42 protein-coding genes and 4 tRNA genes (1 of these 46 running past the window's edge) are annotated in these 57,671 nt (G+C 66.4%); 17 read left to right on the plus strand and 29 right to left on the minus strand.

Annotation, left to right across the window (positions count from 1 at the left end; all coding sequences use genetic code 11):
- Window positions 1-179 precede the first annotated feature (179 nt).
- Window positions 180-908, plus strand: coding sequence for a creatininase family protein (locus AB0M47_RS09125; RefSeq protein ID WP_363410871.1), 729 nt, complete (start codon window positions 180-182; stop codon window positions 906-908).
- A 235-nt stretch (window positions 909-1,143) separates the two neighbouring features.
- Here the strand turns inward: AB0M47_RS09125 and AB0M47_RS09130 are convergent, their stop codons facing one another.
- The 14 genes from AB0M47_RS09130 to AB0M47_RS09195 all read right to left on the minus strand — a co-directional run bounded on the left by AB0M47_RS09130 (window position 1,144) and on the right by AB0M47_RS09195 (window position 28,101).
- Complete coding sequence (locus AB0M47_RS09130) at window positions 1,144-1,653, minus strand: hypothetical protein (protein ID WP_363410874.1); 510 nt, start codon at window positions 1,651-1,653, stop codon at window positions 1,144-1,146.
- Window positions 1,654-2,607: 954 nt separating this feature from the next.
- Complete coding sequence (locus AB0M47_RS09135) at window positions 2,608-4,767, minus strand: UvrD-helicase domain-containing protein (RefSeq protein WP_363410877.1); 2,160 nt, start codon at window positions 4,765-4,767, stop codon at window positions 2,608-2,610.
- Window positions 4,760-11,341, minus strand: a complete 6,582-nt coding sequence (locus AB0M47_RS09140; protein ID WP_363410880.1) for a DEAD/DEAH box helicase — start codon at window positions 11,339-11,341, stop codon at window positions 4,760-4,762. Before AB0M47_RS09140 ends, AB0M47_RS09135 begins: the two co-directional genes overlap by 8 nt.
- A complete protein-coding gene (locus tag AB0M47_RS09145) occupies window positions 11,338-16,275 on the minus strand; it encodes a type II restriction endonuclease subunit M (protein ID WP_363410883.1) in 4,938 nt (1,645 codons plus the stop codon). The genes AB0M47_RS09140 and AB0M47_RS09145 overlap by 4 nt, the downstream gene beginning before the upstream one ends.
- The gene (locus tag AB0M47_RS09150; RefSeq protein ID WP_363410886.1) at window positions 16,272-19,277 is read right to left on the minus strand and encodes a helicase-related protein; all 3,006 of its coding nucleotides are present in this window, start codon (window positions 19,275-19,277) and stop codon (window positions 16,272-16,274) included. The genes AB0M47_RS09145 and AB0M47_RS09150 overlap by 4 nt, the downstream gene beginning before the upstream one ends.
- A 59-nt stretch (window positions 19,278-19,336) precedes the next feature.
- Window positions 19,337-20,452 (minus strand): serine/threonine-protein kinase, encoded by a 1,116-nt coding sequence (locus AB0M47_RS09155; protein WP_363410889.1) that lies wholly within the window; start codon window positions 20,450-20,452, stop codon window positions 19,337-19,339.
- 385 nt (window positions 20,453-20,837) lie between these two features.
- Window positions 20,838-21,422, minus strand: a complete 585-nt coding sequence (locus tag AB0M47_RS09160; RefSeq protein WP_363410892.1) for a hypothetical protein — start codon at window positions 21,420-21,422, stop codon at window positions 20,838-20,840.
- 158 nt (window positions 21,423-21,580) lie between these two features.
- Window positions 21,581-24,076: a DEAD/DEAH box helicase gene (locus AB0M47_RS09165; protein ID WP_363410895.1), complete on the minus strand. Its 2,496-nt coding sequence runs from the start codon at window positions 24,074-24,076 to the stop codon at window positions 21,581-21,583.
- 52 nt (window positions 24,077-24,128) lie between these two features.
- Window positions 24,129-25,208 (minus strand): XRE family transcriptional regulator, encoded by a 1,080-nt coding sequence (locus AB0M47_RS09170; RefSeq protein ID WP_363410898.1) that lies wholly within the window; start codon window positions 25,206-25,208, stop codon window positions 24,129-24,131.
- Window positions 25,209-25,210: 2 nt separating this feature from the next.
- Complete coding sequence (locus AB0M47_RS09175) at window positions 25,211-25,813, minus strand: hypothetical protein (RefSeq protein WP_363410901.1); 603 nt, start codon at window positions 25,811-25,813, stop codon at window positions 25,211-25,213.
- Between the two features lie 810 nt (window positions 25,814-26,623).
- Window positions 26,624-26,698 (minus strand) — tRNA-Val (locus AB0M47_RS09180).
- Window positions 26,699-26,726: 28 nt separating this feature from the next.
- A tRNA-Cys gene (locus AB0M47_RS09185) sits at window positions 26,727-26,797 on the minus strand.
- 30 nt (window positions 26,798-26,827) lie between these two features.
- A tRNA-Gly gene (locus AB0M47_RS09190) sits at window positions 26,828-26,900 on the minus strand.
- A gap of 115 nt (window positions 26,901-27,015) precedes the next feature.
- The gene (locus AB0M47_RS09195; protein ID WP_363410904.1) at window positions 27,016-28,101 is read right to left on the minus strand and encodes a CapA family protein; all 1,086 of its coding nucleotides are present in this window, start codon (window positions 28,099-28,101) and stop codon (window positions 27,016-27,018) included.
- A 63-nt stretch (window positions 28,102-28,164) separates the two neighbouring features.
- Here AB0M47_RS09195 and AB0M47_RS09200 point away from each other — a divergent pair, with 63 nt between their 5' ends.
- Window positions 28,165-29,022, plus strand: coding sequence for a class III extradiol ring-cleavage dioxygenase (locus AB0M47_RS09200; RefSeq protein WP_363410907.1), 858 nt, complete (start codon window positions 28,165-28,167; stop codon window positions 29,020-29,022).
- 3 nt (window positions 29,023-29,025) lie between these two features.
- Here the strand turns inward: AB0M47_RS09200 and AB0M47_RS09205 are convergent, their stop codons facing one another.
- A complete protein-coding gene (locus AB0M47_RS09205; protein WP_363410910.1) occupies window positions 29,026-29,649 on the minus strand; it encodes a nucleoside/nucleotide kinase family protein in 624 nt (207 codons plus the stop codon).
- 113 nt (window positions 29,650-29,762) lie between these two features.
- Entirely contained in the window at window positions 29,763-30,809 is a 1,047-nt protein-coding gene (locus AB0M47_RS09210; protein WP_363410913.1) for a CapA family protein, read from the minus strand.
- 50 nt (window positions 30,810-30,859) lie between these two features.
- On the opposite strand from AB0M47_RS09210, the gene AB0M47_RS09215 reads away from it, so the two are divergent.
- Window positions 30,860-31,450 carry a TetR/AcrR family transcriptional regulator gene (locus AB0M47_RS09215; protein ID WP_363410916.1) on the plus strand — a complete coding sequence of 197 codons (591 nt, stop codon included), beginning with the start codon at window positions 30,860-30,862 and terminating at the stop codon, window positions 31,448-31,450.
- Between the two features lie 178 nt (window positions 31,451-31,628).
- Here the strand turns inward: AB0M47_RS09215 and AB0M47_RS09220 are convergent, their stop codons facing one another.
- Complete coding sequence (locus AB0M47_RS09220; RefSeq protein ID WP_363410919.1) at window positions 31,629-33,281, minus strand: MFS transporter; 1,653 nt, start codon at window positions 33,279-33,281, stop codon at window positions 31,629-31,631.
- 116 nt (window positions 33,282-33,397) lie between these two features.
- On the opposite strand from AB0M47_RS09220, the gene AB0M47_RS09225 reads away from it, so the two are divergent.
- Window positions 33,398-33,913 carry a MarR family transcriptional regulator gene (locus AB0M47_RS09225; protein ID WP_363410921.1) on the plus strand — a complete coding sequence of 172 codons (516 nt, stop codon included), beginning with the start codon at window positions 33,398-33,400 and terminating at the stop codon, window positions 33,911-33,913.
- Between the two features lie 65 nt (window positions 33,914-33,978).
- Here the strand turns inward: AB0M47_RS09225 and AB0M47_RS09230 are convergent, their stop codons facing one another.
- Window positions 33,979-34,575, minus strand: coding sequence for a septal ring lytic transglycosylase RlpA family protein (locus AB0M47_RS09230; RefSeq protein WP_363410924.1), 597 nt, complete (start codon window positions 34,573-34,575; stop codon window positions 33,979-33,981).
- 282 nt (window positions 34,576-34,857) lie between these two features.
- On the opposite strand from AB0M47_RS09230, the gene AB0M47_RS09235 reads away from it, so the two are divergent.
- Window positions 34,858-35,115: a hypothetical protein gene (locus tag AB0M47_RS09235; protein WP_363410927.1), complete on the plus strand. Its 258-nt coding sequence runs from the start codon at window positions 34,858-34,860 to the stop codon at window positions 35,113-35,115.
- An 8-nt stretch (window positions 35,116-35,123) separates the two neighbouring features.
- Here the strand turns inward: AB0M47_RS09235 and AB0M47_RS09240 are convergent, their stop codons facing one another.
- Window positions 35,124-36,515 (minus strand): DUF2637 domain-containing protein, encoded by a 1,392-nt coding sequence (locus AB0M47_RS09240; protein ID WP_363410930.1) that lies wholly within the window; start codon window positions 36,513-36,515, stop codon window positions 35,124-35,126.
- Window positions 36,516-36,643: 128 nt separating this feature from the next.
- Between AB0M47_RS09240 and AB0M47_RS09245 the strand changes: the two genes are divergently transcribed.
- Window positions 36,644-37,393: a DUF2127 domain-containing protein gene (locus AB0M47_RS09245; protein ID WP_253755389.1), complete on the plus strand. Its 750-nt coding sequence runs from the start codon at window positions 36,644-36,646 to the stop codon at window positions 37,391-37,393.
- A gap of 14 nt (window positions 37,394-37,407) precedes the next feature.
- Here the strand turns inward: AB0M47_RS09245 and AB0M47_RS09250 are convergent, their stop codons facing one another.
- Window positions 37,408-37,986, minus strand: coding sequence for a TetR/AcrR family transcriptional regulator (locus tag AB0M47_RS09250; protein ID WP_363410933.1), 579 nt, complete (start codon window positions 37,984-37,986; stop codon window positions 37,408-37,410).
- Between the two features lie 91 nt (window positions 37,987-38,077).
- Here AB0M47_RS09250 and AB0M47_RS09255 point away from each other — a divergent pair, with 91 nt between their 5' ends.
- Both AB0M47_RS09255 and AB0M47_RS09260 read left to right on the plus strand, forming a co-directional pair.
- Window positions 38,078-38,524 (plus strand): DUF1772 domain-containing protein, encoded by a 447-nt coding sequence (locus AB0M47_RS09255; protein ID WP_363410936.1) that lies wholly within the window; start codon window positions 38,078-38,080, stop codon window positions 38,522-38,524.
- A 36-nt stretch (window positions 38,525-38,560) separates the two neighbouring features.
- On the plus strand, window positions 38,561-39,043 hold the full coding sequence (locus AB0M47_RS09260; protein WP_363410939.1) for a DUF4267 domain-containing protein: 483 nt from the start codon (window positions 38,561-38,563) through the stop codon (window positions 39,041-39,043).
- Here AB0M47_RS09260 and AB0M47_RS09265 read toward each other — a convergent pair.
- Complete coding sequence (locus tag AB0M47_RS09265; RefSeq protein ID WP_363410942.1) at window positions 38,967-39,785, minus strand: NAD(P)H-binding protein; 819 nt, start codon at window positions 39,783-39,785, stop codon at window positions 38,967-38,969. The genes AB0M47_RS09260 and AB0M47_RS09265 overlap by 77 nt on opposite strands.
- Window positions 39,786-39,878: 93 nt before the next feature.
- On the opposite strand from AB0M47_RS09265, the gene AB0M47_RS09270 reads away from it, so the two are divergent.
- Window positions 39,879-40,418 carry a helix-turn-helix domain-containing protein gene (locus tag AB0M47_RS09270; protein WP_363410945.1) on the plus strand — a complete coding sequence of 180 codons (540 nt, stop codon included), beginning with the start codon at window positions 39,879-39,881 and terminating at the stop codon, window positions 40,416-40,418.
- Between the two features lie 414 nt (window positions 40,419-40,832).
- On the opposite strand, the gene folP is transcribed toward AB0M47_RS09270, so the two are convergent.
- The 4 genes from folP to AB0M47_RS09290 form a co-directional block, all read right to left on the minus strand.
- Window positions 40,833-41,729, minus strand: coding sequence for a dihydropteroate synthase (gene folP / locus AB0M47_RS09275; protein WP_253755375.1), 897 nt, complete (start codon window positions 41,727-41,729; stop codon window positions 40,833-40,835).
- Window positions 41,730-41,799: 70 nt separating this feature from the next.
- Window positions 41,800-41,872, minus strand: a tRNA-Gly gene (locus AB0M47_RS09280).
- 42 nt (window positions 41,873-41,914) lie between these two features.
- On the minus strand, window positions 41,915-43,114 hold the full coding sequence (locus AB0M47_RS09285; RefSeq protein WP_363410949.1) for a GNAT family N-acetyltransferase: 1,200 nt from the start codon (window positions 43,112-43,114) through the stop codon (window positions 41,915-41,917).
- 7 nt (window positions 43,115-43,121) lie between these two features.
- Window positions 43,122-43,598 carry a hypothetical protein gene (locus AB0M47_RS09290; RefSeq protein WP_363410952.1) on the minus strand — a complete coding sequence of 159 codons (477 nt, stop codon included), beginning with the start codon at window positions 43,596-43,598 and terminating at the stop codon, window positions 43,122-43,124.
- A gap of 168 nt (window positions 43,599-43,766) precedes the next feature.
- Between AB0M47_RS09290 and AB0M47_RS09295 the strand changes: the two genes are divergently transcribed.
- The gene (locus AB0M47_RS09295) at window positions 43,767-44,327 is read left to right on the plus strand and encodes a dihydrofolate reductase family protein (RefSeq protein ID WP_363410955.1); all 561 of its coding nucleotides are present in this window, start codon (window positions 43,767-43,769) and stop codon (window positions 44,325-44,327) included.
- Between the two features lie 310 nt (window positions 44,328-44,637).
- Here AB0M47_RS09295 and AB0M47_RS09300 read toward each other — a convergent pair whose 3' ends face one another.
- Both AB0M47_RS09300 and AB0M47_RS09305 read right to left on the minus strand, forming a co-directional pair.
- Window positions 44,638-45,786 (minus strand): S53 family peptidase, encoded by a 1,149-nt coding sequence (locus AB0M47_RS09300; RefSeq protein ID WP_363410958.1) that lies wholly within the window; start codon window positions 45,784-45,786, stop codon window positions 44,638-44,640.
- Window positions 45,787-46,154: 368 nt separating this feature from the next.
- Window positions 46,155-49,379 carry a lamin tail domain-containing protein gene (locus tag AB0M47_RS09305; protein ID WP_363411068.1) on the minus strand — a complete coding sequence of 1,075 codons (3,225 nt, stop codon included), beginning with the start codon at window positions 49,377-49,379 and terminating at the stop codon, window positions 46,155-46,157.
- Window positions 49,380-49,718: 339 nt separating this feature from the next.
- On the opposite strand from AB0M47_RS09305, the gene AB0M47_RS09310 reads away from it, so the two are divergent.
- Window positions 49,719-50,921 carry a S8 family peptidase gene (locus AB0M47_RS09310; RefSeq protein WP_363410961.1) on the plus strand — a complete coding sequence of 401 codons (1,203 nt, stop codon included), beginning with the start codon at window positions 49,719-49,721 and terminating at the stop codon, window positions 50,919-50,921.
- Between the two features lie 194 nt (window positions 50,922-51,115).
- Here the strand turns inward: AB0M47_RS09310 and AB0M47_RS09315 are convergent, their stop codons facing one another.
- On the minus strand, window positions 51,116-51,640 hold the full coding sequence (locus AB0M47_RS09315) for a histidine phosphatase family protein (protein WP_253755367.1): 525 nt from the start codon (window positions 51,638-51,640) through the stop codon (window positions 51,116-51,118).
- An 81-nt stretch (window positions 51,641-51,721) separates the two neighbouring features.
- On the opposite strand from AB0M47_RS09315, the gene AB0M47_RS09320 reads away from it, so the two are divergent.
- The 6 genes from AB0M47_RS09320 to AB0M47_RS09345 all read left to right on the plus strand — a co-directional run bounded on the left by AB0M47_RS09320 (window position 51,722) and on the right by AB0M47_RS09345 (window position 57,155).
- Complete coding sequence (locus AB0M47_RS09320; protein ID WP_363410964.1) at window positions 51,722-52,117, plus strand: hypothetical protein; 396 nt, start codon at window positions 51,722-51,724, stop codon at window positions 52,115-52,117.
- A gap of 203 nt (window positions 52,118-52,320) precedes the next feature.
- Entirely contained in the window at window positions 52,321-53,421 is a 1,101-nt protein-coding gene (gene pstS, locus AB0M47_RS09325; protein ID WP_253755363.1) for a phosphate ABC transporter substrate-binding protein PstS, read from the plus strand.
- A 127-nt stretch (window positions 53,422-53,548) separates the two neighbouring features.
- The gene (pstC, locus tag AB0M47_RS09330; RefSeq protein ID WP_363410967.1) at window positions 53,549-54,607 is read left to right on the plus strand and encodes a phosphate ABC transporter permease subunit PstC; all 1,059 of its coding nucleotides are present in this window, start codon (window positions 53,549-53,551) and stop codon (window positions 54,605-54,607) included.
- Window positions 54,604-55,677 (plus strand): phosphate ABC transporter permease PstA, encoded by a 1,074-nt coding sequence (gene pstA, locus AB0M47_RS09335; protein ID WP_363410970.1) that lies wholly within the window; start codon window positions 54,604-54,606, stop codon window positions 55,675-55,677. The genes pstC and pstA overlap by 4 nt, the downstream gene beginning before the upstream one ends.
- 32 nt (window positions 55,678-55,709) lie before the next feature.
- On the plus strand, window positions 55,710-56,486 hold the full coding sequence (pstB, locus tag AB0M47_RS09340; RefSeq protein ID WP_360005385.1) for a phosphate ABC transporter ATP-binding protein PstB: 777 nt from the start codon (window positions 55,710-55,712) through the stop codon (window positions 56,484-56,486).
- 9 nt (window positions 56,487-56,495) lie between these two features.
- Entirely contained in the window at window positions 56,496-57,155 is a 660-nt protein-coding gene (locus tag AB0M47_RS09345; RefSeq protein WP_253755357.1) for a response regulator transcription factor, read from the plus strand.
- 41 nt (window positions 57,156-57,196) lie between these two features.
- Here the strand turns inward: AB0M47_RS09345 and AB0M47_RS09350 are convergent, their stop codons facing one another.
- On the minus strand, window positions 57,197-57,671 hold the 3' portion of the coding sequence (locus AB0M47_RS09350; protein WP_363410974.1) for an NAD(P)H-binding protein. It continues 377 nt past the right edge of the window; only the last 475 of its 852 coding nucleotides appear in the window; its start codon lies beyond the right edge, outside the window; it ends in the stop codon at window positions 57,197-57,199.

Genomic DNA, 57,671 nt, shown 5'->3' on the forward strand with positions numbered 1-57,671 from the left:
CGCGCGGGCCCATGTTGACGACACATCTGCATGTATCCGCGCGGCCCTTCATGTTGTCAAGCGTTGATCATGAAGAATTACGCATCAGGTCGTTAGTCGTGTGCCGACCGCAGCCCCACGCAGACGGTTGAGGCGAATGACATCGAGCGAATCCGGAATCGGGATGGCACGCTGGCAGTGTGAACCTACTGCTTCCTGACGCGACGTCGGCGGACGAGCGAGCGCGTGCGACGCGCATCGCCGTCCTGCCGGTCGGCAGCTTCGAGCAACACGGTGCCTACCTGCCCTTGAGCACAGATACCGTCGTCGCCTGCCTGATCGCCAAAAGGATTTCAGACGCTTACGGCCTGTTCCTGCTGCCACCTGTCACGATGCCGTGCTCGCACGAGCATGCCGCGTTCCCCGGCACCGTGAGCATCTCGGCCACAACGCTCGCCGCAATCGTGACCGACGTCTATCAGTCGCTGCAGGCCGCGGGCATCGAGCGACTCGTTATCGTCAACGGGCACGGCGGCAACTACGTCCTGCGCAACGTCGTCCAGCAGGCCAACACGCCAAACGAATACCGACTGGCGCTGTTTCCCACAGCGGAGGACTGGAGCGGGGCCCGACAAGCAGCCGGCTGCGGCAGCAAGTCACATGAGGACATGCATGCTGGCGAGCTGGAGGCGTCGCTACTCCTGCACGCGACTCCATGGCTCGTCCGCCCGGGATACGAACGCTCCGACCAGACAGCCGACGACAGGAGAGATCTGCTCACCTTAGGCATGGACGCCTACACCACAACAGGCGTCATCGGACGACCGTCGCTGGCAACCGCAGACAAGGGATCCGCGATCCTGGAGAGCTTGTCAGCTGCGTTCGCACGCGTCATGTCGGTCCTCGATCCGGAGCCCTCATTCGAGTAGCACCGCGATGAGCTCACCGACGAACCCCGCTCAGGCAACGATGCGAATGCGCGGTCGACCGAGCCTCCAACATCGGCGAGCTACGTCACGGAAAGCCCGGAGTCGATGGTTTGCACGATCGACACCAGGACCTCGCCCAGGTCCGAAGATACTGTTCTCGGTGCCACCATCGCACCTTTGAACTGCCCGGCGGTAAGAAGAGAATCGGACGACGCTGATGCGCTAGAAGTACTGGTCAAAGAGGCAGCGACCTTTGCTTTGTCCGGGTGGGACGGCCATCGTTTAACCTGTATACGAACCCGGTTGGTCGGTGCCAGTTAGACGACCATGCGTGTTCCTTGACGCCTTGGACGAAGCGTTTTAGGTGTTCAAGTTCGTCTTCTCCGCGGTCTATATCCCCACCTATCAGGTGGAGGACGCGCTCGTCGGTGTTGTGGTCGTCGCAGAACATTACTTCGTGTGCCGCGTTGAAGACGCCGTAACCGGAACAGTCGAGGGACATTCTCGCGGCGCGGCCGAACGTTAGTGCAGGCGCGATGTCTTCGAAGAAGTACCACTGCCCGCCAGGGCCGAAGCCGACGCCGTATCCCTGCCGGATGATGTGGTCCTCATTGCGCAGCGGCCGAGGAAGTGGCCCCTGGCCGCGGAAGGCAGCGGCGAGGTAGCGTCCAGCCGTCAAACTGTTTCCGAAGGCGGAGTCGCCAGTTTCGAACAGCTTGCAGAGGATCATGCGAGGGTTGGCCATTGCTGCTCCTCGACCTGACTGCTCCGCCCGGCTCACTGGCTGACGATGGTCGAGCTGCCGCGGTCTCTTTCGGCACGCTGCCGACGGTCATCTTACGGACGCAGCCTTCTTGTTGAACAGTTGTTGCCGGCCGAGCGGCTCAGATGCGGCCATCCCGGGAGGGTGCACTCCTCGTAGGTAAGGTCCTCGGCGACTCGCATCCTGCGGCTGTTTGTGAGGCGCGACGGCACCCGCGCTCTTGGAGTGAAATCCGCAGCCTTCGAACGTCGCCATCGGTCGAATCGTCTCGTGCTCGACCCGCCCATCGCGGTGACCTAACTCCCGGCCGGACGGTCGAAGGTCGGGCGGTGGCCTTCCATCCGCGCCAGCACGCGACCCAGGATACCGGCGCTCAGGCTGAGGTTGCGTTCGACGATGGCCCGACCGTGACGGCTGTCGCCCTGTGCCCTCTCACGGGCGGCACCAGAAATATGGTGCACGTCACCTTTCGGGCGCAACTCTTCTCGTCGTTTCGGCGAACTGGCACCAAACATTTAGTGTGTCACCGGTCACAATTTAGCCGGTGGTCCTCAGAAAACACCTGGTAGCTATGCCTTTCGGTGAACCTAATCGGCACCGGAGCGCACATAGAGCACATCAATCGACAGTCATCGATTGTGCTGATCGCGAAAAATCCCATCTGACCTGGTCAGATGGGATTTGATCTTGTGCGCCGCCAGGGACTCGAACCCCGAACCCGCGGATTAAGAGCCGCGTGAAATCCTGACAAATTGTGGCGCCCATTCCCGTTGTGTGGGATCGGAGTTCTTTGTTCGGATTTACCCAACGCCTAGCCTCGGTCTTTCGGGTAGCGCAGTGATCTTGGTCCGGCTGCGGGTCGCATCGATGTTTGCCGCTTGGTTGTGATGGTGGGCACGCCGATTGCCGGCGTGGGGCCGGTTCCGGCCCAAGTCATCAATGGCTGACAAGTCCTTCGAGGAAAGGGCTGGGGCTGCCCGCCCATGTGATCGTGAGCGCTTCGCGGGGTCTGGTTGCGGACACAAACAACAGTGATCGTTCTCGCTGAAGGTCTCGTCGGTGTTCTAGTCGATCGTCGTCCGCCCCGGTTACTGCGATGTCGAGTGGCATTTGTCTGGCGTCAGCGCCGATGATCGCGACGGCCCGAAATTCGAGGCCTTTGGCCCGATGCATAGTCATGGCCTGTACGCCGTCTCCAGGCATGGCATTCTGCCCGGACTTAACTGATGTAGATGCGATGTTGGCGGCCCGCAGCGCGGCAGAGGCTGCGGCCGCCGCAGGGGTCGTGCGGGCGATGACGGCGATCTCCTCGAGGGGTATACCGGCAGCGTGCCAGGTGCCGACCTGTTGTACGAGAGCAGCCAGTTCCGCGTTTCGCGTAGGGTAGCCGGCCACTCGTGGCATCGACCCGCGCAGTATAGAACGGTAACCGGCGAGCGTGTCAGTGCCGCCATCGAGGTCGTCGTAGTCGTCCTCGCTCACCATTCGCAGCGCCGCCTGCAAGATCTGCCGAGTTGTGCGGTAGTTGAGCGTGAGCCGCTGCGATCGCCCCCGGATGTCGATGCCGAACTGGCTGAGCGACACCCGATTATCGTAGATGCGCTGGAAAGTGTCGCCGACGATGAACATGTCGTTGGGCCCGCTGGGCACGAGAGCCCGGAGCAGGTTCCAATGGGCGGCGTGGAGGTCTTGCGCCTCGTCGATGACGACGTGCTGGTAGGGCCGCTCGTTGTCGCTCCAGGTAGTGGCGATGTCGGCGGCCCGGGCTGCGGCCTGTTTGAATCCGAGGGCTTTGTCGCGGTCAAGGCGCCGCTCGAATTCCTGGATGAGTTCCCAGACAGCAGAGCGGTCGGCGCGGTTGAGGCGCCGGCCGCGGCCTGCGCGCCGCGCGGCGAAGTATTCATCGCGAGTGCGCACGTTCTGAGCGATGATTACCTGCTCCCATTCGCCGACCAAGAAAAGACGGTCGAAGCGGCCGTCTTTGCCGAGGTCGGTGAGGATCTCGTGCCAGCGGGTCGCGATGGCCGCGTCACCGAGCACCTCGACGTCATTGCCGTGGGACTCGATTTCGCTGCGTAGGACGTCGCGCACGACTTTGTCGATGTTGAGCACGTCGACCCTGCTGGTCAGTTCCGGGCCTCCGAGGTCGTCCAGGAGCCGAGTGAGCAGGTCGGAAAGAGCATTGGTGTATGTGGTGAGCAGGATTCGCTTTCCGGAGGTCGGTGGCAATGCGTCGGCCAATGCCTTGACTCGGTGCAATGCCACGACCGTCTTGCCTGTGCCCGGCCCGCCGGAGATGCGCACAGGCCCGTTGTAGGGCTTGTTCCGGTAGGCGAGCCGACGTTGGTGCGGGTGCAGGAAGACCCGCCATTCGGACATGGGTTTGAGTAGGACTCGTTCAAGCTCCTTCGAGTCGTCAGTGACGACAGCGAACGACTCAAGAGTGGCTGGCCGTTCCGCGGCGGCAGCGAAGTCCGATGTGTCGACCTCATCGTCGGCCTTAGCCGCAGCCACGATCTCGGCCCACACGTCCTCGCTGGTCCTGCCGTCGGCCAGTGCGAGGATCACCTGGCACGTGAGCTTGGGCGCAAGGTCGGCGATGCCGAGCAGGGCGTCGTCGCTGCGGATCTCTCGCAGGACCGGTATCAGCGAGGATGTCACCCCAAGTCGTTCGAAGTCGCTGTCGCTTACCCCGTCGAAGAATCCGGCTGCGGGCTCAGAGGCGCTGCCTTGCGTGTGAGCCAGGACTTCCTCGATGGCGCCATGATCGTAGAACTCGACACCGCCAGTGACCTTGTTGACGTCCCAGACGATCCGGCTGGCATATGTGTAGGCGTCGTCGTGTGGCTTGATGGTCGCCAGGTAAAAGGTCACGTCGTCGGGGCGCAGCAGCACTGCGCGGAAGTTGTCGTTGACCCGCGCCGTCCAGACCCGCTTGTCGCGCGCTCCTTGGGGCTGCTTGAGGTTTAGTCCATTCGCGTCGGGATCCTTGCGAAGCTTCAGCATGAAGTCCACGACGCGACGCTGCACGGTCGCGTCGAGGGCATGGTATGCCTTATCGAAGCTGTCGGCGAACAGGACGTTTGCCTTAGCCACCGTTGACCCCCAACTCCATGAGAAGTTCTGCGGGCATTTCACCCGTGCGTGCGTCGTGGATGCGCCAGCCGGCTGCGGCGTATGCCGCGTCACGTTCGCCATCCTCGTCGATTACGACAGCGATCCGGGTGTCGGGCCACGCCAGCTCCGCCAGCAACGCATCATCGCCGAGCTCATACCCGACATCCGGAACCGGCGCCCGGTGGCGGACAAGTGCTAGAACTAGCGCTTCGACTAGCGGCGACGACAGGTCGATGACCTTGGCCCACGCCGGAGACAGCGCTGGCTTGGGCTCACCGCTGAGCGCCGCGCCCAACAACGGAATCCGGTGGGGGTCGATCAATGCTGCCGAAGACCGGGCGGCCTGTTCGAAATGGCGACTCGGCCCGCTGAGGAACTGCAACACGTTCGACCAGGCGAGCCACTCCGCCCAGCGAGCCCGGTGCTCGACCTCGTCAACGGCCTGTGGCCGATCGTCGAGACAGGCGAACACGGACCAAGCCATTGGGTCCGGTTTCCCACCGGCGCGCGCACGGTTGTCTCGAAAGCCCACGATCCGGCAACCCGAGGGCGTCGCAGCCTCAAGTCCCGCAGCCGCGTCCGGTGTGCGCTCGGCGTTGGCGGGCATGGAAGTCTCGCCGGTAACAAGCGCCTGTAGCCGCTCGCCGACGGCCACACGGTCGACGGGTGCAGCCCTTCCAGACTTGGCGAGCCCCGCCAGCAAGGCAACGCTGCGCTGAGCCCACATCTGAGGTTCGGGGTCTTCCAGGAACGCCAGCAGGGACTCGACCGGATTGAGCAATACGGTGTCCAGGGGCCCTACGTTCGGATGGTGTCGGAGAACGTTCTTGTAGTAGTAGTCCCGCGCGCCGGCGATCGCATGGTCGTGTAGGAGCGTGGGCCGCGGTGCGCGGACGTCGATGCCCGACTCGACGGCTGCCGCCCACGAGCGCACGTCATCCCACGTGAGCTGCCATACCCAAATGCCCTCGTCACGCAATGCTGTGCGCTTAGCCGCGTCGACCGCAATCTCGTTGTTCTCGCTGCTGGCATGGAATGCGTACCCATCGAGGAAGATCGCTACCTTGGTGCCGTCGTCGGTGGTCAGTACGTAGTCGGGTTCGCTGCGCACCGACATGCCCTCGAGGACGTGGTCGCGCATACGCCAGCGAACGGCTGGGCCCGCTTCGGGTTTGAGCTTGAGTTCGAACTCCACGCCTCGTGATCCCGCGCGGGACACCATCGAGAAACGGTCGCGGGCCTGGTCGTCGTCCTGCGCCTTGTCTGCCTTTGTTCGTAGGGTCTCCAAGAACAGCCGCTCCAGTTCGCTGTCAGCCAGCGCGTTGATCTGGATGTCGGCCAGCGTGTTGACCTTCTGCGGGTGCCAGCCATCGAGGATACCGATCAGCAGCTCGATGGCGGTCTCCTTGGAGACCAGTTCGTGCTCGCTGGATGGTACGAACGGCAGCAGGCAGCGGTGGCACGGCTGCCTGTCTTCCTTGCCGCAGGGGCAGCTCTGGATGTGCGCGAGGGCAAGGCGAAGGACCCGCTCCATAGCTGTCGGGTCGGCGAGGTTCTCCAAATATCCCGTACCGCCCGGCATCGTGTCGTGGAGCACGAGGAACAGCCGAGGGATGTCCTTGTCAGTGCCAGGCATGGTGGCCAGCACCGCACCGATGTGGTCCGGCTCGCCACCGAAGTGCTTGGTGATGCCGAGCATCAACGCTGCCTGGAACGACACCGCCCGTTTGGGCACTAGGGTTGTGGAGAACGGAAGAAGCAGACGCAGTGCGTGGGTGCGAAGCTCATGCCCGGTCACCACCTTGACGGTGTCTTCACGGGTGACCCCGATGTCACGCTGGGGGCACCAGCGTGCGTGTCTGGTGCCGATGCGTCGAGCCTCGCGATCGTACGCCTGGGGGTGAACGCCCTGCACGGCACCGCAGTGTGGACATGCCCGGAAGCCGGCGACTGCGACGTGCTCACCGGCGGCGATGAAGTCCGGGCCGGGTACTCCGTCAGGGCCGAAGTTGATTTGTCGAATGGTTGCTTCTCGCGCGAACTCGACTCCGAAGAAGTGACCGGCGTTGCGCCATGCACGCAAACCCTGTGGCTGGGCGGGGTCGATGTCGACCAAGGTGACGGTGGTGTAACGGCGCTGTTCGCGTTCGTCTCGGTCGTCGGTGATCCGGGCGTCTTCGCGCCGTTCCCTGGCTCTGGTGCGTTCGGGGACTAGGACCGACAACGCGGACGCCGCATGATCGGCGATCCCGGTGTTTCCGCACCGAGGACAGCGTTCCAGGGCAACGTGGGCGCCCTCGGTCAGGACGTAGCCGCAGCCTCGGCACAGCCGCCATGTGGTGTAGGTGGGGCGCTGCGCGGTGCCGAGGTCAAGCCCGTCGATGATGTACCGGGAGCCGTCGGCGTGGAACGTGTTGCCAGGTGCGAGTTCGGTGAGCGCAAGACCCGAACCGCGACCGTATTCCACCGCCACCTCCTGGAACTCGCCGTCGGCGTCGCGCCACCACAGGGCGGCATCTAGGAATGTCGGGTCGTCGTGCAGCGTGTAGTTGGGCAGCAAACCGAGCCGCACCAGCGCGTTGAGGGAGTTCTCCTTGACCAGAGTGTCCAGTCGGCGACGGACCGCTCGGAGCTCCGCGAACAGCTCACGCCTGGCATCGGACTTGGTGGAGTCGGTGGTGTCGATGGGGATGTCGTCGAATGCGGTATTGATGGAAGCAAGCCGGTGCTGAAGTTCCTCACGCCGACGCCGCCACGCCTGCACCGCTTTGCCTACCTCGGTGTGCAGGCCGGCCGTTGCGAACGTTTCGACGGCCTGCCGTGAGGAATCGTTGATGCCCGGGAACAGGTCGAGAAACGCGGTGGCTAATGAATCATGGCGGCTGGTGGCGACCTCTAGCAAGCGGCGTAGCCAGCCGTCGGCATCGTCGAGACCTGCCTGGAACAGCTCGCCGATCCAGCGAGGCATTGGCTTGGTGGGCATCGCGGTGCCCTGCCACAGAGATCCGTCCGCGGCACGGTCGAACAGGTAAGCCAGGTAATGCCGACGCAGGATCTCTACAGCATCCAGATAGCTGGCTGGAGGCACAATCCTGCCGGCGATCATCGCGGTGGGACGGTGTAGGTAGTAGTGGTTGCGGGCACGCCGCGGCACGAAGGCGGCGATGAGGGCGTTGCCGGAGGCCCGGCCAGCGCGACCGATGCGCTGTGCGTAATTGGCAGGCCGGGGCGGAACTGACGTTAGCAGCACCGCGGACAGGTCACCGATGTCGATTCCGAGTTCGAGGGTGGGCGTGCAGGTGAGCATATTCGGGTCGAACGGATGGCGATCGGTACTCCGTTTGAATGCAGCTTCCACTCGCTCGCGCTTCTCCCGAGACAGCGCACCGGTGTGCTCAGCAGTGATCACGCTACCGGGCCGGTCGCGGTAGTAGAGCCGTCGGTAGAAGTCGCTGTGAGCCTGGGCGCGCACATCCTCTACGAATCGGCCTGGGCAGCGGAACCTCAGGCACGGCATGCCGATCCACACATCGACCACATGCGGCGGGAGGGTCTGGCGCCAGGTACAGTCCGAGCATCGGACGCCACACTCGTCGACGCGGTCGGCCGCATCGCCGTGTATCAGGGAGTGCACCATGATCCGGTCTGGGGTGAGCGCGTAGACCGCGATGCCGCTGTCGGTCCGGTGCACGTCCATGAGGCCCTGCATGGCGAAGATCTGAAATGACGCCGAGTTTAGGCCTGCGGCTTCATCGACGCTGCCAGCAGTGGTCCGCTGCGCCCAGTCTGTCAGCCAGGTGTCGGTACGACCTTTCGCCAACGAGTCGAAGCCGGTGCCAGCCCCTGCGTTGATCACGAACGTTGGTGCTGCGAGACCGCGCGGGAAGGCAGGCATGCCGGTGTCTCGGCCGCCCCAGATCGGCCACCGACGCACGCCGGCCTGGGCGACATACCTACGCAGCCACGGGTGGAAGATGGCTCCGCGGACCCTCAGGCGCTCCAACAATCCCTGCGCGTAGCGCAGGTAGGTCACGTCGTCCGCCGGGAGCGTGACCTTGCCTGGAAGGCGCTGATGAGCGCTCTTGATCAGGCTGGCCAGTTTCATAGGGTCAGCGACGTGGATCTCGACTGCGGCTGTCCTGGTGAGCTCCAGTGTGCGGCCGAGGCGTGAACGCAAGCCGAACTCCAGCTGCGTTTGGAAGACTAGGCGATCTTGGAGCATCCCCATCGCCGATTCGACCGGTTCTCCGTCGAGTAGGCGCAGCACCTCAGGAAGGTCGCGAAGGTCTGGCGGCACCAACGAGGCGAGCCGTTCCCGCTCAATGGAGTTGGCGTTCTCCTTCACCGCTGACTCGGCGGCGTCCAGGGCGAGATCGTGTAATGCTATTGGGCCGTTCGGGTCGAGGTTGGCCGTCAGCAATCCGCGGAACGTGAAGCCGTACGACCGGTGAGCGATGAACCCCGCACGATGGGTGGCATCCTGCACCGAATCGGTGAACGCAAGCAGCTTGCGTTCACGGTCGGCCAGATGCCGCTCGGAGAAGAGCTGGGTCGCGGCAACCGATGCCAGGGTAGCGGTTCCTGCGCCTAAGAAGCGCATCCCATCGTCCAGGCCGCAAGAGGGACACGTGTCGTCGCGGGCCTCGGTGATCGGACCGTCGACGGTGATGACCGGCACGGTGCGGCTGTTGGGTGTACGTAGCAGTTGCCGGCCCTCGGCATCGAGATGCAGCACGCGCGGCTCACCATCGGGAGCGCGCAGCATCCATCGTACTTTGCCGTCGTGGCGTGCGGACGCACGGTAGATCTCCAACGGCCGGACCTTAAGTTCTTGCCAATCCAGCGCCGCGTCCTTGGACAACGCCGCCCATCCGGACTGGCCGCAGTGCCTGCAATAGACAGCTGGCAGATGGCAGCGCATTGCCGCCGGCGGCGGGCCGGTGGTGTCGATGTCTGCGGACTCCGCCGCGGCGTCTTGTTCTCGAGGCCGGTAGACAGCGAGGTTCAGCCGATTAGGTTTGCTGTCGCCTGTCGGTCCGTCGTCGTCGAACCAGCGGAAATGCGGCTCGTAGGTGGTAGAGCGGATCACTCGACCGACCTCGCGGACCCAAAGTTGCGCCTCGACCTTGAGCAGGGGTTGAACACCGTCCGACCTGCGGGCACTAGACACCAGCGCAAGCAGCCTCATCAGGGCGGGTGCAAACGCAGGTTTGGGCTTGCCGTCGCGTAGCGCTGCCCAGGCCGGTCCGCCGCCATGGACCGCGAACGGCTTGACGATCTGTTCGACCATCATCGGCGCATCGGACGCGGACTCCAGCAGCGCCTTGACCAGGAGGTGGCTGCGCAGCTTTCGGCCTAGCGCGACGGGGTCGCGCGCATCGATGCCAACCATCAGCTCTGCGATGCGGTCGAGGCCTGCGGGGTCGCCAAGCGGGTCGGCGATGGCCGCGAGCTGCTCAGGCGTGGGGAACGGCAACTCGAAATCGATCTCCCCGCAGAACTCGTGCGCTGTGATCCTCTGTTCGCCGACGAGGCTGTCTTCGGCGAACTCCGCCCCGAAGACCTGTCGCGCGAAGTCCAGCAGCTTCGCTCTGTCGGCATCGACGGAATGGTCACCGATGCCAGCGTCGCTCAAGGCCGTACTTGCCAGCGTTGCTGAGGTAGCCACGGGGGTGATCCGGCCAAGTGGACGTCCTGGCTCGGCCAGCCGGGTTGCCGCCCCCAACCGGCGTAGAAGCATGGCGACGTCTGTGCCCTGTGCTCCGTCGTAGGTGTGGAACTCGTCGAGCACGACGTACTGCAGTCCCCCGCCCTGCCAAAGCGGTAGATCTGGGATCCGCTGCAACAGCAGGTCCAGCATTTTGTAGTTTGTCAACAAGATGTCGGGGGGATTTGCCCTGATCTCGTCGCGGTCACGCATCAGCCGGGTGATAGTCGCGTCGTCGTCGAGCGCCGACGAGCCGTAGTCACGTGCATACGAGCCGGGTTCCTCATCGTCTCCGACCGCTCCACCTTTCCCGTCCTTGCGCGAAGCTGCTGACCTTCCGCCGATATAGATGCCTGCGGTCACGTCGTTAAGCCGCGGATCACTGGCCAGAAGCTCGTCAAGGCGGCGCGCCTGGTCGTCGGCAAGCGCGTTCATGGGATACAACAACAGCGCCTTGACACCACGGTGCCCGAGGCTGCGCATTCGGCGACAATGATCGAGAACGGGGATCAGGAAAGACTCCGTCTTTCCAGATCCCGTTCCGGTGGTGACGATCGTCGGCTTCGGGAGCTGCCCCTTCGAGGACAACCGCAGCCAAGCCCTCTCCTGGTGCAGGAATGGCTGGAACTCAACGGGAAACCAATCCAAGACGCGCTCGAACACCCCGGTCGCCGGCTTGAACCCGGGACGGACGCGCAAATACGGACCACGGAACACGCCGGTCTTGTCGCCGCCGAGGAAGTCTTCGAGGACCTCACGTACGTCGTCATCGGCCAAGGCGAAGGCGGTGGTGAGATACTGAACCAGCGTGCCCTTGAGATCCTCGACCGCCAGAGAGGGAATCATGGTTTCGCCTTGTTGGAATACTCGCCATCCGCCAAGCGCCGCTGGAACTCGTGGTACGCGTCCTTCATCTCGGCTTCGCGATCCGGCTTCACCCAGCCTTGGGGGATCTCAGGTTCGTCGGAGTCGGTCAGCTGGGCCTTCTTCCACGCCTTGACGATCTCGGCTTCCTCTTCGGTTTGACGAACGCCTCGGTTGTGCGTCTCCGCACCGACCTTATGCCCATCGGGTGCGAAGAACATCTCCCATTCGTACTTGCGTAGAACGGCGAACTGCGATCGGTACAACGCACATAGCTGTTCCGCGGTCAGGCCAAGCATCAGCGCGACGAGAGCATCCATCTCAACGAGAGCCAGCCTGCGGTCGTACTCCGTACGCAGCGGCGTCTCCATATTCCACCCAGCCTCGACGACCTGTAGCGGGGTGCGCCCTAAGGCAGGGTTCGTCCACCTATCGCGGCGCCAGCTTGCATCGAATAGCTCCATCCACAAGGGCGCGAATTCCCGTGTCATGCAATTGAGGCGAAGTGTGCGGAGCAAGAGCGGAGCGGTCAATGGATGATTGAGGGGCGCGGGGAACTGGCGCGCCAAGTCGATCTGAACGTCACCCTTACCGGAAATCTTGCAGATAAAGTCCAACGGAAGCGTTGCCCACAAACCAGCCAGTACGGCCGTGTCCCGATCCGTCTTGGCAGCGAGTGTATGAACTGTGTGGACGTGTGTCGGGCCAGGAAAAAAAAGCGCCGCATGATGTGTACGTTCGGTGCCAGCGACCGTGCGCCGACGCCACGCAACGCGCCAGTACTCAGTCGCCCGGCGGTCACCCCAAAGGCGCTGCCTGGCGGCAAACAACTCGGGCTCGCTGGCGCGAGAGTAATTGGTTCTAGGGATAACTGTCTCAGGCAAGGTAACCGCATCCCACTCGGTGTAATCCTTGTTGCTTCGACAGTTCTCGTTCGGTTCTTTAGCAAATGGGGTAGCTACAGTAAAGTGCGGCCCCTGGAGAATCACGTCGGACCAGGTGGCTGGGATTCCGGACGCGGCGCGCATTGTGCCGTCGTCTTTCGCGAGCTTCTCATTGAGACCCTGCGAGTAGTAAAAGTGATAGTTGCCAAGCCGTTCGCTGAAGCGACCGAGCGTCCGAACAGCCTCGTTATCTTGGACGGTGAGAGGCCGGAGTGCGCGCGCCTGTCCGGCCGGGGTCCCAGCTGGATCCGCGAAGGCCGCCCAGTCGCCCAGTGTGGCCTCGCTTACTGCGACAACTCTGGAGGCGTGTGGACGAAGATCCCAGCCGCCATGCGGGTACTGGATGCCGGGAACAGGACCGTCGCCGTCGTGCTTAAGAGAGCCATCAATGATGGCCGGATGGACAAGCCGGGCCAGCTGAACGAAGCTGATTTCGCGCGGCGCACCGTAAACGTTAATCGAGAAGTTCCGGTTGTTATCGACATCTTCGAAGAGCAGCAGATTGTTTCCGAATTGGAAGCGCCGACGTAGGCGCGGATATGTCTCTGCTCGAAAAAGCCCTCCAGCAGCATCGGTGAAGTGCTGCTCTTGGTGAATGAGGGCCGCAATGCCATCCTCGCTGGAACTTCTCCAAACATGTTCCATAAAGTTGATATAAAGATTTGTGCGTATTCCGGAAAGCAGAGGGTGTTCGATTGCGGACCCTAGATGTGAGGTTAGGCCAGCCCAGGAGCTGAGGTCTGCAAGGTATCCGCGGAGAGCAGCAGGTTGGGTAAGGATCTCTTGCCGACGCCGCTTCATCTCCGGCACGGAGATACCGTCCTCGAGCATGAACCAGGGGTCATACTCGGCGAGTGCTGGTTCGTCACTCCAGTCCAGTCGCACCCATGGCGGGTTTCCGACCTGGAGCTGGAACCCGCCCTTGGCGAAGATCTGGGCGAACTCAAGTTCCCAGTGGAAGAAGCCCTCGCGCTTGGCGATCTCGTCCAGGGTCGCCCACCAGCTGAAGCGCTCGTCGGCAGCGACCTTCTGCATCTCGACGCATTGCGCGATAAATCGGTCGGATGCGTCGGCGTCTGCGAGCTGTTTGAAGTCGTCGAAGGATGCGAAGATTCCGAGGAGATCCTCGCTGCCGGCGGTGCTATTCGATCGCTTCGAGGACCGGGGGGCCTTGGCTGCGGACGGCTGCACGCCTAGAACGGCTTCGCAGAACCCGAGCCACTGGTCAAAGCTCGGTGGTTCGGCGTCCGTTCCTTGGCCGACAGGCCAGAACCAGAGGGCGCACCATGCGTCCATCACCGTCTTAAGCCTGTTATACGGCGACTCCCAATCGTCGTAAAGCGCCTTGCCAATCTCCTCTCGTGAGACGGCACCCGTGGACGGAACCGGGAGCGGCTGCTCAGGATCGACTCCCCAGACGTCGATGCGCCGTCGGATCTCGTCCTCTGAGCGTGCGATACGCATCCGGGTCAGCTCCCAGAGCCGTTCCACGCGTCGTGCCAGTGCTGTGAGCCGGTCTCGGGTCTTCTTGTCTGTGGGGATGTTACGGATTTGGCGCCGCCAGGCCATCAATCTGGCACGTTCCTCCCCAGCCAGCTCTGCTGTCTCGGTGACGTCGACGATCGCGCCCCAGCCCTGCGCGGGAACTAGGAAGTGGTGGAACTCGCCCCCACGCAGCTGGTCGATGACGACGCTGGCGTCATCGCACTTCAGCGGCCGGTCCTTCGGTGGAGATGTCCGCCACGCGCCGTGTTTAAGTTGGTCGGTGTGGTAGACCGCCCGGTTGGCGCCGATCAGGGAGTTACCCCGCCGCAGGTGCAGACCGAACCAGGGGGCGTCGAGGTTGGGATGCATAACGTTGAGCCACATCGACACCTCTGCTAGCTCGACAGCTGTGGCGTTGAGGTCGACGCCGTAGCAGTTATGCAGAGCAAGGTATGCCTTAACCTTCTGTTTCTCGGTCTCCAGCTGGTCAGGCAACAGCTGGACGTTTCGTTCGCGTTGGGCCCGATCCATGTACTCGTGCGCGAGTTGGTTGATGGCCTCGTTGAGGAACGCGCCAGAACCTAGCGCCGGCTCGCAGAGCGTGATCTCGAGGATGTCGCGGGCAGGTGTGTGCTCATCGAGGAGCTCGGCGAGGGCATGTTTGACCGTCGCCTCGGTGAGGACTTCCGGCGTATAGAACGACGCGGAGCGCTGCCGTTCGCGGCCAGACATCCGGTAGACGAAAGAGCCCTTGACGTGAGTGACTCGTTCCGTATCTCCAGTGATGGGGTTGACTCGCTGCACAAAGTACTTTGGGTCGTAGTGGTGAGCTTGCCCGACCGGGACGATCCAGGTGCCCTTCGAAGGGTCGGCCTTTTCCTTCGACTCGCCGTCGGCAGTCCTACCAGCCGTCTTGACGGTCTTGGCGACCTCGTGGACGTCGTCAGGGGCAAAGAATCCTGTGTAGGACATGAGGCCCTCGTACACGGCGCCAAGCTGGTTGATGCCTAGCTGCGCGTACGAGATGAAACCACGTTGGCCCTGGCGGCGCCCATGGCGGCCCCGCGCCTCTGGCGTGAGCATGAGGAGGTTGATGACCTGCCAGAGGCACCGGTTCCTCAGGCGTGTGTCGATCGTTAGCTCGCCGACCTTGAGGGCCTCGCTGATGAGCGAGGTGCGGTCGGGCCTGAACAACTCGGACTTGAGGGCCTCGAACCGGATCCCGTCGCTGTCCACGGCGGGGTCGATTCCTTCGGCGTCAAGGGCCAGTTCGCTAGCCAGCTTGGGGCGATGTCCCTGGTCGACAAGGGCGAAGAGGATCTGCAGCGACTCGTAGAAGTGCAGCCCGTTCTCGGACTCCTCGGGCAGGTCATAGCTGACGATGTCGCCAAGGCGTGCGAGACCGTAGCCTTCCTTGTACGCCTCATCCTTGCCGGGAAGGATGCCGATCTCGGGCCGCGCCTCCGCGTAGAGCAGGAACAAGATTCGGTAGAGGTATCGCAGGGATTGCTCACTGAGGCGCCAGGCTAGATCGTCGGCCCCAAGGTCGTCGGGGTCTGCATCGTTGGCGTGGATGCGATCGAGTATCTCCTGAGCGATCAGCTCAACGGACTGGCGCAATGCTTCACGCAGGTCCTTGGACACGCTCACGGCGTGCTTGTGGCCCTTTTCGACCAGGCCGGCAAGCGCGGTCTGGCCGTCGAAGACGAGGAGTGACTCTGCCCCGAGCAGAGCGGCAATGGTTTCCAGTTCACCGCCAGGCTTGTCATCCTTGGCGTGCAGCGCCTGACTGAGGTCGACTGCGAGATAGCTATTAGGCCAGGCGGAGCGATCGGCGTGCAGGATGACGTTGCCAGCCAGCAGCAGGACGTAACGAGGCGGGTCCTCGCAGGCGAAAAGGAACTCGACGGCCTTGCCCGCGTGTTGAAGGGCATCATCGCCGTCGAGCTTGATGGGGTCAAGAAGCAGGCATCCAGCGTCTGCATCGACGATGCCCTCAGCGTCACCGGCCCACGTGGCATCGAGCGCGACGAGTTCAAGCCCGTCTCGGCCGGACACAGCCAAGGCGACGGGGACCTGCCGGTGCTGATCGAGCTGCACGACGTCAAGGTGCGTGCGACTAATCCACCTCAGACCGGACGAAAGCTCTTCGCTGCCTGGGCTGCTGTAGGCCAAGGCTCGCAGAATCAGGTCGTTCAGTTCGCGGACCTGGTCGACGATCTGTGGATCGTTCAGGTCCGCCGCGGTAGGCGTGTCGCCAAGGCGCTCGGTGATGCGGTTCCGGAGCGGAAAGAACGGTCGACCGAGCCCCTTGATACCGTGTGCGGAGCTCGGGACTGCGTGCGGGTCCGCGGCTGCGGACCTATCTGCCAGCCGCCAGCGTCTGCGGAGTCCTTCCAGATCACTCTTCAAGAGTGCGGCAAGGTAGTGGGCGGAGATGTATTCGCCCTGGTTGGTAATCGAGGTAAACGCCATGTCGGCCGTCATGCCTCCTTTACGACTGCGGCAGGGATCAGCACGCCGACGATGCGGATTGTGGGCTCGCCCTGGGTGGTGAGCTCGTCGATGAGCCGCTTGAGAGCGATCGCGGTCTTCTCGACCTTCTTCTCCTCGCGCTGGCGATGAGCAAAGATCGTCAATTGCTCATAGCGAACGGACTTCGCCTTCTCCCAGTTGTGTAGGCGCTCCTCATACTCTGCCAGCGGCGCCATGAGCTGGTCCTCCTGGGCCTCGCGCCGTTGGCGCATCTCAGTGCGCGCGGCCACGACAACCCGCGGGATTAGCTGCTGCAGGAGGGAAAGATCTTCAACGTGACGCAGGCGCATTTCCCGATTGACCTTTGCGTCATGGAGAACCTGGACGAACTCGCGGGCGTCGAGAGCAAAACCATCAGGGACCCTGCGCAACGCCATCCATGCCAAGACGGTGGGCTTGCCCTGCTTGTTGGAGTAACGGCCGTTGACCAGAAACACAGGTTCGGTGACGTCAGCGACAATGACGGGTGCGGTTAGGCGCCTGCCATCAGGACTATCTGAGGCTCTGCGGGCAAGGACCTTGTCGACGAGCCACTCGGTCACCGGATGCTGATCGGTGAGGTAGGAAATGTCAGGCCAGGCAGACTGCTCGTACTTCTGCTCCTTCGTAGCACCACCTGTACGCTTCTGCCGCCGCTCGCCACTGTTCTGGCGCGCCAGCTCCAGGCGCCGGTGAGCCACGTCCGCCGACAACGTCAAGGTCAGCTTCTCGAGGACCCGCCGCTCATCGAGATACGACTGGGGGAGCACCTTCATACGACGCTGAAGGTCGGACAGCCGATTACCGTCCCGGTTGAGTTCGAACTCGAACGTATCCGGATAATCACTGGAATCGAGCCAGTTCAATCCGATGGTGCCCGCCGGATTCTCATACACCTCGGCGAACGCATCCTCGATGAACTCCCTCGTCGACCCGAACAAGCGAGGCTGCTTCAGCACGTCGTCGGTGCTGGCGACCAGCACATCGCCGTCGCTGTGATCGTCGAATGAGCCGCCAGCCATGAAGATATCGTCCTCTTCGGCTGGCGTGTCCGGCACGACATCGTCAACGTCTCGCCCGTCCAAATAAGCCTGCTCGATGCTGCTCGCTTCACGCTCCTCATCGCGCAGGCCCATGAGAGCGGCAGCCTCGCCGAGGGTTCGATGTGCGGCGTCCTCCTTCTGGGCAAGTTTCTTCGACACCGATTCATCGGCCTCGTGGGCCGGGTTAGCCGACCGGTGGAGCAGCACATGGATCTGAGGCGCAGTGCGCTGACCGTAGCGGTCGATGCGGCCGTTGCGCTGTTCGATGGTAATTAACGACCAAGGGATGTCGTAGTGGATTAGGTGATGGCACTGGCGGTGCAGGTTAACGCCCTCCGCGGCGATGTCGCTGGTAAGTAAGATCCGCACGTCACTGGCCTCTAACGCGAAGTCTTTGACAATGCGCTGCTGTGCCTCATCGGATTGGCCACCGTGCAGAATCCGCACTGGTCCGGTCAAGCCTTTCTCGGACTGTCGGTCCACGGCCGGCTGCCTGAGCCCTAGTTCAACCGGTAGGTGGTCATAGAGAAAGTCGATGGTGCGACGCCGCTCCGAGAAGACCACGACCCGGGTCTCCGAGCCTTGCCGGACACCAATCTCCTTCAGCGTCGCGACGAGGGCCTTTAGCTTGGATGACTCCTTTTTCCCAATCTGCGCAGCCAAGCTCTTGAGCCTTTGCAGAGCCGGACGCTCGGCGTCACGGTGTGGTGACTTCGTGATCCGGTCGATGCGTGCGTCGACAGTTTCTTTCAGCGCTTCGTGCGAGGAAAGGAACGCTTTCAGGAGAGTCACTGGGAAAAGAGCACTGCCCCTGCCCGTACTCGGAGAGCTCTGACCGGCCGGCGGCCGGACCCAGGTCGTGTATAGCTCGTCGAGGACAGCTTCCTCGGCTGCGGTGGCCTCGCAGTCCACGAAACGGGGGCGAGCGCGTTCAGCCCAGTGTGTGCCAATCTGGGCTGCTACATCGCGGCTCATCTTGTGTCGGCGCAGATACAGGTGCCGAAGCTCGTCCTTGGTCGCGCGTTTCTTGACGTCCACGATCGCGGTCGGGTCGATGAGGCTGATGAGCTCGTTGAACGATTCATCATCGCCATTGTGCGGGGTAGCGGAGGCGAGAATGAACGCATGGGTGGTCGGCGCGAGCACCCGTGCCAGCTGATTGTTGAGCGCGGTCCTAGCGATCAGCTTATGAGATTCGTCCATGACCACCGCGTCCCACTCAACACGGCGAAGCTGCTCTCGGTAGCGGGCGCTCTTGAGTGTGTCTATCGAGGCGATGACGCGCTTGTAGTAGTCGAACGGGTTGCGACCCGCAGGCAGGCTCTGCTGCATGCGGGCGACTCCGGCCGAGTCCAGGCGGACTAGAGGAATTGCGAATCTTGTCCATAGTTCGTGCTGGAATTGTTCCAAGATGTGCCTAGGAGTGACTACAAGGATCCGGTCTCCTCGGCCCCGTCGGATCAGCTCCGACAGCAGCAGCCCGATCTCCAGTGTCTTGCCCAGGCCGACCGCGTCGGCGATCAGAAGTCGTGGCCGGAGGTTGTCCAATGCCTGTTTAGCCGGCGCGCGCTGATAGAGCAGATCGTCGACCAGGTGGCTTCCGACTGTGGCGAGCCGGCGTTCGCCCTGCGGCAACGGCGTCTTGCGCAGAAGCGCCTCGATGAACAGCCGCGACCGGCGAAATCCCGGGCTCGCGTCGCATACAAGTTGAGTGTTCTCGGCCATGAGCGGGCGAACGGTGTCGAGGCGGCCGGGGAGGTGGAAGAATACCGCGGTCTGGTCACGTACCAACGGTGAGGTGCCGGTTACAACCAGTCGGGTGCCATCACGCTCAGTCTCCTTAACCTCGGTGACCAGCCACTCCTCGTCGCGAATGAGTACCGTCATGCCAGCGGCGAAACGCGCCGCCTCAGCGCTCTCCGAGGCACTCATCCTTCATTCCCATCGTGATCTCATCTTTACGCTTCGTCAGCGCGCGGCCCGTCGAGTCCTTACATGCTGCCAGGTCGCCTACCATAGCCGTCCCGTCTACGCGCGGCGGCGCTACGCCACCGCGCTCTCCATTCGTCGCCAAATGCGCTCTTCGGAGGCGCGTTGTCAGGATGACGGCTGTCGGTGTGCTGAGATTTTGTAGCGTCGCCGATGGAGATTGCGGCTGAATCAGCGGCTGCGCCCCCGGCGCTGACGACCACCAAGTCCGGTACAGACACGGGGCTGGCTACCCACTGCTCGACGAAGTCTCTGATCTCCATAGGTAGCGGCAACCCGGAATCGCTGGCCAGAGGCACCGCGAAATCGGCAAGACAGCCCAGAGCGGTGCGAAAAACGTTCATGGCCGTCGGACGGTAGGCCGGTGTTGGAGTCAGACAAGACTCAACTAGGTCGTACAACTCGTCCGGAACGCCGTCGAGGTTCGGCAAGGCACCCTGCAACCGATCAGCCGCCGAGACCTGATGGAACGGCGGCCTTCCCGTAGTGACATAAACCAACACGGCGCCTAGGGCGAAGACGTCAGACTTCTCCGTTGCCTGTCGCGGGTCTAGCAGATGCTCGTTCGCGGTGAAGTCGACAGACCCGAAGAACGAACTGTCCGTGGTCACACCATCGGTATCGGTGAAGCGGGAAATGCCAAAGTCAATGACCTTGACGCCCGTGCTGGTGACAAGAATGTTGCGGGGCGTGAGGTCACGGTGCAGGATCCCCTTGGCGTGGATCTCTGCCAGAGCCTCACCTAGACCGGTCGCCAGCCACCAGGCGCAAAGGGTGTCAAAAGCTCCATACTGGCCGACCAGCGTGTTCAGCGGTGGGGCATGGACGTAGCGCGTTGCAAGCCAGGCCGGGTCCCCGTTGCCGTCAGCGTCCAGGAGCGCGGCCGTATGCGCGCCGGCCATTCGCTTGATGGCGTCGATCTCACGAAGAAACCGGCTGCGCCACACCGGTGACGCCCCGTAGCCCGGTTTGAAGATCTTGACAGCCGCAGGGTCGGCGATGTCTGGCCTGAACCCGAGGAACACCGTGCCAAAGCCCCCCTCGCCAATCCGGTGAGTAAGCCGGAATCCGCCGCACTGATCCGGGTCACCGGCCTGCATGGGTTGCCACGGCCCCATCCACGCGCCTCCGTCCGACTGCAGCCCACATGCGTTGTGCCGCTACTGGACCACCACCTACGGTCTAGCGGGCCTTAATCTTATGGGGCTGATGCGCGTAGCGGGTAACGCGATCATGGCCTAATCGTCTGGAGCTAGCCCAAATGCGGCCAGCGCTGTGTCCACCGGAGAGTGAGCTCGCTCGGCCACCCCTTTCGACCAAGCCACCGCATACGCCCTACTGAAGCGATCGCGGATGATCAACGCGCTGCTGAACGAGAGCGAAGCGTCAACTCGCCGACACCCAGGCGGGGGACGAATGTAGCGAGGTCTTCGCGCCCTAAGTGCGGGTACGACAAGTTGTTCGACGATCAGTACCACGAGGTCGTCGACATCACCCAATCATTCATATCGCACAGAGGATGCCCGACTGTCTTGTCAACCTGGGGGTCTGACCACCCTGGACGGGAGTAGCTCGATGATCAAAAGTAGCCCATGCGACGGTGTCGCGGTTCGGCAGCCGAGGGTAGATCGGCTCGACCGCGGCGGTGAGCGATCTGGGGTCGCCGCCGTTGTTGAGGATCATCGCGATGTACTCCAGCTCTGAGGGCGTTGCTGCTGCGAGCACCATCTTTGCGAGCGTCGCATTGGCGTCGTCCGGGGTCCAGAACTCCGGCGGTTCAGGTGGCGGCGTGGGCAGGACTGCCTGGTAGCGGCCAGCTCGATAACCGACGCCACGCGCGTCGGCCCAGAGGAAACGGAACCGATCCTGCTCGCGTTCGCGGCCCAGGTCCCCGGATCGTTCACCTAGGACCCCGACGATGGCGATCAGCAGCTCACGATCCGGCAAGCGCGGTTGGACGAATACATCGTAAATGCGCGTGTGGCTGGCCTTGATCCCGCCGGCGCTAACGAGCCCGGCCAGCTCCCGCGTGCCGGGTTTGCCGGCCCGGCCACGGAGTTCGTGTAGCGCCGCGTTCAGAGCCTCCAACGGTCCAGAGTTGAGCTCCGGCCGCTTCCACGGCCCACGGCCCACGGTCTCCCTTCTTGCCTCACGCTGTCAGTCTTTGTCAGTATGCCTGGTCAGTATGGCTCTCAAGCTCCGGCGCCTCGGTAGCGGACAGTGGACGGATCCGGGCCGCGTATCGGCTATGTGTAGGTGCGTCCTGCCGGGACGGTGTACCGGTCAAGGAATCCGGTCCCGAGTAGGTGGTGCTCGCGTAGGCGATCGCCGACTGCTGCGGGATCGGAGTATTGGCTGCTGGTGCTCAGTGCGACAGTAAACCCGGCGACCGCTTCTCGAAGCTTGCGCAGTCCTTCCTCGGTGATGATCCGTGTGCCCGGCGGCGGTACGGCGTTCTTTTCGCAGGTCTTGACCGGGTGCACGATGACCGGGGACGCAGTGCAGGATTGGTCATAGTGTTCGCCGAACCAATTCATCGAGTGGCTGAGCTGCTCGACGTCCTTGCGCCAGATCCTGTCGGCCGTGGCTCCGGATTTCGCTTCGATGATGAGGTAACGGAGGTCGCCGAGCGCCCACATCACGTCGGGGCCGTTGCCGCTGTCGCGTTCGGGGCGCTGGACGGTGAAGCCGAGGTGCTCGCCGAGGTGCTCGAGGGCGTCTTCGAATTCGGGCACGTGGTCAGGATTGAAGACAAGGTCGTCAGCAAGGGCGTCGAACCCTAGCCGAAGGCTGTTCGCATCACGGTAGGTCGCCTCCAGATACCCGGCGGCTTGCGCCGCCTGGGCTTTCCCGGCCGTAAGTCGCTGGTAGGGGACCCCGTCGCGAGGTCGGAGCACATAGGGATTTAGCTTGAGTGCGCCCGCGAGGGTGCTCTGAGCCCGCGCCGGGTCGAGGTGGTGCTGGTAGCTTGCGAGCTGTTCCTGTAGCCAGCCCTTTTGCCGGTTGTCGACCGCAGCGTTGACCGCCTTGCTCATCTCGGCCGCCGCCGATTCGTACTGGCCAAGTACGGCGAGGTCGAACGCGGCCCGCTGATGTATCGCGACCTTCGTGACGGTCGCGTCGCCGTAGGTGACGCCGGCGAGGCGGCTGCGCGCCTCAGCGACCCAGTCTCGGTCTCGGTTAAGGACCTGACGCATTACGCCGGTAAGGGCATCCATAGTGAAGCCCTCGAGGCCGGAGGCAACCTCGCGGGACAGTTCGACCTGCGCACGTGTGGCAGGGCCGAGTTTGCCGCGATTGGCGGGCGTCGCGATCAGCTGGGACAGGCGGGCGCCCAGAAGCAGGACCACGCAGTAGTCGCCGGTGGATCGGACACCGCGGCCCATACCCTGCTCGATGCGCTGAAGTTGCCGGGCGACCATCGCGTCGGAGTCGCCGAGGACAGTTCGGTCGCGGCGGTCACCGGCACTGTATGCCTCGGGCAGACCGTCGATGACCAGAACCCGGCAGGCATCGTCGGGCAGATCGATTCCGTCGTACTTGTTGACGAGCACGACGACTCCGACATGCTTCGTGCGGAGCCGGGCGACGACCTCGGCTATCTGCGCCGCGGTGGATGCGGTGACGTCCGCGTATCCCTCCCACAGCTGCGCTCGTCGGTGGCTCGGAACAAGGACGACGACGTTGAGACCGTCGTCGGCGAACCCACGGACCGCGGAGCGAATGTCGTGCTCGCCGATCGTTGCGGTGATTTCCCGGGGGGCGATGATCAGCCGATCGCCGAGGTAGCCACCCCCGCTGGGAGTAATCGGTCGGGCGATGCTCGTAGCGTCGGCGGCGAAGTCGGTGACCAGGATGCTGTCGTCGGCGAGGGTGGCGGTGAGATAGATACGCCGCTTGGCCTCGTGAAAGCTCGCAACCTGAGCGATCGGCGGACACGGCGGGCGGATCTCGACCGCCGCCGCGGAGAAGACGACCTCGCAGAAAGGCAAGAGGGCCTTAACCAGCGGCCAGGTCCACTGGACATCCTGATCGTCACGGAGCCCCTGTAAGATTTCGGTGGCCTGGAACAAATGTGCCGTCCAGGACCAGAAGGGCACCTGCAGGACAGCGTCGTGGACCTGGTACTTGATGTCCAGGAACATCGGCGCGTTGAGCTTCTTCAGGTCCTCGGCGAACAGGTTCAGCAGTTTGGTGTAGGCGGGCAGGTCACCACGGACCGTGAGGGTGGTCTGCTGTTCGAGGGTGATCAGGGCCGCGTGTGCGTCGTCAATGACGACGGTGCCCACCTTCACGATGGGGCGAGAGCCGGAGGCGAATCCGAACACTGACTTCCCGTTGACGAGCTTGCGGATGCTCACGACGCAGATGGCCTCACCTGCGATGAACTTCGGCGACTCGGGGTTGTCGGTGACCTCCAGGCCGAGTGCGCGACCCTGCGCGATTGCTTGGTCGGCCAGATAGGGGTCAGGTGCTACATATAGCGCGGGGCCGACGCCCTCATTCAGGCTGGACTGACACATCAGCATGCCGACCAGGGTCTTGCCGCTGCCAGTGTTCATCTTGACCACCAGGTCCCGCTCGGTTCGCCGCTCGTACCAGGTCTCGAGAACTTGGCCCTGGGGGTCACGCAGGAACTCCAGCCGCTGTTCGCGGCTGGGTAGGGCGTCGAAGAGCTGGCGCGGATCGGTCAGTTTGCGAGCCTGGCCGCCGGTACGCACTTTGGAGAAGTCGAACGACATGCTGGTCCTGGTTCTCTCGGCGCTGCTGAACTCGGGACAATCGCTGTCCGGGTCAGCGCACTACCTGAAGTCGGGTGCGGCCCTCACGCCGGGCGGCCTGAGGACTGTCGTGAGGCGGAGCGAATTCTGCTATGAACTCGTCCCGGTTCAGGCACACCAGGTCCGCGAGATCCTGACGGCTGTACTGGTGTTGACTGACATGGACGTCGAGGATCGAGGCCACCACACGCGGTTCCTCCCGCGGCAGGTCGACTGTCGGTTCGATCTTGAGAATGCCGCGCTGCGACATCTGAGTCATGAGACTGCGGTAACGGGGCTCGGCGATGACGCCAAGGTCGCGGGCTCTGCGAATGAGCGCGCTCATCGCGGTCTTCCAGTGACGCTTGAGCATCGCCGCCTTCTGGATGTCGATGCGCGTCAGTTGCGCCCGGATCTCGGCCGCAGGCATCAGGAACTCTGCGGCGAACCTGTCGGCCTCGTTCTCTGCGTCTTCCTCCGGCTCCGGCAGGTCGTGCATGACAAGATGCCCGAGCTCGTGGGCGAGGGTGAACCGTTCGCGGTCCGGCGGCAGGCCCAGGTTGAGCATGATCAGCGTGTGGCCGTCCGGGATGCGGATGGAAATCGCCGAGATCCGGTGCGTACCCATGTCACGGCGAACGATCAGGACGCCGGCCGCCTCCAACAGCGCCATCATGCTCTGAACCGGCCCGATCGGCACCAGCCATGCCCGGCGGACCGCCTGGGCGATCTCCTCCGGCGTTAGCTTGGAGCTGTCCATCGCGGGCATGGTGAACGGCGTCGTGATCTCTATGCCGTTGGACAAGCGTCGCAGCCGACCGACGACCAGGTTCATCGTCGCCTGGATCTTCTTGAGTAGCCCTTGAGTGAGACTCTGTTGCTTGCGGTGGTGAAACATCGAGCTGCCGAAGCCGTAGACCGGATCGGACCAGTCCAGCAGGGCACGCGGATAGTCCAAGGCGTCCGCAATGGCCTGAACGCGCTCCTCGGGCAAGTCGATAAAGCCGTTCTCAGCCTTCGACAGCGTGCCCTGCGGGATGCGCGCCTTGGTCGCCAGCTCCGACTGGCTAAGCCCACGCGACTCCCGCGCAAGAGTGATCATGCGCGGGTTCACGATTACGCCTCCTCAGCCTGGGTGATATGCGGCATCCGGGTGCTGCGGACCTCGACGGTCGGTGCCGGAACCTCCTGATGCGGCAGCGCCACGACCGCGGCCGCATCGCGCTGCAACTCGAGCTCCCAGATGTTCATCCCGTCGAGCGGGCATACTATCGCGATCCGGTGTATTTCCTGCTCCAGGGGGTCCAGGAGATAACCGGCGACCAGGCCCGTGACCTCCATCCCGGGCAGGGTCTGCACGAGAAGCTGCCGCTCGAACTGCTGGCGCTGGCGAGTGTCGACGCCCGCCGTACGCAGCGTTGAGCCGCGGAACTTCTTGAACCGCAGCACGATCTGATGACCGAACGTCAAGGTCAGAAAGCCGCGAGCCTCGCTGACCACGATGTCTGGTTTGCCGTCGAACCGGCTGTGCGCCTCCAGGACCATGGCGTCGTACACCAAGTTCGCCCGGGTGATCCTGCGCATCTGAGCCGTCTCCGCCGGGAACGCTTCACAGACACTGCGCCACCGGTCCCAGCCGGCCTCCACCACCTGCGTGATGTCGGGGATGTGCTCGACGAGCAGCGTTTGCGCCTCGTCACGAGAGATCAGGCTCTGCATGACGAAGATCATGCCATCTTAAGAAAGTGTCGTCAAGAAATTCTGGGGCGATTCGTAGGCGATTCGCGGAACGAACAGTCGAGGTTGAACACGACGACGACACACTCGATTGTCGAGGGCGCTGGCCGATCGGCGAGGGGCCGCGGAGGGCTGCGTCGCACGACAGGAGCTAGGCGCGCACGGAGCGCACCTGCGAGATAATCACCATGGCCCGCCGCCGGCCGGGACCAGCGGATCCGCCATGATCCCGGATCACATAGGGACGCGTCGAGTCGCTGTTGTCGGCGCCACGGCTCATGTCGGCCAGATATGCGTGGAAATCCGCGCCAGAGTTGGACGCGGCTCAGCTTATGCAGGCGGCGCAGGACCAGCTCAAGGTGCATCTGCCAGCCACGAGGTCAGTAATCGTCGATGGCCAAGCGGGCTTCACGGCTGCCGCACGGACCAGATTTCCCGAGAAGCCACAACTGAACACTGGGCAGGTAACAACCCCATCCAAATCACGTTACGACCGAGGTGCGACAACACGACGCCTCAGGCGACTCTCGGCATGACCGAATAAAGCGCTGGGTCGGTCGTCGCGTGCGAGACCAGTGGCCAGTTGCCGGGAAAGGTGAGGCTATTCGGGAAGCGTGGTTGCTCCAGGAGGACATATCCGCGTCCTGCCTCGGCGCGGCAATTGTCTAGAAATCCATCCAGACACCGCCGAAGCTGTTCTCTGCTCCACATTTGCTCCACATGTAACGAGCAAAGAAGCAACCGGCTCCTTGCATCTTTGTAACACAAGAAGCCAATGACCTGTAGTTTCTCTGGTGGGCGATACTGGGTTTGAACCAGTGACCTCTTCCGTGTCAAGGAAGCGCGCTCCCACTGCGCCAATCGCCCGTACTAGTTCGGCTTCGCAGCCGGACCGAGGTGGAGACGGGATTTGAACCCGTGTACACGGCTTTGCAGGCCGTTGCCTCGCCTCTCGGCCACTCCACCGTGGCTTTCCCCTGGGTTGGGGATTCTCCGAGCGGACGACGAGACTCGAACTCGCGACCCTCACCTTGGCAAGGTGATGCGCTACCAACTGCGCTACGTCCGCAATCGGCCCGGTTCCGCGTGAGCGGCCCGCGCTGACTTGAAAGACTTTAGCGGGTCTCGGGGAGCGTTGCCAAACCGGATACCTCCTGGGCGCGTCGAAATGGCGGAGTCGCAGGTCACGAGGGGGATGCGGCTAATCCGGAGCATCGGGCCGCTGCGGCTAGCCGGGATTTCACCGAGGCCAGGCGGCTACCGGTGGCTGGGGCGGGCTGTCCGGAAGACGTCACGATACCCGGCAAAACGGACGTCGAGGTGATTCGGGAACCGGTGAGGGTGACGTTCAGCACGAGAGTGTCCGAGCTTGGCCGGTCCGAGCCGCCGGTGTACCAGACGAAGTTGCCGAGACCGTAGTGAACGTAGGTCGCGCCGATGTAGCCGCCGGCCAGGGGCACGTGGGCGTGCGTACCGATGATCATGGTTGCGCCGGCCCCGGAGAGTGCTTTGGCCAGGGAGGTCATCTCCGCCTTCGGGCAGTTGCTGCCTTCGACGCCCCAATGCATGAACACCACGACGACGTCCGCTTGCGCTTTCGCGTCGCGTACCGCTTGAACTGCGCGGGCCCGGTCGTGCGACATGGCGACGCCGGACCGGGTGGCGGTGGGGGCCCAGGATTCCGCGAGGGTGTGGATCTGGGACATCGCGAGAATCGCGATGCGCACGCCCTTGACCGTGGTCACCCACGGTGCGTAAGCCTCGGCCTCGGTGCGACCCGCGCCGATCACGGGCATGCCGGCCGCACGGGCGGCGTCCAGACTGTCGGCCAGGCCGACCCGGCCGTAGTCCAGCGCGTGATTGTTGCCCAGTGACGCCACGTCGATTCCGGCCGCTTTCAAGGCGTTATACGCCTTGGGCGGCGCTCGGAAATGGAACTCCTTCGGCTCGGGGGTGCCGCGGGTGGTGATCGCCGTCTCCAGGTTGACTACCGCGATATCGGCGGCCGAAAGCTGTTTGGCGAACGGGCCGACGGCGGTGGCCGGATTGTTGAGCAGGCTCGCCGTCTTGCCCGTGAAGTGCACGTCCCCGGCGAAGGCCAGGGTGATCGTCGGCTCCGGGCCCTTCGTCGACGGGCTGGGCGACGGCGCTGCCGAGGAGGGCGTGGCCGAGGGCGATGACGAGGCCACCGGGTCGGGGGCGGCGGTGTTGCACGCGGCGAGGGCCAGGCACACGGCGGCGGCGAGTGCGGCGAGGGGGATGCGCGTCACAGGAGCAAGATACGCCTCGGTCAACTATTTGAAGGTTCAACTAAAGCGGGCTACGATGAAGGCATGAACTTCCCGTACGACCGCTTTCTCGCCCAGGCCGCGCCGCTGAGCCAGGAGCAGCGCGTCTGGACTCCCGAGGACGGGCCGATGCCCGCCCTGTACCTCGGCCACGGCGCGCCGCCGCTGCTCGACGACGACCTCTGGATGAGCCAGCTGTTCGGGTGGATGCAGGAGATGCCGAAGCCGAAGGCTGTCCTCATCGTCAGCGCGCACTGGGAGCATGCCCCGCTGAGCATCTCCGGCACAGCCGCCGGCACGCCGCTCGTCTACGACTTCGGTGGCTTCGAGCGCCGGTTCTACGAGATGACCTACCCGACGCCGGACGCGAGCGAGCTGGGCCGCAAGGTGGCCGCGCTGCTGCCCGACGGCGAAGACCTGCACGAGCACCGCAGCCGCGGCCTCGACCACGGCGCGTGGGTGCCGCTGAAGGTCATGCTGCCACTGGCCGACGTACCCGTCGTGCAGTTGAGCCTGCCGACCCAGGATCCGGCCAAGCTGCTCGACCTCGGTCGGCGGCTCGCTCCGCTGCGGGAGGAAGGCGTACTGGTCATCGGGTCGGGATTCATGACCCATGGGCTGCCGTTCCTGCGCCGCTCCGACTACACTCCGGGCAACCCGCCGCCCGGCTGGTCGAAGGACTTCGACGAGTGGGCGGCCGACGCGCTCGGCCGGGGTGACGTGGACACTCTGGCGGCGTACGCGTCCAAGGCGCCGGGCATGCCGTACGCACACCCGACGGTGGACCACTACATCCCGCTGTTCGTGACGATGGGCGCGGCGGCGCAGCCGGATATGCCGGTGGAGACCACGATCGAGGGGTACTTCCTCGGGCTGTCGAAGCGGTCGTTCCAAGTCCGCTGACTGTTACCGGGTGACGGTGACGTCTGCGGTGGCGCTTCGGGTGGCGATGAGGTGAGCGTTCGCCTCATCGCTGCGCAGCACCCAGTCCTCGGCCGCCTTCACTTCGAGCCCCTTGGCTAGCTGGCGCTCGATGAGACCCTCGACGCGTTCGGCGGACGATTCGACGTCCACATAGACCGACAGGTCCAGCAGTGCGCGTACGCCTGCCCAGGGCTCCTCGTCGAGCAGCAGGTAATTGCCCTCGGTGACGATGACGCGGTCGCTGGGCGCGATCGGGATCGACCCCGCGATCGGCTCGTTGAGGACGTGATCGAACGACGGTGCGTACACCGTGGACTGGGACTGCGTACACAGGCGCCAGAGCAACGCCAGGTAGCCGTCGGCGTCGAACGTGTCCGGCGCCCCCTTGCGGTTGGTTCGCCCCAGTCGGCGTAGCTCCTCGTTCGCCAGGTGGTAGCCGTCCATCGGAACGATCGCGCTGGTGATGCCGTGCGCGGTCAGTCCCTGCCAGAGGTCGCGGGCGAGCGTCGTCTTGCCGGCTCCCGGTGGCCCCGCGAGACCGACGATCACCCGGTTCGGCTTGGCGGCGACAAGCTCCAGTACGCGCGGCAGCAGGTGATCGAGCACGGGCAAAGTCTGCCACGTCGCCCCCAGACGCCGCGTTGATCATGGGGTTTACCCCCTCGACACACCGACGAGACCACAGTTAACTCCATGATCAACGGGGATGGGGCGAGGCGTTAGGGGGCGGTGGGCGGGGTGAGGCCGGAGCACGCGGTAGCGCGCGACCGAACGCCGAGGATCCGGGAGGCGGCGGAGCCGCCAACGGCATAGGGAACCCCCGTCGTCCGGTTGATGTACGCGGGGACGACATCAGCCGAGGCAACCCGCCCGGATCGCACCGTGATCCGGAGTACTTCGGTGTCGTTGGTCGCAGCATCGTTGCGCCACCACACGAAGTTGCTCATCCCGTAGTGCACGTACGCGTCATCCAGCCACCCGTCGCCTTGCAGCACGTGGGCGTGCGTACCGACGATGACGTCCGCGCCGGCGTCGGCGAGTTGCCGGGCGAGCGTGCGCTGTTCCTTCGACGGGCACTTCTGGTACTCCGTACCCCAGTGCAGGTAGACCACGACGACGTCGGCCGCTTTGGCGGCTTGGCGTACGGCGTTGACGGCGCGCGTGGTGTCCCGTGCCATGGCGATGCCCGAGTCGTCGTCGGTAGCTCGCCATTGCTGCCACAGCTCACTCACTTGACTCATGCCGAGCACTGCGATGCGCGTACCCCTGATGGAAAAGAGGTGGTGGTCGAAGGCCGAGGCCGCCGACGAACCCGCGCCCACCACGGGCATCCGCGCGGTCGCGGCGTCGGCGAGCGTGTCCGCGAGGCCGACCCGGCCGTAGTCCAGCGCGTGGTTGTTCGCGACCGTGACCACGTCGATGCCCGCGGATTTCAGCGCGGCGAACGCGCCGGGCGGCGAGCGGAACAGGAACGTCTTGCGCTCCGCGGTCCCGCGCGTGGTCACTGCGGTCTCGAGGTTCACCATCGCCACGTCCGCGTCGGCCATCATTTTCGCGACCGGGTCCAGCTTTCCCACATCAGCGAGTACGCCGAGAGTTCTGGCCGTGAAATGCACGTCGCCGGCGAACGCGAGCGTCACCTCCGGGTTCCCGGGTTCGGCCGCCGGTGTCGGTGCGGGCGTTTGAGCACTGTTCTCGACCGCGGCTGGGGCACAGGCGGCGACCGTGAAACAGGCGATGAGCAGGGCGAATCGGCGGAGGCGCATAACGGGAGCAACGAGCCGTATTCCGATCGAGATGCGTTACCGTGTCCCGCGTGAGCCGCCGACCCGCCGACGTACGCCTCGACGAGTTGCTCCGCACAGCGGTGGACGTCATCGTCGAGCGTGGGCTGGCCAATACGCGTACGGGGGATGTGGCGCGCGCCGCCGGAGTGAGCCAGGCGTTGGTGTTCTACCACTTCAGCACCAAAGACGCTCTGCTCGCCCAGGCCTTCGCGTACGCCGCCGAACGGGACCTCGCTGGGCTCGACCAGGTTGCCTCGTCAGCTCTTCCGCCGGCCGAGAAGGTGCGCCAGATCATCGACCTGTACGCCCCGGCCGGAAGGTCGAAAGCCTGGGCATTGTGGATCGACGGCTGGTCGGAGGCGCTGCGCAACGAGTCGCTGGAAGCGGTGTCGCGACGGCTGTACCTGCGCTGGAAGGAGGCGCTGGCCGAGGCGATCGCGGCCGGCGTCGCGGACGGGTCGTTCACCTGCGCCGACCCGGTCAAGGCGGCCTGGCGGATCACGTCGCTGATCGACGGGCTGGCCGTCCAGCTCACCGTGCACCCTTCGCTGCTCGACCGGTCCGTCGCGCTGGACTGGATCGCCGATTCCCTCACCACCGAACTCAACCCCCCGCTGTAGCCCTCGCCCGCCCGCCCCGCCCGCGCCGCCCGCCCGCGCCCGCACCGCGTCCGCGTCGCGCCCGTTAGGTGCAGATCACGGTTACGCATGCCTCCCCGGGCACCGGAAGCATGCGTAACCGTGATCTGCAAGGAATCCCAGCGCGCAAGGAATCGCAGCGCGCTGGGAATGCAGGGCGTCAGGCGCTGGGCGGACCGGCGTGTACGCCCTTGCCCCGAGGCAGCGCCGTCATCAGCAGCAGCGTCAGCGCGAGCAGACCCAGCTGCCAGCCGAGCGTCCGCTGGGTAGCCCCACCGAACACCCGCTCGCGAGCCTCCGTAGCAGCCGCGTTCGCCACAGCCGCCGTCTCCGGCGACGGCGACGAAGCCGCAGCGGCCGACACGGCCTGGCAGCTGGCCGGCACCACAGCGGTGTCGTCAGCGGTCACCCGGTCGTACAGGCAGGTCTCGAAACCGGCGATCGCAGCGTCCTGCGCGGCCGGGACCGTGATGACGGCCCGGATCTGCGGAGCGACGTGGTCGACGGCCGGGCCGACCTGGCTGCCGAGCAGGCTGACGAAGATCGAGCCGAGCACGGCGATGCCGAGCGCGTTGCCGATCTGGTACGCCGTGTTGATGACGCCAGAGGCCGAACCGGCGTCCTTGCGGTCGACCCCGGCCAGGATGATGTCGGCGAGCGGGGCGACGACCAGTCCCATGCCGGCGCCGGCGATCGCCATGGCCGGGATGAGCTGCCACGACTCGATGCGGGGACCGTACTCGCCGATGGTGTAGACGACTCCGCCGATGCCCAGCGCCATCACGGCGGCGCCGATCATGACGGTGAGGCGGCCCAGCTTCGGGGCGAGCTTCGTGGCGGCGACCGACAGCACGCCGACGCCGATGGAGAACGGCAGCGTGGTCAGACCGGCCCGCAGCGGCGTGAAGCCGAGGCCGTACTGGAGGTAGAAGGTCAGCACCAGGAAGAAGGACGCGATCCCGCCGAAGAAGGCGAGTCCGGTCAGGACTCCGGCGGTGAACGATCGGCGGCCGAACAGCGTCATCGGCACCAGCGGCGACGTGCGGCGGCGCTCGTACCAGGCGAAGAAGGCCAGCACGACCAGCCCGGCGATCATCATCAGCCAGCCCCAGAGCGGCCAGTCGTTCTCCCGGCCCTGCACGATGGGGTAGACGAACAGCAGCAGCCCGGCGGTCACCAGGACGACGCCCGGCAGGTCGAGGCGAGCCGCCTGGGTGTTGCGCGACTCGCGTACCACCAAGAATGCGATCGGCACCGCGATCGCCGCGATGGCCACGTTGATGAAGAAGATCGAGCGCCATCCCCACCCGAACAGATCCGCCTGGATCAGTACGCCGCCCAGCAGCGGGCCGGAGACGGTGCCGAGACCGGCGGTGGCGCCGAACGCGCCGAGGGCCTTGATGCGTTCGGCGGGGGAGAAGGTGACCTGGATCGTGGCCAGGACCTGCGGCACCATCAGCGCACCGGCGGCGCCCTGCAGGATGCGCGCGCCGACCAGTACGCCCGGCGTCGGAGCGGCGCCGCACAGCGCGGACGCGACCGCGAAGCCGATCATGCCGATAAGGAACAGCCGCTTGCGGCCGAACATGTCGCCCAGCCGCCCACCGGTGATCAGGAGCGCGGCGAAGGCCAGCGTGTACCCCGCGAGCAGCCATTGCACGGCGGAGAAGCTGGCACCGAGGTCGGCCCGCAGGGAGGGGAGCGCGACGTTGGCGATGCTGACGTCGAGCAGGTTCATGAACGCGCCGCTGAGCATCGTGATGAGCGCGATCCAGCGGCGCGGGTCGCTCGTCGGTTCCGCGTCCTGGCTCACGGCCGGGGTGGTGTGGGACGCTAGACGTTCCATTAGGAATCTTGCCCTTCTAGTAAAGTTAGAAGCTAGGATTTCTAAAGACTAGGTTTTCTAGAGAATGCGGCAGCGGAGGTCACATGTCAAGCGCCGACCGTCAGATTCGGTCCGCCGTACCGGGTGTCACGGCGGAGGAGGCTGAGTTCGAGCAGCTCATGCGCCGTCAGGCGGTCATGTCGATGGCGCTGGGTCAGGCGGCTGCGGAAGTCGTCGGCCTCAACGCGACCCAACTCAACTGCCTCAACCTGATAGCCCTCGACGGCCCGCTCACCGCCGGCCAGGTCGCCGCCGGCATCGGCCTCACCACCGCCTCCACCACCGCGATCCTCGACAAACTCGAGGCCGAAGGGCACATCCTGCGCGAGCGCGACCCGCAGGACCGCCGCCGGGTCACCGTCACGATCAACATGGAGCGCGGGCTGACCGAGATCTCTCCACTGTTCATCCCGCTCACGCTCGCGCGTACGCGCCTGCTCGGCAGCCACTCACCCGAGGAGACCCAGCTCATCCTCGAGTTCGTGCGCAAGAACACGGCCCTGCTCGGCGAGGCCATCGAGCGCCTGCGGGCCATGTCGCCCCGCCGAAAATCCAGCTGATACGCCGAAAGCGGGCGACCTTCGCTGGTCACCCGCTTCCGTGGTTCTCTGATTCGGTCTCGGCGCTACGCGATGACCTCGTAGCGGACCGTCATGACACCCCGGCCCGGGTTCTCGATCGAGGCGAACGCCGCCCGCGACAAGTCGATACAGCGCCCGTCGATATACGGGCCCCGGTCGTTGATGCGTACGACGACGGACCTGCCGTTGCGGGGATTGGTCACGCGTACGCGAGTGCCGAACTTCCAGGTCTTGTGCGCTGCGGTCAACTGCGACGGATCGAAGCGCTCGCCGCTGGCCGTACCCTGACCGACGTCGTAGAAGCTCGCGCCGCACGTGCCGGAGACCTTCGGCTTCTTCTTCGTCGGCGACGGCTTCGGGGTCGGCCGGCTCTCCGACCGCGACGCGACCTCGGTCTCGTGCAGGGGAGTCTCGGCGTTCTCGGCCTTCGACGGCGTCTCCGGATTCTGCGCCGGCCCGTTCGCCCGGGCGAGACCGGCAGCACCGATGGCGGCCACCGTGAGGGCAGTGGCGGTGGCGAGGGGAACCACGAGCTGGCGACGGCGGCGGTTCAACGCGTGCCGGGCCAAGTACTGCGACTGCGTTGTGCGGGATTCGTGATCCTTGGGGGTGGTCTTTCCTGCGGCATGTCTGCCGGCCACGGAGTCAACCCTTCCTCGTCGGGGAACGATCCTCGGTCCGCCAGACAGTATCGACGACGACCGTCGCGATATCGCACTTTGCGTCCGCTGAACGATCTTCATGTCTTCCCGCGTCCCCCTCCCGGGCGACCTCCCCGCCTGCTCTACCTCCTTCACCCGCTTTCGCGCCGCGCCCTTCCCGTTGATCATGGATTTGGCAGCGATGGACGCACCGGCAGGCGAGCGGCGCCGGTACGCCGAGCGAGGTGGGCTGGTTGCGGGGCGTCGATAGGCTCCCGCGCCATGAGCATCCTCGGTCGCATCTTCGGCACCTCGCCCAAGCCGGAACACGATCCCGGCCTGATCTACGCCTTCGACCGGGGCGAGCCGCTCGGCTACTACAGCGTCGTCTGCCGGTGTGGCTGGTTCGCCGAGCCGGTGGATGCGGCGTACCCGGATGCGCAGGTGGAGCAGCTCATGGCGGAGGCTGCGCTCGCTCACTCGCCGGACGCGGACACCGAGGTGGCGTTCCCGCTGGATACGCCACCCGGCGTCCGGTAACTGTCAGGTCAGCCGACTGCGGCTCGGCGGGGACGTCGGCCCATCGACGCCTCTTCGGTGTACTGGTCGAAGAAGCGTTCGAGCATTTCAGGGTCGTCGTCGGGGAACTGGTCGACCAGCGCGCCGATGATCTCGCCGCGCATCAGGCCCTCGTCGGAGTCGGTGATGATCCGGTCGAGCGCGGTGAACACCGCCAGCCGCAACGGGCCCTGCGTACGAGCAGTGGCGGCCGCCAGCGGCGACGGAATCTGATCGCGGATCTCGCGGGGCGGGGACGTCTGCTCACGGATCTCGCGGGGCGACGACATCTGCTCGCGAAGTTCGCGGAACAGTTCGGCCGGCACCGCCGACACCGGTCGCTCCGGCTGCGGTGGAGCCGAGAAGGGCGGCGGGACGGAGATCGGTGGTTCGAACACGTCCGGCGCCGAGAACGACGGCATCGGCGCGGGCAGCAGCGGCTCGTCGCGGTCCGACGGCGGGCGCTGCTCGATCGGCTGGGCCGCGCGTTGGACGGGCGGCTGTGGGCGTACAACTTGGGCTGGCGGAAGTGGCGTGGCCTGGACGGGCGCGGTTTCCTTGGCTGCGGCGAGCTGGGCCGGGGTGTGCTGGTGCCAGGGCAGTACGCCGAAGCGCCGCGCGTCGGGGTGCGTGACCCGCCACGGCGGCACCACGTGCTGCTGGTCGGTGAGGTCGGGCAGCGGCTGGCGGGCGCGGCGGGCGCGGGTGAGCGCCTCGCGGGCCGTCTTGGCCGAACGGTGATAGAGCCGGTCGGCGCGGGCCATGTCCATGGCCGTGGCCGGGTCGGAGACGCCCTCGCCGAGGGCCAGGTACCAGGCGCGGAAGGTTTCGCGCGGGCGCAACACCCAGCGAACCGGCCGGTAGCGCGGCAACGGGTCCTCGATCATGCCAGCAGCGCGCAGCCGATCGCGCAGCGAACGTCGGGTCTTGGCACGCCACAGCACCACCGTCAGCACGGAGGCGGTCGCGTAGACCATCGCGGCCTCGGGTTGGCCGATCGCGTTGGCGTGGACGACCTGCATCGTGACCGCACCCGCGGTGACGATCCACACGAGCGTCCAAAGGCCGCCTGCGGAGTCGCCGGCCAGCGCGGTCTGGTTCGCCAGCAGCATCAACGCCACCGCGGTCGCCTCGATGATGAGGAAGACCACGTACCGCTCGGGGCCGTGCATGCCGAGATACAGCTCGGCGAAACCGGCCTGGCCGAGGGCGGCGCCGTAGGAGGCGGCGATGGCCACCACCGTCAGCAGCGTGTTGATCCAGAAGTTGCTGCGCTTGTCGGGTTTGAACACGGGCCATTGACGAGCGGCCCGGATGGCGGAGACGCCACCCGCGGGTTGCGGGGCGTTCCGATCCGAGTAGCGGTCGGGGGTCTCGGTCACGGGATGATCCTCCCAAGGGGCACCGACACTTGCCGTTACGTCGGCGGGGGCCGACACAACGTCGAGCATTCTGCCGGTTTCAACGAGCGAGCGCACCTCTGTGGTGCCGGTGCGATACCTTTCGGCCCGTGGACTGGAACCTGCGATCGTGTGGTCGCCGGGGGCACGAGACGTACGCCCCGACCGAGCCTGAGCTGCGTGAACGGCTGCACGCCGAGACCCCGATCGGGCGTGCTTGGCGGTGTCTGCGCTGCGGCGATTTCGTGGTCGGCGAGCCGAAGGCCGAAGGCCCGGCGAGCGACGCTCCCATCGTGCTGCGGGGCCGGGCGCTGCGCGACACCGTAATCCTGCGACTACTCGCCGTTGAACGGTTCGCCAAGGGACTGGCGGTTTTGCTGGCCGCGTACGGAGTGTTCCGGTTCCGCAGTCATCAGGATGCGGTGCAGCGCGCCTTCCACGAGGATCTGCCGCTGCTGGAACCGATCGCCCAGAAAATCAACTACAACCTCGAAGATTCGTCCATTGTGCACACTCTGCGGACGGTCATCGAGGCGCAGTCGAACTGGCTGCTCTGGATCGCCCTCGGACTGATCCTCTACGGTGCCCTGCAACTGATCGAAGGCACTGGGCTGTGGCTGCTCAAGCGATGGGGTGAGTACTTCGCGGTCGTCGCGACATCGCTGTTCATCCCGATCGAGATCTACGAGCTCACCGAACGCGTGACCTGGGTGCGGATCGGGGCGCTCGTCATCAACATCGCGGCCGTCGTCTACATCCTCGTCTCCAAGCGGCTGTTCGGGCTTCGTGGCGGCAAGGCGGCGTACGAGGCTGAGCGGCACGAGACCAGCCTGCTGGAGGTCGAAGAGGCGGCTGCCTGACCAGGCAGATTTTGTTAGGCGACGGGGAGCCGGTCCACCAGCAGTTGCACCCTGCGCTCGGCGTACTCGGGTAGCAGCCGGCCCGCGCGGGTCAGGGTCGCCAGGCCGTGCAAGGAAGCCCAGAACACCTCGGTGAACAACCCCGGGTCGACGCCGTCCCCGGCGACTTCGCCCAGGCTCTCCATCAGCGCCGCGAAGGCGTCCTTGAGCGGCGCCGGGGTGTCCTCCTGCGCGTACGCCAGACCGCCGTCGAGCTGGAACAAGGCGTCGTAGACCGCCGGATTGCGCGCGGCGAAGTCGAGGTAGGCGCGGGCCAGGGCGGCGACTCGGGCGCGGGGGTCGTCCTCGGCGGAGGTCGCGGCCCGCACTGCCGCGGCCATCTCGGTGGCTCCCTGCAGGGCGACGGCGCCGATGATCTCCCTCTTCCCACGGAAGTGGCTGTAGAGGACGGGCTGGCTGTATTCGATGCGCTCGGCGAGCCGGCGCGTGGTGACCGCGTCCCAACCCTGCTGCTCAGCGAGTTCCCGAGCGGTCGCCACGATGAGGCGCTCGCGATCCGCCTGCTCTCGCTGCTTGCGTTCCTTTACCGACATGAAGGAATCCTAGCACCGCTAGACAAGCAAGCAACGACACTGCTAGCGTTGCCTCGTTCGCTAGCAACGCTAGATTTCTGGAGGAACTGTCGTGCTCAACGCACTTGAGGTCGTCACCGTCGTGATCGTCGGACTGCTGGTGGGGGTGGAGTTCTCCGTCGCCGTCATCATGAACCGGATCCTGAACGCACTTCCCGAGGACAGCGGCCAGCTCGGCCACGCCCATGGCGGCCGGATGCTCGGCGCCGTGATGCCGTTCTGGTACATCGGCTCCGTCATCCTCAGCGCCATCTGGGCGGTCGCCGGATGGCAGCACCACGGCGCCGGACTCGTCATCACCGCCGCCTGCCTGCTGGTGGTCAGCGTGGTCATGTCGATCCTGCTGCTCGTCCCGATCAACAACCGGAACAAGACCTGGACCCCCGAAAACCGGCCCGCCGACTGGAAGCAGCAGCTGCACCAGTGGGACCGCTACCACTACGTCCGCGTCGCGGTCCTGGTCGCCGCTTTCACCCTGCTAGTCGTCGCCCTCGCCTGACGCCACCGCAGCCCCTACTCGCACAGGAGAAGCACGATGTCGTTGAAGAAGATCAACACCATCCTGGCCGCCACGTTCATCCTCTTCATCCTCTGGTTCGGAACGGAGTACATCCTGAACCCGCAGACGCCGGCGCCGGGCTACGGCCTGCCGAACTGGCCGTCCGGCGACGGCGGCGGGTTCCTGATCACCAAGGGAATCCGCGACGTCGTCCTGGCCCTGGTCCTGGGCGTCCTGCTGCTGACCGGCCACCGCCGGGCGCTGGCCTGGGTGCTGCTGGTGGAGGCGCTCGCCGCGTACGGCGACATGGCCAACGTGCTGGCCCACCACGGCTCCCTGGCCACCGCGCTCGGCGTCCACTGCCTGACCGCGACCCTGATGGTGGTCACCGGCCTGTCGCTAATGCGCGAGACCCGCGCGGCCCAATCGGAAACGCCTGCTCCTAACCTTCGAGGAATTCGTCGAAGGATCGCGGTCCTCGACCAGTCAGATGTTGTACGCCGTCAGTCGTCGCACTGAGGGATCCGGCCGCCACTTCGCGCCACAGTTCCACAACATCAGCAGCGAACGCGGCGGGCAGGCCGAGCCCGGTCAGCCGCGAGGCCATCTCCGATTCGGTCAGATCGAGCGTGCCGATGCCGAGCTTCTTCGCGATCTCGGCCTGCGTCAGCGCCTCCGGCCCGGTCAACACGTAGGTGTCGTTGCCGCGATGCGGGCTGATCAGGAGTTCGGCGGCGCACGCGGCGATGTCGAAGGCGTCGATGTAGGAGACCCGCCAGTCGCCGGCCAGCCCGATCAGCGCGCCGTCATCGGTGAACGTTCCGGCTCCCGTACGGAAGTTCTGCATGAAACCACTGGGCTGGAGCAACGACCACGCCAGAGAGGACGATTTCAGGTGCTGTTCGATCTCCCAGTGCGCGCCCTCGGCCAGCTTCCCGCCCGGCTTGGCGCCCCACACCGAGACTTTGACGATTGTGGACACTCCTGCGGTGATGGCGGCGTCGATCGCGGTGACCTGCTGGCGGACCATCGGTTGGGGCCCGTCGGTGGGGATCGCACCACCACCGTTGAGGAACAGCCGGTCCACACCCTTCAGTGCGCGGGCGATCGAGGCGGGGTTGTCGAAGTCGCCCACTACTCGGTCGCAGTCCAGGTCGGCGTGGTCATGGCGAACCAGCGCTTTGAACTGGACGTTGTGGTCGGTGAGGCGGCGTACGAGGTGGCGGCCGATCGAGCCGGTCGCGCCGGTCACGAGGATCACGGGGCGTCTCCTTCGTTGAGGTAAGTCGAGGGTCCCTCGGAATATAACCTGAGGTACCCTCGACTAAGCAACCCCCGCTTTGAGGAGGACCCGGTGCCGCGCGCTGATGCCCAACGCAACTACGAGAAGTTGCTGACGGCCGCCGAGACGGCGTTCCGCGACCACGGCGTCGACGCGCCACTGGAACGCATCGCCCGCTCGGCCGGGGTCGCCATCGGGACGCTCTACGGTCACTTTCCGAACCGGCGGGCGCTGCTCGGCGCGCTGCTTCGGGAACGCAACGAGACCCTTTTCGAACTGGGTGATCGGTTGCTGACCTCATCCGCCGCGGACGCGTTGGAGCAGTGGATTCGTGCCGTCACCGAGCATGCTGCGGCGTACCAGGGATTGGCGGCCGAACTCGTCGGCGGGGCTGACGACTCGGCGTCCGAGTTGCATGCGAGCTGCGTACGCATGGTGGAGATCGGGGAAGGGCTGGCCGCTCGGGCCCGGGAGGTGGGGGAGATCCGGGCTGACGTCGGCGGGCAGGACGTGTTCGCCCTGATGAACGCTGCGGCCTGGCTGCGGGAGGCTGGGTCGGCGGCGGAGGCTGACCGGATGCTCGGCTTCGCCCTCGCCGGCATGCGCCCCTAGTGCTGTTTATGGATGGCGCGCCCCGCCGCCGTTAGTGACGCGCGTATCCACACGAGCGCTGCGTTGCGCCGCTCCTGGTGTTGTGCCCGCGTGTCCTTGACTGCGTGCGGGGCCTCTATCTGTGCGCATCCCTGGTGCGCCCTGCCGTGGTTTGGTGGCGTGCGAACCCGCCCGAGCGCTGCGCCCCGCGCCCTGGTGGCGTGCGCCCCGCGCCCTGGTGGCGTGCGCCCCGCGCCCTGACGGCGTGTGCCGGGCGCGGCCGCACCCGGCGCGACCCTCTTGCGGCACGCTGCACCCCGACCGCTACCCCCGGGCGTGTTGATCATGGGGTTTCCGGTCATGACACACCGGCGAGACCACAGTTAACTCCATGATCAACGGGGATAGGGCGGGGGGTGGGGAGGAAGGGGAGGGTCAGACGTTGTGTTTGAGGTAGGCGGGTTCGCGCCAGCCCAGGATCGCCTCGGTCATCCGGGCGGCGTCCACGGCGGCGCGGACGTTGTGCATACGCACGATGCGGGCACCGAGCAGGATGCTGACGACTTCGGCGGCCAGTGACCCTTCCAGCCGGGCGCCCTGGGGTCGGTCCAGCGTCTCCCCGACGAAGTCCTTGTTGGACACGGCGGCCAGCATCGGGTAGCCGACCGCGGCGATCTCGTCGAGCCGCCGGGTCAGTTCCAGGGTGTGCCGGGTGTTCTTGTTCAGGTCGTGCCCGGGGTCGATGATGATCTGCTCCGGGCGTACGCCTCGGGACAGGGCGATGTCGACGCGGTCCCGCAGGAACGCCGCGATGTCCCGGGCGACGTCGGCGTAGGACGGCCGGGGGAAGTGCGTACGCGGTTTGGCCAGGCTGTGCGTGATGATCAGTTGTGCCTGCGGGTTGGCCGCGACCAGGTCGGCCAGTGCCGGATCGTGCAGTCCGGTCGTGTCGTTCACGACGTGCGCGCCGGCGGCCAGGGCGGCGGCGGCGACTTCCACCCGGAACGTGTCGACCGAGATGACCGTGCCGGGGTGCGTACGCGCGGCGGAGAGCACGACCGGCAGCACCCGCTCGGCTTCCTCGGCGGCGGTGACCTCGGGGCCGTCGGGGGAGAACTTCACCCCGCCGATGTCGACCCAGTCGGCACCTTCCAGGATCGCCTGGTCGACCGCCTCGACCGCGCGTTCCAGGGCGAACGTCGCGCCCTTGTCGTAGAACGAGTCGGGAGTGCGGTTCACCACCGCCATGACGGCGACCTGCCGGTCGAAGTCGAAGGTACGCCCGGCGATGACCCGGCGAGGTTCAATGAGCTCCGGCAGAAAGATCGTCACGACAAGCGACGTTACCAGCGCGGAAAGTACTGAAGCCCACCCTGGGGGTGGGCTTCAAGAGAAGAGCGAGAGCGGACGACGAGATTCGAACTCGCGACCCTCACCTTGGCAAGGTGATGCGCTACCAGCTGCGCTACGTCCGCCTGCCGACTCGCGCCGACGTCGCTCACTATACACAGCCGCGCTCAGAAGTAGTCGAGCAGGGTCGGCGCCGGTCCCGCCGTCGCCGCTTGCAAGAACGCGTCCGTCCGAGCGTCTCCGCCGGTCAGCAGGCCGGCTCGGCGCAGCGCGTCGGGCGCGGCGGCACCGGCGTACCAGACGCCGAGGGCACGCGGCCCGACGCGAACCGCCCCGGTGCCGCCGGGCTCCAGCCGCGCCTGGCCGCCGTCGAGGACCAGCCGGTACCGTCCGGCGTTCCACGGGCACTCCGCGTCGACCAGCTCCAGGTCCACGCTGCCACTCACGAACTCCGGCCAGCCCCGCGCCTCGACCGCGCGCGCCGCGTCCACCACCCGCAACATCCACGGCTGTCGCTTCTCGACTTTCGCCAGCGGGCTCGCGAGGAAGAACCACAAGGGATCCGGGTACGCCAGCCGCAAGACCGTCGTCGGCGCGACACTGGACCACCCGCCGAACATCGCCAGCAGGGCGCTGGTCGCTTCCGCGGTCGCGGCGATCACGTCGTACGCGGTGATCCGGCCACGTTCGTCGTAGCCCGAACCACGTTCCCAGCTCGCGTACCCGTCGATCGAACCAGAAGGGCCGACGGCGACCGTGAGCCCGTCGAAGTCCTGGATGAGTTCTTCGGGGGTGGTGTCGAACAGCGGGCCGTAACGGTTCATGAGGCCGGTGCCGGTGCGGGCGACGCGGTCGTAGGCCGCGTAGATGCCGGGGACGTCGGCGACGGTCGCGGGCCGCAGCGTGAGCCCGGAGTCGCGCACGGTCGCCAGCGACGCCGTGGGCAGCGAGTACGACGTGAGCGCGCCGACCTCCTCCCAGCCGAGGCGGCGGTAGGGGAATGGCGTCGTGGGGAAGAGGGTGCTGATCGCAGCTCCGCGCTCGCGGGCTCCGGCGAGCAATCGGGTCAGGACCGCCCGGCTCAGCCCGGTCCGGCGCGCCTCGGCGGCGACGGCCACCCCGGCGACTCCGGAGGTCGGCACGATCTGTCCGCCGAACCATTGTCCCTGGTCACGGTCGACGGCCTTGGCCAGCAGCCGGCCGGAGCGGTCGAACGCGCCCCAGGTGACGCGGCCGGGTTGGTCGGCGAATTGGGTCGGCATGGTCCGGTCGTGATACCCGAAGGCGAGGCTGCCAAGTCGCCAGGCAGCCTCGGCGTCGGTCTCGGTCAGCTCCCGGAGGTCGATTTCGGCATGATCATGAGCCACCCCGTCATTATCCGGCGGCCTTGCCGGTGACGGTGATCGCCCCGACGATCCACCCCGCGAACAGCCCGTACGCAGATCCGGCCGCGGCCAGCTGCAGCGCACTGAGCAGCGATGGATCGGCCAGGATGAACGCGGTGATGAACGCGGCGAGCGCGGCGGCGAAGATCACTGCCGCCCAGCCCAGGATGAAGGCGGACACCCCACTGGCCGTTTTCGCGCCGACCGCCAGGATGACCGCGACGAACAGGATCAGGAGCAGTGCCCGCAGATCGTCCGCGAGCAGCCGCCGCATCGAACCGGCGGATCCGTCGACCGGGCCGAAAGCCCAACGTGGCCAGGTCAGGACCCGCATGAACCAACCGAAAGCCTCGTCGGGCTGGGTGTGTTTGTTCACCCACTCGACGATCGGCTGGCTACCGAACAGCAGGACGAGCAGAGCGGTGCCGATCGTTCCGGCGCCGGCGACGGTTCTCGTGCGTGCCATGTTCACTATGGTAAGGAACCAATGTGACAGATGTCGATACATGATCATGCTACGGAGATCGCCCGAACGAGTTCGGTTTCGTGAGAACCTGCTCGGGTGGAACAAATCTTCCCTGTTCGCGGCCCTGCTGATCTCTCCTCTCTGTACGCACAGCCGCCCGGCGTACGGGTGAACTTCATCGCTTCGGCCGACGGGTCCGCCGTCCTCGACGGGCGCTCCGGCGGGCTGGGCAACGCCAACGATCAAGCGCTGATGGGTGTCCTGCGCAAGGCGTCCGACGTCGTGCTCGTCGGAGCCGGCACCGTACGCACCGAGGGATACGACCTGGTCCAGCCGCGGATGGCGATCGTGACACGACGGCTCGACCTCGACCCCGCCACGTTCGGCGACGCGATCATCGTGACGGTCGCCGCCGCACCCGGCCGCGACCGGTTCCGTGACGTGATCATCGCCGGAGACACCGAGGTCGACGTGCCGACCATGCTCGCCGGGCTGGCCGAACGTGGCCTGACCCGGGTGCTCTGCGAAGGCGGTCCGTCGCTGGTCGGGACGCTGGAGGCGGCCGGCGCGGTGGACGAGCTGTGCCTGACGATCAGCCCGGTCCTGGCCGGCCCCGGCGGTACGCGCATCACCGCCGGACCGCCGTCGCCGCCGCAACGGATGGAGCTGGCACATCTGCTGACCGACGGCGAGCTGCTGTTCACCCGCTACACCCGCGCCGCCCCCTGACGGCGCCCGTCCGGCAGGCCGCTCCCGGGCCGACCGTACGGCCGGCTGCGCCGCCCGCTGACGCCGCCCGCCCCGGCGGGCCCGTTCCCGCGCCGCGCGCTCGCACGGTCGGCTGCGCCGCCGGTTAGCTGCAGATCACGGTTACGCAGGCCAAATCCGGCTGCGGAAGCATGCATAACCGTGATCTGTTCCAGAAGGCGGGACGCCAACGGCGCGAGGCGAAGCGTTGGATCAGGGTCCCGAGCCGAATCCTGAGCCTGGATTCGACCCGGAACCCTGATCCAACGCCCCTTTCGGGGAGGAGTAAGGATCAGAAGCCGCCGGTCCCGTTCGGCGTGCCGACACCGGTCGGTCCGTCCCAGCCCGCACGTGCGGTGCACCACTGCGCCGTCGGGCAGCTGCCGTTGCTGCCGGAGGTGACGTCGTAGAAGTTCGCGCTGCCCGCGTGCTGGTACGGGTAGTTCGGAGTGGTGCCGGCTCCGTTGCCGGCCAGGGCGTACACGCTGGCGATGATCGGGGCGGAGACGCTGGTGCCGCCGAAGATGTACCAGGCGCCGTTGTACATGACCGAGACGCCGGTGTTCGGGTCGGCGACCGCCGCGACGTCTGCTTCGGCCCGCTTCGCGCAGCCGGTGTCGAACGTCGACTGGGCCGACAGCGCTGTGTTGTACGCCGAGCAGCCCGACCCGGCGCCGCTCCACACCGTCTCCGAGCTGCGCGCGCCGCCGCTCATGACGAGGTGGGTGCCGCCGACCGCTGTGACGTACTGCGACGTCGCCGGGTAGGACGCGCCGTAGCCGTTGTCACCGGAGCTGGCCGTGATCGGAACGCCCGGGTGGTTGAAGTAGGACCCGTAGGTCGAGTCGGCCGCGTCGCCGCCGCCCCAGCTGTTGCTGACGACGGTCGCGTGCGTGGCGGCGTAGTTGACCGCCGTGCCGAGGTTGGCGAACGAGTTGCTCTTCGCCTCGACGAGCAGGATCTTGCAGTTCGGGCAGATCGCGGAGGCCATGTCCAGGTCGAGCGAGATCTCCTGGGCCCATCCGGTGTTGCGGTGCGGGTAGCTGGTGCCACCGTTCTGGTCGACCTTCTTGAAGCACCCGTTGGCGGTGGTGCACGCCGCCAGGCCGTACGTCGAGCGGTAGGTGGCCAGATCCGCCTCGGCGGTCGGGTCGTCGTACGCGTCGACGATGGCGATCGTCTGGCTGGCCGAGCCCGAGCCGGTCAGGTTGTACGCGGCCCGCAGGTCGCTCGGCCCGAATCCGGCCGGGACCGCAGCCGCGGTGACGTCGGTACGCACCCAGGCATGGCATGTCGCCGTGCCCGGAGCGGCGGCGGCGCAGACCTTGGCCGACCGGTGGTCGAGGGCGACCGGGGAGGGCGCCGCTTGAGCGGATGGGGAAAGTGCACAGGCGATCGTCGCGGTGAACAGCGTCGCCAGCGCCGTACGCAGAATGCGCATACAGGGCCTCCGTGAGTTGGGGGTATGACGGATTCATATCCGTCGGTGGGAGCCCTGTATAGAGTGATCATCTAGGTCGTCGGTTCGGCCCACACGTTGTCGCGATGGCTGCCCTCCTAACCGTCAGACGGCCCAGCCAGGCGGTCGAATCCGGTGAGGTCAGAGGGTCTGCCGGCCGCGTACGCGACGGCACGGAATCCGCGGCGGCATCGGGATCGACCGTCCTGAAAGGACGAGCTGATGACGGAACTGTCATCTCCGGCGTCCCGACGACCCGCCCAACAGATCAGGGATCCGGGTCGAATCATGCTCCATGATTCGACCCGGATCCCTGATCCAGCGCTAAAAACGGTGGTGCAGCAAGAACCTCAGTCGTCGTCGAGGATGGTGCCGACGGCGACCGAGTTGGTGTAGACCACCGAGGGCAGCCCGGTCACGAACAGCCCGAGCTTCTCGGTGCCCTCCTTGCGCTTGTCCGCCACGACCGGCACGGACACCGTCCACGTCGTCTGGCCGGCGGCCACGACGGCGCAGGTCAGCACCGGGTCGAAGTCGTTCGACGGGGACGCCGTGATCCGGTACGCGACGGCGCACAGCGGCAGCGGCTGCGACAGCGGCCGGCTCAGCTTGACGGTGAACGTCAGCGGCGTACGCGTCTGGCCGGTTCCGGTGCCTTCGGTGACCGTCACGTCGGCGACGGTGAGCTGCGCCCGCGACGCGAACAGCGCCACCTGCGGGTCGTGGTCGCTGACGCCGTGCGCGCCGTCGCCGTCGTAGTCGGCCGGGTAGCCGGCGTTGACGTGCGCGGCCCGCATCTGGATCAGGTCGTCGTAGAGCGGGCCGGTGACCCAGAGGTGGTCCAGCGTCTGCGCCTGGCCTTCGTACTCGTAGGAGTACGCCGACGCCGGTACGTCCGCCGCCAGCACCTCCCACAGGTTGTAGAGCCCGCCGTCGTAGAGCGCCTTGAGCTGGTCCGACGGGGTGTCGGAGTCCGAGGTCGCGATCGGGTCGTCGGGGCGCGGGAAGACGTTCAGGTCGCCGCCGTAGACGACCCGGGCGGCCGGGTCGGTCGCCTGGATGGCCTTGACGATCGCCGCCCCGTACGCGGCCTGCTCGGACCGCTGCCCGACCCGGGCGTCCGGGGTGGACGAGAAGTGGTTGCTGACCGCCCACAGGGTCAGACCCTCAGCAGACCCCGGCCGGGCGGCGACGGTGAACCGGGCCACCTGCGGCGCCCGGGTGTAGACGTTGGAGCCGTCCACCCCGGTCGAGGTGTCCACGTCCGACGGCAGCTGGGCGTTCAGCGCCTTCGGGTTGGACGTGTCCGCGTTGTACGCCAGATCCGGGGCGCGGTACACGACACCCGGAGTGGCGGTGAGCACCGACGCCGGGGCGGCCAGGGACAGCCGGTCGGTCCGGTAGAGGAACGCTGAGGTGATCCCGCGCGCGTCGGCCCCGTCCCGGTCGAAAGCCGTGTCGTACGCAGGTCCGCCGGTTGCGGCAATCGCCAGGGCGAGGTCCTGCAGCGTGTCCGGCTTGCCGTCGGCGTTGTTCGTGTCGCCGCACACCAGCGCGCCATCAGTAACGGTGCAGATGTCCTGGTCCTCGGCCTCCTGCACGAGCAGCAGGTCGGGGGAGTGCAGGTTGGCGGTGATCTGTATGGCCAGCCCGCTCAGGTGCGCCCGGTACTCCGACTCCGACGCGGGGACGTAGTCGAACGGCGGGCTGACCCCGGGGCAGCCGGAGTTGCCGGTGAAGTCGCAGCCGTCGAACGGGTCGTCCCGGTAGTCGTAGAGGTTCTCGACGTTGAAGGTGGCGACCGCGAACTCCTCGTTCCGGTCGGCGGCCCGCGGCGCGGCCAGGCCGGCCGGGTCGGGACCGTCGGTGAACGCGATGGCGTCGGGCTGGATGGAGTACTTCTCGAAGTTGTACATCAGCCCGCCGACCGCGTCGGACTGGACAAGGTCGAAGTCGCTGGCCGGGGGCACCAGCGTGGTGTTGTCGTGGGTGCTGGCCTTCACGCCGAGGCTGCCGACGAGGATCCGGTTGCCGTTGCCGTCGTCGAAGAAGTGCAGCGGGTCGTTGTCCATCGGGTGCGGGTCACGGTAGACCCGGCGCGTGTACGGGTCGGCCCGCGACATCAGCGGATCGTCCCGGTCGATCAGCCAGACCTCGGAGTCCAAGGTGGACCGGAAGACGTCGCGCGCCCCGGTGACGGCGCTCCCCGCGCGTACCCTCATCTGCTCGCTCTCGTGCCGCTCCCAGAAGCGATCCGCGGCGGCCGAGTCGGCGGGGGGCTTGGCGTCGGTGACCGCGACCTGGTCGCGGACGTCGACCCCGGAGACGAGCTTGCTGACCAGCGAGGCCGAGGTGAGCTGGGTCATGAAGAAGTACTCCGAGACCCGCGCGCGGATCACGACCTCGTCGCCCACGACCGGCACGTAGCCGCCGATGAGCGAGGTGAACGAGCCCATGAACACGAAGATGCCGTCCGAGCTGGTCGGATCGCCGTCGGTGTCGGTCTTGCGCGACTGGAGGAAGAAGCCGTTCTGGTCGGCGCCGGCCGAGGTCCGCGCGAGGGTGCGCTGGGTGATCACGCCGCGGATGTCGTAGAGCGTCGAGCTCGTGCCGTTTCCGCTGGCCGGGGCGAAGGGCGAGCGGTCGGTGCGCGGGTTCTCCGCGTCGCCGGTCGAGCCCTGGATCTCGCCCACGGTGTACACCTTGGTCACCGTGACGGTGAACGTGCAGGTCGCGGTGGTCCCGCTCGCGTCGGTGGAGGTCACGGTCACGGCATAAGAGCCCGCGGGCACGTCGCTGGTCACGGTGATCGTGGCGCTGGCGGTCCCGCCGACCTCACCGGCCGCGGTCAGACTGGTACGCGAGACGCTGCCGGCGACCGGCGTGGGGTTCACCGCGACGGCGAGGTCGGTGATCTGGTCGTCGGCGTCCACGGCGGTGACGACGCGTTCCCCGCCCTGGCCCTGGCTGACGGTCAGCGTCCCGCCGCAGGACAGCGCCGCGGGCTGGTCGCCGCTGCCGTCCACGGCGTGCGCGCCGAGCCCGTCGAAGGTGTCCGTGGCGTAGCCGGTCCACTGGGCGGCCGGGTCGAACGCGTCGGTGAGGTCGACGTCCCCGGCGATCACGGTCGCGTTGCGCCGCAGCGTGTTGTCGGCGGTGCTGGTCAGGCCGGTGCCCCACTCGGTGCCGGGGTCGACGCCGGTCTGGCCGATCGAGTCCAGCACGGTCGTGCCCTTGCGCAGCACGATGGCGTCGTCGCCGTTGTAGAGCGACGCCGTGGTGGTCTGATCAGCGACCGCGAGGATCGTCGCCGACGCGGAGGCGGCGGCCAGCACGAACACGTCGCCGTCGGCCACCGTGCCGGTCAGGTTGATCGTCGCGCCGGCGGTGGTCGCGCCGTTGAAGTAGATCTGCACGCTGTACGCCCCGGCGGCCAGGTCGATGGCCGAGCCGGTGCCGTTGAAGAACTCCAGGGCCTTGTTGTTCGAGCTGCCCTCGACGTACTCCGAGATGAACAGGTCGGTGGGGGTCGCCGCCTGAGCCGGGGCCGGGATCATGGCCAGGCTCACGGCCACGGCGAGTCCGGCCGCGGCGCGGCTGATCAGGGCGCGTCTTGTGCGCACGTGGGGTCCTCCAGTGGACGCGGGGGTAACTCCCAGAATTTAAAGGCGTACGGGCCGTGAGTCCAGTGGGGAGCAGTCGACGTATGCCTTTCCAGTAGATGAATCCAAACTCGGAATCGCCTCCTTTCGCCCTGGTCACAATGTGGATGATTCCTTTGAGACATACAACTTTTTAGATATAGACAGCGACTCGCGTGAGGGATTAATCTCCCGCAATCACCTAAGGCGTTCGGACGGTACCGGGTCACCGCCCGGCCGGTTCCGCGCGCCATCCGGAGGAGGAGATAGTCCGTGAACAAGGTCCTCGCACAACTCCGCCGCGGCGTACTGCCGCTGGCCGCGGTCGCCGTCACGGCCGTGGTGACGTTCGCCGGAACCACCAACGCCGCCGCCGCGCCCAGCGGCCAGATCCGGTACGCCGGCAGCCCCACCGCCGTCCCCGGCAGCTACCTGGTCGTCTTCAAGGACGGCTCGGTCTCCACCGCCGCCGTCTCGGCCAACGCCTCCCGGTTGACCGGCCGGTTCGGCGGCTCTTCCGTGCGTACCTGGAACTCGGCCGTGCGCGGCTACGAGTTCGCCGGGTCGGCCACCGCCGCCGCCCGGATCGCGGCCGATCCCGCGGTCGCCTACGTCGAGCAGAACCAGTACTACACCGCCGGCGCCACCCAGACCGGCGCGACCTGGGGCATCGACCGCATCGACCAGCGGGCGCTGCCGTTGAGCACCACCTACACCTACTCGACCACGGCATCCAATGTGCACGCGTACGTGATCGACACCGGCATCCTCACCACCCACTCGCAGTTCGGCGGCCGGGCCAGCAGCGGCTACGACTTCGTCGACAACGACAGCAACGCGACCGACTGCAACGGCCACGGTACGCACGTCGCCGGCACCATCGGCGGCAGCACCTACGGCGTGGCCAAGGGCGTGCTGCTGGTCGGCGTACGCGTGCTCAACTGCTCCGGCAGCGGCACCACCGCGGGCGTCGTCTCTGGCATCAACTGGGTGACGTCCAACGCGATCAAGCCGGCCGTGGCCAACATGAGCCTCGGCGGTGGCGCCAGCACCACGCTGGACAACGCGGTCGCCGCCTCGATCACCTCCGGCGTCACGTACGCCATCGCGGCGGGCAACAACGGCCTCAACGCCTGCAACTACAGCCCGGCCCGGGTCAGCACGGCGATCACGGTCGGCGCGACGAGCAGCACCGACGCCAAGGCCTCCTGGTCCAACTACGGCTCCTGCCTGGACATCTTCGCCCCCGGCGTGAGCATCACCTCGTCGTGGTACTCCAGCACCACCGCCACGAACACGATCAGCGGCACCTCGATGGCCACCCCGCACGTCGCCGGAGCGGCCGCCCTGATCCTGGCCAACAACACGGCGTACACCCCGTCGCAGGTGGCCGCGGCCCTCATCGCCAACGCCACGACCGGCGTCGTGACCAGCGCCGGCACCAACTCCCCGAACCGTCTGCTCTTCGTTTCCTGACCCCACCCCCTCCCCGAGGTTGGGGGGTGCGCGGCTGACATTCCTGGGGTCGCCGCGTATCCGGACCGGGCGCCTCGCTTAGTGCGCGAGCGGGGCGCCCGGTCCCTCGCTGCGCGCCGGGAACGCTCGGCGCGGCCTCAATGATCACGCGCATCGCGGGGCGCGAGCGGCGCGGAGTGGGAGCGAGCGCGGCGCTAGTCGGCGCGAGCGGTGTGGGTGGCTCGGAGCGGAGCGACCGTTCCGGCGTGCCACTCGTCGGGCAGTTCGTGCACCGCGATCCCGCTGGTCCGCAGCCCGTCGGAGTCGGCCTGCCCGGCCTGGTCCAGCGCCGCCGACAGTTGGGAGATCGTCGGGTTGTGCCCGATGAGAAGAATGGTGTGCGACTTGCCGGCCGACGCTTCGGCCGCTGATTCCTTGGCAGCCGCCGCGATCAGGTCGAGTGCCTCGGCGAGTTCACCGTCGTACAGTTCCCGCTCGTACTGCACCTTCGGCGAGCCCGCGCCGCCGAGCGCGATCGCCACGGAGTGCCAGGTCTGCCTCGTCCGCCGGGCTGGTGAGCAGAGCACCAGGTCAGGGACGTGTCCGCTGGCCAGCAGCCAGGCTCCGGCCGCGGCGGCGTCGGCGTGACCTCGATCGGTCAGGGGCCGGTCGGTGTCGGCGATCCCGCTGGGGCGATCGGCCTTGGCATGGCGCAGAAGCACGAGCGTGCGGGCGGTCATGCCGTCAGCTTGCCCCAGCCGAACGGGGTACGCATCCGGAAAACGCCAAAACGACGGCCTTGTCGCGGGAAGATGACCGGTGTGGGGGATCGCACGCTCGCCGTGGTGGTCAAGATCGATCGGATCGAGCCCTGGCTCGACGACGCCTTCTTGGATCTGACCACCCTTTGTGACCTGGGTACGGAGTTGGCGGTGACCGGTAATCGAGCCGGTTACCTGGGTTCTCGGCGGCTGCGTTTTCCGGTCCGCTTCCTCTTTCATCAGGTCAGTGACTGGGAGGTCGACGACCCTGACGGCGTACGGGCGATGCTGGTCGACGACTTGCGCTTCGAGCCCTCCCTCGGGGGCATCGTGCTGACCGGGCCGCTGCCGGGACGGCTTTACGTGCGTACGCCGTGCCGTCAGGTCACCGTGCAGACCTCGGCTTCGCCGCTGCGACCGCCGTCCTGGCGATGCGTGACACCGCGGCACTTCTAGCCCCAGCGATGAACAAAACGGACTAATTTCCGCTGGTCATGTCACCTTCGACCGTTCACCTGTTCACCCTTCGTTCACTCAGCTCGGGGTGAGCGGCTACCTGCCGCGCTTACGTTGACCGCAGTCGGAAATCAAGCGATCCGGCCGGTCCCCGCCACACCTCGGCGGGCGTGCGGCCGGCAACCCCCTCGAAAGGGACAGACGTGAAGCTCAAGCGGCACGGCATCCTCGCCGGTGTCATGCTGACCGCGACGCTCGCGCTTGCGGCGTGTGGCACTGACAACAACTCGGGTACGCCGAGCAACTCTTCTTCTTCGGCCGCCTCTGGCGACTGCGCGACGGGCAAGCTCACCGCCCAGGGTTCCTCCGCGCAGAAGAACGCCATGGAGCAGTGGGTCAAGGACTTCCAGGCCAAGTGCTCCGGCGCGACCGTCGACTACCAGGGCACCAGCTCCGGCGCGGGCGTCACCGCCTTCACCGGTGGCCTGGCCGACTTCGCCGGCAGCGACTCGGCGCTCAAGGACGACGAGCAGCCCAAGGCCGACGCGCGCTGCGCGACCGGCAAGGCGATCCACCTGCCGCTGGTGATCGGCCCGATCGCGATCGTCACCAACGTCCAGGGCGTGAGCGACCTCCAGCTGAGCCCGGCCACCCTGGCGGGCATCTTCGCCGGCAAGATCACCACCTGGAACGCGGCGGAGATCAAGGCGGACAACCCGTCGGCGACTCTGCCGGCCACCAAGATCCTGGCGATCCACCGCAACGAGTCGTCGGGCACCACCGACAACTTCACCAAGTACCTCTCGAAGTCCGCCGCCGACGCGTGGACCTACTCCAACGCCAAGGAGTGGAAGGCCCCGGGCGGCCAGGGCGAGAAGGGCAGCGACGGCGTCAGCGCCGCCGTGAAGAAGACCGACGGCGCCATCGGCTACGTCGAGTGGTCGTTCGCCGAGGCCAACGGCCTGAACAAGGCGAAGATCAAGAACGCCGCCGGTGAGTACACCGCGCTGACCAGCGAGTCGGCCGGTAAGACGATCGCCGGAGCCGAGGTCAAGGGCACCGGCAACGACCTCAAGCTGTCGATCGACTACAACACCAAGGCCGCGGGCGCGTACCCGATCGTCCTGGTGACCTACGAGATCGTCTGCGAGAAGGGCACCGCCGCCGACAAGGTCGCGCTGCTGAAGTCCTTCCTCAAGTACGCCGCCGGCGACGGCCAGACCAAGCTCACCCAGCTGGGCTACGCGGCCCTGCCGACCGAGGTCCAGACCAAGGTCCAGGCCTCGATCGCCGCACTGAGCTGACGCACCATCGCACCGCCGCCCGGCGGGAGGTCTCCTCACACCTCCCGTCGGGCACACCGCGTAGCACCACCGCCCACGAAACGACGTCCTCGTCAGGCGCCACCCGAGAGTGATGAGACGAACGACTATGAACCCTCCAACCCTGGGCTCGAATCGGCAGGATCAGCAGGATCCGAAGCCGGCTTCGACCGAGAAGGCCTCGGTCACGAACCACCGCGTGTCCGGTGGGCGTGACACCGCCGCGGTGAACCTCGGGCGCCGTCGCCGGTTCGGGGGCGGTGAGGGCGTCTTCCGCTCGCTGTCCACCGGTTCCGGCCTCATGGTGCTCGTCATCATCATCGCGATCGCCACCTTCCTGGTCGCCAAGGCGATCCCGGCGATCAAGACGGACACCGTCAACTTCCTCACCGAGAAGACCTGGTATCCCGACAGCACGCCGTCGGTGTTCGGCATCGCCGCACTGGCCTGGGGCACCATCGTGACGGCCGCGATCGCCCTGCTGATCGCCGTGCCCATCGCGCTCGGCATCGCGCTGTGCCTGTCGCACTACGCGCCGCGACGAGTCGCCACTGCACTGGGCTTCCTCATCGACCTGCTCGCCGCCGTGCCCAGCATCGTCTTCGGCCTGTGGGGCCGGGAGTACCTGGTCGGCCCGGTCGGCGAGCTGTCCGCGTGGCTGCACGAGTACCTGGGCTTCCTGCCGTTCTTCGCCAGCGAGGGCCCCTACGGCAAATCGCCGCTGCTCGGCTCGATCGTGCTGGCCATCATGGTGCTGCCGATCGTCACCTCGCTGTCGCGCGAGGTCTTCATGCAGACGCCGAAGATGAACGAAGAGGCGGCGTTGGCCCTGGGTGCGACCAAGTGGGAGATGATCCGCGTCGCGGTGCTGCCCTACGGGCGCCCCGGCATCATCGCCTCGGTCATGCTCGGCCTGGGCCGCGCGCTCGGCGAGACCATCGCCCTGGCGATGACCTTGAGCGCGGCCTTCAACGTGTCGTTCGACATCATCGGCGTCGGCGGCAACTCGATCGCGGCCAACATCGCCAACCGCTTCGGCGAGGCGGGCGAGACCGGCCGGGGCGCGCTGATCGCCTCCGGTCTGGTGCTGTTCGCGATCACCCTCGTCGTCAACATGATCGCCCGCGCGATCATCTACCGCCGTCGTGAGTTCCGGAGCGCGCTATGACCACCCTGTCCGCGCCGGTCACGGGCCTGCGGGCCCGCCGGCTTCCGAAGTGGGCGCCGTGGGCGGTCGCCGCCGGCTCCGTGCTGCTCAGCTATCTCCTCGTGTACGCCGGGGGCCTGCTCGGCGGCGGCATCGTGCTGACCGCCATCGCGTCCGTCGTGCTCTACCTGTTCCTGCTGTGGCTGGCGGCCCGGCAGGTCGAGGGCAGCCGGGCGGCGCGTAACCGCATCGCCAGCTCGCTGATCTACTCGGCGTTCATCCTGGCCCTGCTGCCCCTGCTGTCGGTGGCCTGGACGCTGGTCAGCAAGGGCATCGAGCGGATGGACGGCGACTTCTTCAGCCACTCGATGAACGGCATCACCGCCTTCGACGCCAACGGCGGGGCGTACCACGCGATCATCGGCACCCTGGAGCAGGCCGGCATCGCCACGCTCATCACCGTGCCGCTCGGCGTCGGCGCCGCGATCTACATCGTGGAGTACGGCCGGGGCCGGCTGGCCAACATCATCCGGTTCTTCGTCGACGTCATGACGGGCATCCCGTCCATCGTGGCCGGTCTGTTCATCCTGGCCTTCTGGGTGTACGTGGTGTACCCGCTGTACAGCCCGGACGGCAAGCCCGGCTACTCGGGCTTCGCCGCGTCGCTGGCGCTGAGCGTACTGATGCTGCCGACGATCACCCGCTCCACCGAGGAGATGCTCCGCCTGGTGCCCGACGCCCTGCGCGAAGGCTCGTACGCCCTGGGCATCCCGAAATGGAAGACGATCATGCGGGTCGTCCTGCCGACCGCGCTGCCCGGCATCGTCACCGGCGTCATGCTGGCCGTCGCCCGAGCCTGCGGTGAGACGGCCCCGGTCCTGCTCGTCGCGGGCGGCTTCAACTCGATCAACACGAACCCGGTCATCGGTCAGCAGTCGTCGCTGGCGATCTACATCTGGGACCAGGCCGGCTCGGCGAGCAAGTACGCCCCGGCTCGGGCCTGGGCCGCGGCACTGACGCTGGTTCTGCTCGTGCTCATTCTGACCATCGCGGCGAAGCTGCTGGCCCGCCGTAGCAAGCTCGAGCGCTGAGCGCGCCGACGAGGACTCGAAGGAAAAGGACAATGGCGAAGCGCATCGAAGCGGTCGGGGTGACCGCGTACTACGGACAGTTCAAGGCCATCGAGGACATCACGATGACCATCGAGCCCCGGTCGGTCACCGCCCTCATCGGGCCGTCGGGCTGCGGCAAGTCGACGTTCCTGCGGTCGATCAACCGCATGCACGAGGTGCTGCCGGGCGCCCGGGTCGAGGGCCGGCTGACCATGGACGGTCAGGACATCTACGACCGGGCCGTGGACGTCACCGCGGTACGCCGCTCGATCGGCATGGTCTTCCAGCGCCCCAACCCGTTCCCCACGATGTCGATCTACGACAACGTGGTCGCCGGGCTGCGCCTGAACGGCCTGCGCAAGAAGAACGCCCTCGACGACGCCTGCGAGAAGGCGCTCAAGCACGCCAACCTGTGGGACGAGGTCAAGAACCGGCTCAACAAGCCGGGCGCCGGCCTGTCCGGCGGTCAGCAGCAGCGGCTCTGCATCGCCCGCACGATCGCCGTCGAGCCGCAGGTCGTCCTGATGGACGAGCCTTGCTCGGCGCTCGACCCGATCTCCACCGGCGCGATCGAGGACCTCATCTTCGAGCTGAAGAACGACTACACGATCATCATCGTGACCCACAACATGCAGCAGGCCGCCCGAGTCAGCGACCGCACCGCGTTCTTCTCGATCTCGCAGACCGGTGACCCGGGCCGCCTCATCGAGTACGACGTGACCTCCAAGATCTTCACGAACCCGGGAGAGAAGCGGACCGAGGACTACATCACCGGTCGCTTCGGGTGACCTGTGGTCGTGCTGCTGGTCGCTGATCCCGATCCGGAGGTGGCGTCCCGGGTCGCAGACGAGCTAGGTGATCACGCCATTCGCGCGATCACCTGCTCGGACGGGGCTGAGGCCCTGCTCATCGCCGGTGCCGAGCACCCGGACGCGGTCCTCGCCGCGACCGCGTTGCCCACCATCGGCGGCGCCGCCTTCGTGCGTACGCTCGCGTCGCGGACGGGCATCCCGGTGGTGCTCGGCGTGTCCGACGGCGACGGCCCGGCCGCGGCCGAAGCCCTCGCGGCCGGCGCCGCCGCCTGCGTCGCCCGGCCCTACCGCATCGGCGAACTGCTGCCGATGCTGCTCGCCTTGCGGGCGATGCCCGCCGAAGGGCCGCTGCTGCAAGTCGGGGAACTGCAACTCGATCCCGGCAGCCTCACCGTGCAGCTACGCGGCCAGCCGGTCCGCATCCCGATGCGGGAGCTGCGGCTGCTGCAACTGCTGATGTCCAATGCCGACAAGGTGGTGACACGCGAACAGATCCACGACGCGGTGTGGGGCGGAGTCCAGAACTCCAATACCGTCACCGTGCACGTGCAGCGGTTGCGCCAGCGGCTCGGCGACGATCAGCACGACCCGAAGCTGATCCTGACCATCCGCGGCGTCGGCTACCGGCTGGTGCCACCCGCCTGAGGCGGGCTTCGTGCTTCGCCTGGCGGTGCGATGGCCGACGGCTACGGACGCAGGACCGCCTGCGGCTGCCCGGCGACCGCGGGCCGGGTAGCCGACGCGGCGGCCACCGCCATCGTCAGCGGATCCTGGACCGGCCGGCCGAGCAGGTCGGCCAGGTCCGGGCCGGGCTCGGCCAGGAAGCCGTGGCGTACGCCGGACGCGATCGACGCGATCATCGGCGGCTGGAACGGCAGCAGCTCCGGCAGCCCGAGTAGCCGACGGCGCAGCTCGCCCAGGCCGATCGCCCGATGCGGCACCCCGAGCCGGTCCGCCACCTGCGCGGCCGTGATGGGCGTACCGACGAGGTCGTAGGTGCGCCCGGCGTGGCGAGCCGGATCGGCGGCGACGATCGCGGCCGCCTCCGCCAGATCCGCCCGGGTGACCGCCGCCAGCGCCCCGTCCGCGTACGCCGACTCCACCCCGTCGCCGGCCCACATCAGCAGCGCACCGAACAGTTCGGCGTACAGCCCGTTGCGC

It is taken from the genome of Hamadaea sp. NPDC051192, assembly GCF_040682475.1.
GTDB classification, from domain to species: domain Bacteria; phylum Actinomycetota; class Actinomycetes; order Mycobacteriales; family Micromonosporaceae; genus Hamadaea; species Hamadaea flava.

Bases quoted from the DNA above. Each gene is read 5' to 3' on its own strand.
- AB0M47_RS09130 (WP_363410874.1), bottom strand. From the start codon at position 1,653: ATGGCCAACCCTCGCATGATCCTCTGCAAGCTGTTCGAAACTGGCGAC.
- AB0M47_RS09140 (WP_363410880.1), bottom strand. From the start codon at position 11,341: ATGATTCCCTCTCTGGCGGTCGAGGATCTCAAGGGCACGCTGGTTCAG.
- AB0M47_RS09145 (WP_363410883.1), bottom strand. From the start codon at position 16,275: ATGACGGCCGACATGGCGTTTACCTCGATTACCAACCAGGGCGAATAC.
- AB0M47_RS09150 (WP_363410886.1), bottom strand. From the start codon at position 19,277: ATGAGTGCCTCGGAGAGCGCTGAGGCGGCGCGTTTCGCCGCTGGCATG.
- AB0M47_RS09155 (WP_363410889.1), bottom strand. From the start codon at position 20,452: ATGGGGCCGTGGCAACCCATGCAGGCCGGTGACCCGGATCAGTGCGGC.
- AB0M47_RS09165 (WP_363410895.1), bottom strand. From the start codon at position 24,076: ATGTCGTTCGACTTCTCCAAAGTGCGTACCGGCGGCCAGGCTCGCAAA.
- AB0M47_RS09175 (WP_363410901.1), bottom strand. From the start codon at position 25,813: ATGCAGAGCCTGATCTCTCGTGACGAGGCGCAAACGCTGCTCGTCGAG.
- AB0M47_RS09200 (WP_363410907.1), top strand. From the start codon at position 28,165: ATGAACTTCCCGTACGACCGCTTTCTCGCCCAGGCCGCGCCGCTGAGC.
- AB0M47_RS09210 (WP_363410913.1), bottom strand. From the start codon at position 30,809: ATGCGCCTCCGCCGATTCGCCCTGCTCATCGCCTGTTTCACGGTCGCC.
- AB0M47_RS09225 (WP_363410921.1), top strand. From the start codon at position 33,398: ATGTCAAGCGCCGACCGTCAGATTCGGTCCGCCGTACCGGGTGTCACG.
- AB0M47_RS09235 (WP_363410927.1), top strand. From the start codon at position 34,858: ATGAGCATCCTCGGTCGCATCTTCGGCACCTCGCCCAAGCCGGAACAC.
- AB0M47_RS09250 (WP_363410933.1), bottom strand. From the start codon at position 37,986: ATGTCGGTAAAGGAACGCAAGCAGCGAGAGCAGGCGGATCGCGAGCGC.
- AB0M47_RS09260 (WP_363410939.1), top strand. From the start codon at position 38,561: ATGTCGTTGAAGAAGATCAACACCATCCTGGCCGCCACGTTCATCCTC.
- AB0M47_RS09290 (WP_363410952.1), bottom strand. From the start codon at position 43,598: ATGGCACGCACGAGAACCGTCGCCGGCGCCGGAACGATCGGCACCGCT.
- AB0M47_RS09300 (WP_363410958.1), bottom strand. From the start codon at position 45,786: ATGCGCATTCTGCGTACGGCGCTGGCGACGCTGTTCACCGCGACGATC.
- AB0M47_RS09315 (WP_253755367.1), bottom strand. From the start codon at position 51,640: ATGACCGCCCGCACGCTCGTGCTTCTGCGCCATGCCAAGGCCGATCGC.
- pstC (WP_363410967.1), top strand. From the start codon at position 53,549: ATGAACCCTCCAACCCTGGGCTCGAATCGGCAGGATCAGCAGGATCCG.
- pstA (WP_363410970.1), top strand. From the start codon at position 54,604: ATGACCACCCTGTCCGCGCCGGTCACGGGCCTGCGGGCCCGCCGGCTT.
- pstB (WP_360005385.1), top strand. From the start codon at position 55,710: ATGGCGAAGCGCATCGAAGCGGTCGGGGTGACCGCGTACTACGGACAG.